This is a genomic window from Deinococcus aestuarii (genome assembly GCF_018863415.1).
In the GTDB taxonomy this organism is placed as follows: domain Bacteria; phylum Deinococcota; class Deinococci; order Deinococcales; family Deinococcaceae; genus Deinococcus; species Deinococcus aestuarii.
Map to the genome: position 1 here is coordinate 1 of NZ_JAHKSN010000006.1, position 56,526 is coordinate 56,526.

At 67.8% G+C, this 56,526-nt stretch carries 52 protein-coding genes and 1 pseudogene (1 of these 53 only partly in view); 25 read left to right on the forward strand and 28 right to left on the reverse strand.

Annotated elements, in window-relative coordinates; all coding sequences use genetic code 11:
* Window positions 1–800 precede the first annotated feature (800 nt).
* Window positions 801–4,625, forward strand: coding sequence for a PAS domain S-box protein (locus IC605_RS09625; RefSeq protein WP_216322464.1), 3,825 nt, complete (start codon window positions 801–803; stop codon window positions 4,623–4,625).
* Window positions 4,626–4,744: 119 nt separating this feature from the next.
* Here IC605_RS09625 and IC605_RS09630 read toward each other — a convergent pair whose 3' ends face one another.
* Together IC605_RS09630 and IC605_RS09635 are read right to left on the reverse strand one after the other, a co-directional pair.
* A complete protein-coding gene (locus IC605_RS09630; RefSeq protein WP_216322467.1) occupies window positions 4,745–4,951 on the reverse strand; it encodes a hypothetical protein in 207 nt (68 codons plus the stop codon).
* A gap of 326 nt (window positions 4,952–5,277) precedes the next feature.
* Window positions 5,278–6,267: an ArsR/SmtB family transcription factor gene (locus tag IC605_RS09635; protein WP_216322469.1), complete on the reverse strand. Its 990-nt coding sequence runs from the start codon at window positions 6,265–6,267 to the stop codon at window positions 5,278–5,280.
* Window positions 6,268–6,330: 63 nt separating this feature from the next.
* Between IC605_RS09635 and IC605_RS09640 the strand changes: the two genes are divergently transcribed.
* Together IC605_RS09640 and IC605_RS09645 are read left to right on the forward strand one after the other, a co-directional pair.
* A complete protein-coding gene (locus IC605_RS09640; protein WP_216322471.1) occupies window positions 6,331–7,134 on the forward strand; it encodes an arylamine N-acetyltransferase family protein in 804 nt (267 codons plus the stop codon).
* Window positions 7,135–7,242: 108 nt separating this feature from the next.
* Window positions 7,243–8,070: an N-acetyltransferase gene (locus tag IC605_RS09645; RefSeq protein ID WP_216322473.1), complete on the forward strand. Its 828-nt coding sequence runs from the start codon at window positions 7,243–7,245 to the stop codon at window positions 8,068–8,070.
* 108 nt (window positions 8,071–8,178) lie between these two features.
* Here the strand turns inward: IC605_RS09645 and IC605_RS09650 are convergent, their stop codons facing one another.
* Window positions 8,179–8,502, reverse strand: coding sequence for a hypothetical protein (locus tag IC605_RS09650; protein WP_216322475.1), 324 nt, complete (start codon window positions 8,500–8,502; stop codon window positions 8,179–8,181).
* 643 nt (window positions 8,503–9,145) lie between these two features.
* Entirely contained in the window at window positions 9,146–10,039 is an 894-nt protein-coding gene (locus IC605_RS09655) for a hypothetical protein (protein WP_216322477.1), read from the reverse strand.
* Window positions 10,040–10,857: 818 nt separating this feature from the next.
* On the opposite strand from IC605_RS09655, the gene IC605_RS09665 reads away from it, so the two are divergent.
* Window positions 10,858–11,055: a hypothetical protein gene (locus tag IC605_RS09665; RefSeq protein ID WP_216323038.1), complete on the forward strand. Its 198-nt coding sequence runs from the start codon at window positions 10,858–10,860 to the stop codon at window positions 11,053–11,055.
* 204 nt (window positions 11,056–11,259) lie between these two features.
* Here IC605_RS09665 and IC605_RS09670 read toward each other — a convergent pair whose 3' ends face one another.
* The 5 genes from IC605_RS09670 to IC605_RS09690 form a co-directional block, all read right to left on the reverse strand.
* A complete protein-coding gene (locus IC605_RS09670; protein WP_216322480.1) occupies window positions 11,260–12,693 on the reverse strand; it encodes a hypothetical protein in 1,434 nt (477 codons plus the stop codon).
* 224 nt (window positions 12,694–12,917) lie between these two features.
* The gene (locus IC605_RS09675) at window positions 12,918–13,622 is read right to left on the reverse strand and encodes a hypothetical protein (protein WP_216322482.1); all 705 of its coding nucleotides are present in this window, start codon (window positions 13,620–13,622) and stop codon (window positions 12,918–12,920) included.
* Window positions 13,623–13,626: 4 nt separating this feature from the next.
* Window positions 13,627–14,916, reverse strand: coding sequence for an outer membrane protein assembly factor BamB family protein (locus IC605_RS09680; RefSeq protein WP_216322485.1), 1,290 nt, complete (start codon window positions 14,914–14,916; stop codon window positions 13,627–13,629).
* 61 nt (window positions 14,917–14,977) lie between these two features.
* Window positions 14,978–16,255, reverse strand: a complete 1,278-nt coding sequence (locus IC605_RS09685) for an esterase/lipase family protein (RefSeq protein WP_216322487.1) — start codon at window positions 16,253–16,255, stop codon at window positions 14,978–14,980.
* Window positions 16,252–17,235 (reverse strand): hypothetical protein, encoded by a 984-nt coding sequence (locus IC605_RS09690; RefSeq protein ID WP_216322490.1) that lies wholly within the window; start codon window positions 17,233–17,235, stop codon window positions 16,252–16,254. Before IC605_RS09690 ends, IC605_RS09685 begins: the two co-directional genes overlap by 4 nt.
* A gap of 293 nt (window positions 17,236–17,528) precedes the next feature.
* Here IC605_RS09690 and IC605_RS09695 point away from each other — a divergent pair, with 293 nt between their 5' ends.
* Complete coding sequence (locus IC605_RS09695; RefSeq protein ID WP_216322493.1) at window positions 17,529–18,221, forward strand: helix-turn-helix domain-containing protein; 693 nt, start codon at window positions 17,529–17,531, stop codon at window positions 18,219–18,221.
* Between the two features lie 311 nt (window positions 18,222–18,532).
* On the opposite strand, the pseudogene IC605_RS25565 reads toward IC605_RS09695, so the two are convergent.
* The 4 genes and pseudogenes from IC605_RS25565 to IC605_RS09720 form a co-directional block, all read right to left on the reverse strand.
* Window positions 18,533–19,455: pseudogene (locus IC605_RS25565) on the reverse strand (tyrosine-type recombinase/integrase).
* Entirely contained in the window at window positions 19,445–19,723 is a 279-nt protein-coding gene (locus IC605_RS09710) for a hypothetical protein (protein ID WP_216322501.1), read from the reverse strand. The pseudogene IC605_RS25565 and the gene IC605_RS09710 overlap by 11 nt, the downstream one beginning before the upstream one ends.
* A 70-nt stretch (window positions 19,724–19,793) precedes the next feature.
* Complete coding sequence (locus IC605_RS09715; protein ID WP_216322504.1) at window positions 19,794–20,213, reverse strand: helix-turn-helix domain-containing protein; 420 nt, start codon at window positions 20,211–20,213, stop codon at window positions 19,794–19,796.
* Window positions 20,214–20,231: 18 nt separating this feature from the next.
* Entirely contained in the window at window positions 20,232–20,516 is a 285-nt protein-coding gene (locus IC605_RS09720) for a type II toxin-antitoxin system HigB family toxin (protein WP_216322507.1), read from the reverse strand.
* 407 nt (window positions 20,517–20,923) lie between these two features.
* Here IC605_RS09720 and IC605_RS09725 point away from each other — a divergent pair, with 407 nt between their 5' ends.
* Window positions 20,924–21,961, forward strand: a complete 1,038-nt coding sequence (locus tag IC605_RS09725; protein ID WP_246580663.1) for a GGDEF domain-containing protein — start codon at window positions 20,924–20,926, stop codon at window positions 21,959–21,961.
* A 25-nt stretch (window positions 21,962–21,986) separates the two neighbouring features.
* Here IC605_RS09725 and IC605_RS09730 read toward each other — a convergent pair whose 3' ends face one another.
* The 5 genes from IC605_RS09730 to IC605_RS09750 form a co-directional block, all read right to left on the reverse strand.
* On the reverse strand, window positions 21,987–22,853 hold the full coding sequence (locus IC605_RS09730) for a hypothetical protein (RefSeq protein ID WP_216322510.1): 867 nt from the start codon (window positions 22,851–22,853) through the stop codon (window positions 21,987–21,989).
* Between the two features lie 207 nt (window positions 22,854–23,060).
* The gene (locus IC605_RS09735; RefSeq protein WP_216322513.1) at window positions 23,061–23,768 is read right to left on the reverse strand and encodes a Clp protease N-terminal domain-containing protein; all 708 of its coding nucleotides are present in this window, start codon (window positions 23,766–23,768) and stop codon (window positions 23,061–23,063) included.
* Window positions 23,765–24,184: a type II toxin-antitoxin system VapC family toxin gene (locus tag IC605_RS09740; protein ID WP_216322516.1), complete on the reverse strand. Its 420-nt coding sequence runs from the start codon at window positions 24,182–24,184 to the stop codon at window positions 23,765–23,767. Before IC605_RS09740 ends, IC605_RS09735 begins: the two co-directional genes overlap by 4 nt.
* On the reverse strand, window positions 24,181–24,420 hold the full coding sequence (gene mazE, locus IC605_RS09745; RefSeq protein ID WP_216322519.1) for a type II toxin-antitoxin system MazE family antitoxin: 240 nt from the start codon (window positions 24,418–24,420) through the stop codon (window positions 24,181–24,183). Before mazE ends, IC605_RS09740 begins: the two co-directional genes overlap by 4 nt.
* A 191-nt stretch (window positions 24,421–24,611) precedes the next feature.
* Window positions 24,612–25,094, reverse strand: coding sequence for a hypothetical protein (locus IC605_RS09750; protein WP_216322522.1), 483 nt, complete (start codon window positions 25,092–25,094; stop codon window positions 24,612–24,614).
* A 275-nt stretch (window positions 25,095–25,369) separates the two neighbouring features.
* On the opposite strand from IC605_RS09750, the gene IC605_RS09755 reads away from it, so the two are divergent.
* The 3 genes from IC605_RS09755 to IC605_RS09765 all read left to right on the forward strand — a co-directional run bounded on the left by IC605_RS09755 (window position 25,370) and on the right by IC605_RS09765 (window position 28,593).
* Entirely contained in the window at window positions 25,370–26,251 is an 882-nt protein-coding gene (locus IC605_RS09755; RefSeq protein WP_216322526.1) for a PH domain-containing protein, read from the forward strand.
* A gap of 59 nt (window positions 26,252–26,310) precedes the next feature.
* Window positions 26,311–27,804: a serine hydrolase gene (locus IC605_RS09760; RefSeq protein ID WP_343216567.1), complete on the forward strand. Its 1,494-nt coding sequence runs from the start codon at window positions 26,311–26,313 to the stop codon at window positions 27,802–27,804.
* A gap of 288 nt (window positions 27,805–28,092) precedes the next feature.
* Complete coding sequence (locus tag IC605_RS09765; RefSeq protein ID WP_216322531.1) at window positions 28,093–28,593, forward strand: hypothetical protein; 501 nt, start codon at window positions 28,093–28,095, stop codon at window positions 28,591–28,593.
* A gap of 127 nt (window positions 28,594–28,720) precedes the next feature.
* Here IC605_RS09765 and IC605_RS09770 read toward each other — a convergent pair whose 3' ends face one another.
* Window positions 28,721–29,608 carry a hypothetical protein gene (locus IC605_RS09770; protein ID WP_216322534.1) on the reverse strand — a complete coding sequence of 296 codons (888 nt, stop codon included), beginning with the start codon at window positions 29,606–29,608 and terminating at the stop codon, window positions 28,721–28,723.
* A 316-nt stretch (window positions 29,609–29,924) separates the two neighbouring features.
* Here IC605_RS09770 and IC605_RS09775 point away from each other — a divergent pair, with 316 nt between their 5' ends.
* The 3 genes from IC605_RS09775 (at window position 29,925) to IC605_RS09785 (ending at window position 33,044) form a co-directional block, all read left to right on the forward strand.
* Window positions 29,925–30,311 carry a DUF6174 domain-containing protein gene (locus IC605_RS09775; RefSeq protein ID WP_216322537.1) on the forward strand — a complete coding sequence of 129 codons (387 nt, stop codon included), beginning with the start codon at window positions 29,925–29,927 and terminating at the stop codon, window positions 30,309–30,311.
* A 98-nt stretch (window positions 30,312–30,409) separates the two neighbouring features.
* Window positions 30,410–32,389: a hypothetical protein gene (locus IC605_RS09780; RefSeq protein WP_216322540.1), complete on the forward strand. Its 1,980-nt coding sequence runs from the start codon at window positions 30,410–30,412 to the stop codon at window positions 32,387–32,389.
* A 301-nt stretch (window positions 32,390–32,690) separates the two neighbouring features.
* The gene (locus IC605_RS09785) at window positions 32,691–33,044 is read left to right on the forward strand and encodes a hypothetical protein (RefSeq protein WP_216322545.1); all 354 of its coding nucleotides are present in this window, start codon (window positions 32,691–32,693) and stop codon (window positions 33,042–33,044) included.
* 140 nt (window positions 33,045–33,184) lie between these two features.
* Here IC605_RS09785 and IC605_RS09790 read toward each other — a convergent pair whose 3' ends face one another.
* Window positions 33,185–33,655: a hypothetical protein gene (locus IC605_RS09790; RefSeq protein WP_216322548.1), complete on the reverse strand. Its 471-nt coding sequence runs from the start codon at window positions 33,653–33,655 to the stop codon at window positions 33,185–33,187.
* Between the two features lie 174 nt (window positions 33,656–33,829).
* Between IC605_RS09790 and IC605_RS09795 the strand changes: the two genes are divergently transcribed.
* The gene (locus IC605_RS09795) at window positions 33,830–34,279 is read left to right on the forward strand and encodes a hypothetical protein (RefSeq protein ID WP_216322551.1); all 450 of its coding nucleotides are present in this window, start codon (window positions 33,830–33,832) and stop codon (window positions 34,277–34,279) included.
* Between the two features lie 62 nt (window positions 34,280–34,341).
* Here the strand turns inward: IC605_RS09795 and IC605_RS09800 are convergent, their stop codons facing one another.
* Window positions 34,342–35,202, reverse strand: coding sequence for a hypothetical protein (locus IC605_RS09800; protein WP_216322553.1), 861 nt, complete (start codon window positions 35,200–35,202; stop codon window positions 34,342–34,344).
* A gap of 178 nt (window positions 35,203–35,380) precedes the next feature.
* Here IC605_RS09800 and IC605_RS09805 point away from each other — a divergent pair, with 178 nt between their 5' ends.
* The 6 genes from IC605_RS09805 to IC605_RS09830 all read left to right on the forward strand — a co-directional run bounded on the left by IC605_RS09805 (window position 35,381) and on the right by IC605_RS09830 (window position 42,373).
* Complete coding sequence (locus IC605_RS09805; RefSeq protein WP_216322556.1) at window positions 35,381–36,247, forward strand: hypothetical protein; 867 nt, start codon at window positions 35,381–35,383, stop codon at window positions 36,245–36,247.
* 35 nt (window positions 36,248–36,282) lie between these two features.
* Entirely contained in the window at window positions 36,283–36,897 is a 615-nt protein-coding gene (locus tag IC605_RS09810; RefSeq protein ID WP_216322559.1) for a hypothetical protein, read from the forward strand.
* A 46-nt stretch (window positions 36,898–36,943) separates the two neighbouring features.
* Window positions 36,944–37,540: a hypothetical protein gene (locus IC605_RS09815; RefSeq protein WP_216322562.1), complete on the forward strand. Its 597-nt coding sequence runs from the start codon at window positions 36,944–36,946 to the stop codon at window positions 37,538–37,540.
* A 29-nt stretch (window positions 37,541–37,569) separates the two neighbouring features.
* Entirely contained in the window at window positions 37,570–38,976 is a 1,407-nt protein-coding gene (locus IC605_RS09820) for an SMI1/KNR4 family protein (RefSeq protein ID WP_216322565.1), read from the forward strand.
* 429 nt (window positions 38,977–39,405) lie between these two features.
* Window positions 39,406–40,266, forward strand: coding sequence for a hypothetical protein (locus IC605_RS09825; RefSeq protein ID WP_216322567.1), 861 nt, complete (start codon window positions 39,406–39,408; stop codon window positions 40,264–40,266).
* A 244-nt stretch (window positions 40,267–40,510) separates the two neighbouring features.
* On the forward strand, window positions 40,511–42,373 hold the full coding sequence (locus IC605_RS09830) for a WD40 repeat domain-containing protein (protein WP_216322570.1): 1,863 nt from the start codon (window positions 40,511–40,513) through the stop codon (window positions 42,371–42,373).
* Window positions 42,374–42,432: 59 nt separating this feature from the next.
* Here IC605_RS09830 and IC605_RS09835 read toward each other — a convergent pair whose 3' ends face one another.
* Entirely contained in the window at window positions 42,433–42,975 is a 543-nt protein-coding gene (locus IC605_RS09835; RefSeq protein ID WP_216322573.1) for a hypothetical protein, read from the reverse strand.
* 385 nt (window positions 42,976–43,360) lie between these two features.
* Between IC605_RS09835 and IC605_RS09840 the strand changes: the two genes are divergently transcribed.
* A complete protein-coding gene (locus IC605_RS09840; RefSeq protein ID WP_216322575.1) occupies window positions 43,361–45,364 on the forward strand; it encodes a WD40 repeat domain-containing protein in 2,004 nt (667 codons plus the stop codon).
* Window positions 45,365–45,603: 239 nt separating this feature from the next.
* Here the strand turns inward: IC605_RS09840 and IC605_RS09845 are convergent, their stop codons facing one another.
* Both IC605_RS09845 and IC605_RS09850 read right to left on the reverse strand, forming a co-directional pair.
* Window positions 45,604–46,791 (reverse strand): permease prefix domain 1-containing protein, encoded by a 1,188-nt coding sequence (locus tag IC605_RS09845; RefSeq protein WP_216322578.1) that lies wholly within the window; start codon window positions 46,789–46,791, stop codon window positions 45,604–45,606.
* Window positions 46,788–47,108 (reverse strand): PadR family transcriptional regulator, encoded by a 321-nt coding sequence (locus IC605_RS09850; RefSeq protein WP_216322581.1) that lies wholly within the window; start codon window positions 47,106–47,108, stop codon window positions 46,788–46,790. The genes IC605_RS09845 and IC605_RS09850 overlap by 4 nt, the downstream gene beginning before the upstream one ends.
* 576 nt (window positions 47,109–47,684) lie before the next feature.
* Between IC605_RS09850 and IC605_RS09855 the strand changes: the two genes are divergently transcribed.
* Window positions 47,685–49,685 (forward strand): WD40 repeat domain-containing protein, encoded by a 2,001-nt coding sequence (locus IC605_RS09855; RefSeq protein WP_216322584.1) that lies wholly within the window; start codon window positions 47,685–47,687, stop codon window positions 49,683–49,685.
* 33 nt (window positions 49,686–49,718) lie between these two features.
* On the opposite strand, the gene IC605_RS09860 is transcribed toward IC605_RS09855, so the two are convergent.
* On the reverse strand, window positions 49,719–49,997 hold the full coding sequence (locus tag IC605_RS09860) for a hypothetical protein (protein WP_216322586.1): 279 nt from the start codon (window positions 49,995–49,997) through the stop codon (window positions 49,719–49,721).
* A 105-nt stretch (window positions 49,998–50,102) separates the two neighbouring features.
* On the opposite strand from IC605_RS09860, the gene IC605_RS25070 reads away from it, so the two are divergent.
* Entirely contained in the window at window positions 50,103–50,225 is a 123-nt protein-coding gene (locus tag IC605_RS25070; RefSeq protein WP_281416260.1) for a hypothetical protein, read from the forward strand.
* A gap of 46 nt (window positions 50,226–50,271) precedes the next feature.
* On the opposite strand, the gene IC605_RS09865 is transcribed toward IC605_RS25070, so the two are convergent.
* From IC605_RS09865 to IC605_RS09875, 3 genes are all read right to left on the reverse strand, one after another.
* Entirely contained in the window at window positions 50,272–51,060 is a 789-nt protein-coding gene (locus IC605_RS09865; RefSeq protein WP_216322589.1) for a hypothetical protein, read from the reverse strand.
* Between the two features lie 82 nt (window positions 51,061–51,142).
* A complete protein-coding gene (locus IC605_RS09870) occupies window positions 51,143–52,249 on the reverse strand; it encodes an outer membrane protein assembly factor BamB family protein (protein WP_216322592.1) in 1,107 nt (368 codons plus the stop codon).
* 258 nt (window positions 52,250–52,507) lie between these two features.
* Window positions 52,508–53,362 carry a hypothetical protein gene (locus IC605_RS09875; RefSeq protein WP_216322595.1) on the reverse strand — a complete coding sequence of 285 codons (855 nt, stop codon included), beginning with the start codon at window positions 53,360–53,362 and terminating at the stop codon, window positions 52,508–52,510.
* 1,342 nt (window positions 53,363–54,704) lie between these two features.
* Here IC605_RS09875 and IC605_RS09880 point away from each other — a divergent pair.
* The 3 genes from IC605_RS09880 to IC605_RS09890 all read left to right on the forward strand — a co-directional run.
* Entirely contained in the window at window positions 54,705–55,496 is a 792-nt protein-coding gene (locus IC605_RS09880) for a hypothetical protein (protein ID WP_216322598.1), read from the forward strand.
* Window positions 55,497–55,566: 70 nt separating this feature from the next.
* Complete coding sequence (locus tag IC605_RS09885; protein ID WP_216322601.1) at window positions 55,567–55,764, forward strand: hypothetical protein; 198 nt, start codon at window positions 55,567–55,569, stop codon at window positions 55,762–55,764.
* A 14-nt stretch (window positions 55,765–55,778) separates the two neighbouring features.
* Window positions 55,779–56,526, forward strand: partial view of an outer membrane protein assembly factor BamB family protein gene (locus IC605_RS09890; protein ID WP_216322604.1) — the 5' portion only. It continues 557 nt past the right edge of the window; 748 of the gene's 1,305 nt are visible here — the first part of the coding sequence; its start codon is at window positions 55,779–55,781; its stop codon lies beyond the right edge, outside the window.

Genomic DNA, 56,526 nt, shown 5'->3' on the forward strand with positions numbered 1-56,526 from the left:
GGTGCGAGCGAGCTGGACCGCATCTCGCTTGAACTCGGCGCTGTGGATTCGGCGATTGATCATGATGGTGCCTCCTATCTTCGAGGCTTATCTCCATCTACGCCAGATCGGGTCACCCGCAAACGCCATCCCTGCCCATGGAAGCCGGGCGCACACTCCCTGAAGTAGACCTGGCGCCATGATCAGGCAGAAGGTAGACGTTGAACAACGACGATTTGGTGGCAGCCCCCGCATAGAACTACTCCTAGTGCTGCAGGTTCTGATCCAGAACATCACCGAGTTGCTGGAGGAGGCGTAGCACTCCTGCAACGACAGCGACTTGGAGAAGCGATTCCTGCTGCGGGCCGTGGAGGTTCACGGCCCGCCATGATGCTGGCGTACCTCCTGAGCCCAGTGTCAGGGAAGCCGCCGTGAGACGCAGTGGCAGAAAGGGAGAGGGGACGAGTCCAGGTTTGATCTTCGGGTGAGTCCCGCTGCTCCCGTGCCCCAACCGGTGCCGAAGCCACCAGCCCCGATGGCCGGGTGCAGGGCCAAGCCTCCAGGCGGCGCGTGCGCACGCCGCTCGCGCCTCCGGTCCGTGCCGCTCCGGCCGCTTGCCCGGACGCCCGCGCTCGCCCCACATCCCCCCGTGTGACGGCCCAACGGAAACAAGCCCGCCCGGTCCCCGCCTTGCCCCTCGATGCCTGCTGTCCCTCGAGATCCCCGCCTCCAAGCCGTTCCTTAACTCGTTCTGAAGACGGTCCAAGAGCGACCTTCCTTCCAACCGCCGTGGCGACCCCCACCATAGATTAAGGGGCCGTATGTTTTCTCACTTCACCTCGGCCGTGGCACCCTTCGACGTGCTCGTCCTCCTCGCTCCGTCGGGCGGGCCGGGGGTACTGGAGGCCGTGCTGGCTGACCTGCCCGCCGATCTCCCCGCCGCGGTGCTGATCGGGCCATCCCCGGGCCGGGAACTTCCCCTGGTGGAGACCCTGGGCCGCCACACCCCGCTGCCCGTGCATGTCGCCGAGGACAGCACGGTGCTCCAGCCGGGTCACCTTTACGTGAGCCCGCCGCATACGGTCCTGGAGGTGCGGCCGGATGGGCGCTGCGCCGTCACGCCTGGGGGTGAGTGGACCTCGGAGCGCCCGCTGGACCGGCTGCTGGCGTCGCTGGCCGTGAGCTGCGGTGAGCGCGCCCTGGCGGTGGTCCTGGGTGGGCAGGGGCGCGACGGGCTTTCGGGCGCGCGCGCCCTGCGTGGCGCGGGCGGAACGGTGCTGGTCGGGGACCCGGCTCCGGCGGACCCCGCCGACCTTGCGCGTGCGGTGGTCGAGGCTGGGGCGGCGGACCGGGTGGTGTCGCCATGGGACCTCGGCCACACCATCACCACCCTGCTGGCGGGCCGGCACGTCCTGCCGCCGGGCGAGGTCGCCCTGGTCGAGAAGACGGCCGAGCGGTGCGACGAGGGGATCATCGGGCGGATGGGCGACGCCCACTGTGTCCTCGACCGCGAGTTTCGCATTCAGAGCGTGAACGCGGCGGCCGAGCGCCTGCTCGGGGTGCCACATACGGCGCTCCTCGGGCACTCGCACTGGGACGCGTTCCGGGCGTTGGTAGACGCGCCCGTCGGCCTCGCGCTCCGGCGCGTCGTTGCCGAGGGCACCGAGCAGCACTTGACCCACCACTCCACGGGAGAGGGCCACGACCTGCACCTGGAGGTCAATGCCTACCCGGCCGAAGGGGGTGGGGTCTCCCTGTTCTGGCGCGACGTGACCGGGCGGGTGCAGGCCGAGGCGGCGCTACGGGAGAGCGAGGAGAAGTACCGTGCGCTCTTCGAGCAGATGGACGAGGCCTACGCGGTCGTCGAGGTGCTGGCGGACGCTGAGGGACGCTGGACGGACTTCCGGTTCCTCGACGCGAACCCCGCCTTCTTGCGGCACACCGGGATGCCGTACCCCGTCGGGCGCACGGCCACAGAACTGCTCGGCACGCCGAACCCGCGCTGGGCCGAGCTATACGGCCGCGCGGTGGACACAGGAGCGTCGATCCGGGTAGAGGAGACTGAACTCACGCTCGGGCGCGTGTTCGACCTGAACATCTTCCGCCTCGGTGGCGAGGGGAGCCAGCGTGTGGCCGTGCTCTTCACCGACATCACAGGGCGCAAGCAGGCCGAGGAGGCGTTGCGCGCCTCGGAGGAGCGGCAGGCGTTCTTGCTAAAGCTCAGCGACGCGCTGCGGGCCGCGCCCGACGCGGACGCCGTGGGGCACCGGGCGCTGGGGCTGCTCTCCAAACACCTGCGCCTGGACCGCTGCTACATCGGCGTGTACCGACTGGAAGATGACTGGGGTGCCTTCACCCATCAGGTGGGCAACGACCACGTGCCGCCCGTGCCCAGCGGCGTGCGCCTGTCCGATTTTCCGGACGCCCTACGCGTGGCGTTCGACCGGACACTCGTGATTGGCGATGTTGCGCACACGGGGGGCCTCTCCAACGTGGACCGGCAGAACCTCAGCGGGCTGGACATGGGCGCGCTCGTCGCCGCGACCCTGCGCAAAGGTGAGGGCCATCCGCTCTGGTCCATCGTCGCGATCTCCGCGACCGCCCGGCGCTGGACGCCCGGCGAGATCGCGTTACTGGAAGAGGTCACCGAGCGCACCTGGTCGGCCATGGAGCGCGCCCGCGCCCAGGCCGCCCTGCGCGCCTCGGAAGCCCGGTACCGCACGATCTTCGACTCGGTTGACGAGGGGTTCGTGCTTGCCGAGCTGCTCTATGACGGCGAGGGCCGACCTGTGGACGCCCTGTATCTCGAAGGCAACCCCGCCGCCTCGCTCCTGACCGGCGTTCCCGACTTCTCGCGGCGTCGGTTGAGCGAGGTGATGCCAGGGGCAGAGCCCTCCTGGCTGGAGGTGTACGACCGGGTGGCCCGCACCGGGGTGGCCGAGCGCCTGGAGCGCCACCTCGGCCCGCTCGGACGCTGGTACGACTTCCAGGTGTCCCGCGTGGCGGACGGCGCCCTCGAGAGCGCACAGCGCGGTCCCCACCGCGTGGCGGTGATCTTCCAGGACGTGACCGAACGCAAGCGCCGCGAAGCGAATCAGGGCCTGCTGGTCGAGATTTCCAACGACCTCAGCCAACCTTCCAGCGAGGAGGAGCTGCTCCACACGGTCGGCGCCAAACTCGCGGCCCACCTGGGGCTAACCTGTTACCACTACGTGGACGTCGACGAGGACCGCGGCGAGGTCACGGTTCGCCACTTCTGGCATGCGCTGGATGTGCCCGCCGTCCTGGGCACCTATCCCATCGACGGGTTCATCCCTCCTGACGGGCTGAACCGCCTGCGCGCCGGGGAAACGTCCGTCGTTCGCGACGCCCAACATGGCCTGCCCGGCGACACGGCCGCGACGGCAGGGCTGAGGGCGGGGGCCGCCGCCCAGCAGATCGGCGCTTACGTCGCCGTGCCCTACAGCCAGGACGGGAGATGGAAAGCCTACTTCGCCGTCGCGGACAGCCGGGCGCGGCCGTGGACAACGCCTGAGATCAGTCTTATTCAGGAGGTCGCCGGCCGGGTGTTTCCACGGATCGAGCGCGCCCGCACCGAGGACGCCCGGCGGACCTCGGAAGCGCGCTTCCGGGCGGTCGCCAACCTCGTGCCCGACCTGCTGTGGGAAAGCCGGCCCGACGGCTTCACCACCTGGTACAACCAGCGCTGGCTGGACTACACCGGGCAGACCTTGGAGCAGGCAACCGGCTGGGGGTGGACGAACGCCGTCCACCCGGAAGACCGTGAAGGGTCGGCCCAGCGGTATGGGCAGGCCGTCCAGGCGGGCCAGCCGTTGCGTCAGGAGCACCGCATCCGCCGCCACGACGGGGAGTACCACTGGTTCGTGGTCAACACCGTTCCCATCCGGGACGAACGTGGGGAGGTGGTCTGGGTGTACGGCGCGGCGACAGACATCCACCACCTGCGGGTGAAGTCCGCCCTCCTCGAAGAGCGGGTGGAGGACCGCACCCGTCGCCTCGCCGACCTCAACAGCGAACTGCGCGCGCTGGCCGCCGCGTCGTTTCATGAATTGAGCGAACCGCTGCGGAGGTTGCGCGGTTTGCTGCACCTGCTCGAACGTCGCGCGGGGGACGGGCTCGACGAGCAGATGGAGCGGTACATCGAGTTGATTCGGGCGGAAGCGCAGCGGGCGGAGGGCCTGGCCGAGAACCTGACGGCCCTCGCCCGCCTTCAGAACCAGGAGTTGAAACCGTCCCGGGTGGCGCTCACGCCGCTGCTCGTGCAGGTGCGCAGCGACCTCGCCCCGGCCCTCGGTGCCCGGGCCGGGAAGTGGACCGTGGGGGAGTTGCCGGTGGTGGAGGGGGACGCCCTGCTGCTGCGTCAGGCGTTCACGGAACTGGTGTACCACGCCCTGAGATCCGCGCCGGGCGAGGCGCGGGTGGAGGTGGGGGCCGAGGGGTCGGGGGACCGGGTGGGCGTGACCGTGACCGTCACGCCCACGCAGGCCGAGGGGGCGGACCCCGGCGGGGACGGCCTGGCGACGGCGCGGCGGGTGGTGCGGCGCCACGGCGGTACGCTGGACGTGGACGTGCGGGGAGATCAGGCCCGGTTCGTGGTGCGTCTGCCCGGTCGGCTGGGCGAGTGAGCCGTCATGTGGATGCGGGGGAGGCCCCCGTCACGCTCCTGGAGGATCGCAGGACGGCCCGGTGATGAACAACGAGGGCTAGGCACTTCCTGCCTGACCCTGGTTGGGCAGTCTCCGTCCTACATCGCGGGCAGGGGGCTGGGGAGGCCCGGCGTGTTCGGGTTGTCGGTGGGCATGGGGTCGGGCATCCCCGGCAGGTCGGGGTTGGCGGGCGGGTCTATGATGGGGCCGGTGTCGTCGCCGCCCGGCATCTGCTCGGGCAGGGAGGCGGGCACGTCGGTCGGCTCGATGGCGGGCGCGGGTGGACGGTCGGAGGGTCCAGTCATGGTGTACCTCCGGGGTCAGGATGAGGGCATCATCCGTCCTCACCCTGAACGGGCAGAAGAGGAGGCCGTGAAGGGAACTCCACCCCCGGACTCCCGGAGTGCCTCTTCCACGGGCGCAATCGCGTTCCTCCCGTCCATGCCGCACGACGGCGGGGAACAGTCCGCTAGGGCAGGTGGTCCAGAAAGCGCGCACGCGCCGACAAGAAGCCCGCCGGGTTCTCAAGGTGCGCGACATGCCCCGTGGCGGGCAACACCGCACGGAAGGGACTGCCCAGTGATCCCCCAGCGCCATGCCCGGGCGGCGCCCTTCGCCTGAACACCCTCGCTCACCCCTCATCCGAGAGCGCGGTGAGCACCTGGAGACCGCGCACACTGAGCTGATGCCACACGTACCTCCCGGACCGGGACGAGGTGACCAGCCCCACCGCCCGGAGCGTGCCGACCTGCTGCGAGACAGCGCTGGGAGTCAGCCCCAGGCGCCGCGCCAGTTCTTGCGTCGTGAGCGGGACGCACAGCAGGCTCAGCAGGGCCGCCCGCCGCTCCCCCATCACCACCCGGGCGACCTGCGGTGCTCCCGGCGGCTCATCCCACCACAGATTCGCGCTGCCCCACGCCGAGTAGGCGACGGTGGGCTGCCAGGGCGCCTCCACCGTGACGTACAGGTCCGGCCAGGCGAACACCGAGGGCAACAGCAGCAGGCCACGTCCCGCCGCCGAACCCCGCCACTCCCAGTGGTCCAGACCGACGGTGAGCACCCCGTCCCGGTAGCGCGTGAGGGGATGCAGCTCGGCGAAGAGGGTCTCCGGGCCGTACAGCGCCAGCGTGCGGGCCCGGAACTGCACGTCGCGTTCCAGCACCCGTCGCAGGCGCGGCCATTCGGGCGCGAGCGCCGCCTCCCAGTACCTCTCCAGAACATCGGCGAGGGCGGCGAGGCTGGCTTCCGGTCGGGTGAGGTAGGGCGCCAACCGGGCCGCGTCCGGGGTGGGGTGGGCCGCGAGTGCCTCCCGGACCTCCGCCACCACGAGGTCCGGTGGGGTCGCCCGCAGGACGGCGAGTTCAGCCGCAACTTCGGGAAAGGGCGTGGAGGGCGGAGGCGTCAGAAAGTTGGGCGCATAGCCCTGGGGCGGCACCAGGGCGAAGAGGTGGGGCAGGTCCGCAGGTGAGACCACCTCGCGCGCTCGCCGTGCCCAGGCGGCGTGAATGGCCCGGGAGGGCGGCGCGCGCAGGGTCCGCAGGCTCGCCACCACTTCCCACAACGGGCTGAAGGCAAAGCGGAGCTGCGTGAGGTCTCGGGCAGCGAGCGTGAGTGCGATCATCGGACGATGTAGCTCCAGCTTAATTCCTCCTGGCGGCCGGGCGGTGAACCTACCCTGGGCGACATGAGCGACCCTGCCCCCCGCTTCACCCTGTCCGCCGATGAGGTGGCGTCCTACCTCGCCCGCCTGGGGCTGGTCGGACCCCTCCCGCCCACCGTGGAGACCCTGCGCCTGCTGCACCGCACCCACCTCTCCAGGGTGCCGTTCGAGAACCTCGACATCCACCTGGGCCGAAACATCGTGCTCGACGGGCGGCGGCTGTTCGACAAGGTGGTCGGTGAGCGGCGCGGCGGGTTCTGCTATGAGGTGAATGGCCTGTTCGCGGCCCTGCTGTGTGCCCTGGGCTTCGAGGTGACGCTCCTCTCGGCGCAGGTGGCGGGACAGGACGGCACCCTCGGGCGGGAGTTCGACCACCTCGCCCTGCGGGTGGACGTGGGCGAGCCGTTGCTGGCCGACGTGGGCTTCGGGGACGCCTTCCTCGAACCGCTGCGGCTCCAGCCGGGCCTCCTCCAGCCCGAGGGGGACCAGACGTTCCGGCTCGATCAGGAGGGAGAGGCGTGGACGCTCTGGGAGCGCCGTGCCGGGGGGGCGTGGGGCAGGCAGTACCGCTTCACCCTCACGCCGCGCGAGTTGGCCGAGTTCGCCCCGATGTGCGATTACCACCAGACCTCGCCGGACAGCCACTTCACCCGGGCGGCCCTGGTGACCGTCGTGACGCCCGAGGGCCGCGTGACCCTGCGCGGCGACCGGCTGTACACCACCGTGCACGGCCAGCGCGACGAGCGTGTCGTGTCGCCCGAAGAACGGGCCGTGCTGTTGGACGAACACTTCGGTCTCCGTGTCCCGGCCCTGCCGGACAGGCGGTGAAGGTCTCCCCACCTCCGGGTGCCACGTGGACCACACCCGTTCGCCTGGTCGTCTCCCTCCCACTTGACCGGGCCCGGAACAGCGGCGCTCCAGTTTTAAACTTCATCTGTGCACTTCCGACCCAGCCGCCTGCCACCTCACGTGGCCCTGCCGGTCTTCGCCCGCCTGTACGGGTGTGACGAACAGGACTTCGCGGGGATACCCGCCCAGATGACTGCCGCCTGGATCGTTCGGGACGACGGCCAGAACGCCCTGGGTGCCGTCGGGCTGCGTCCTTCACCGGCCCACGGCGCGGAGGTGATGGGCGGCGCGTTCCCAGGAGCAGGGCAGCACGAGGTGGTCCTGGCGCTGCTCGACGCGGCGTTGACCGCCCAACCTCGCCTGTACGCCTACGCCGAGGCCCACCTGCTGCCCGAGGAGACCCTGCGGGCGGCGGGCTGGCACCCCGTGGGCGCCTCCACCCGCATGACCGGTCCCGTCCCGGCGCTTTCACCCAGCGTGCCGGACGGCTTCAGGGTCGTCCCACTCTCCGAGGTGGGCAACCTGGAGGATCGCCTGGCCGCCCAGCAGACCTACGCCGACCGGATCGGGCACACCCTCGTCACCGCCGACGCCCTCCAGCCCGACGTGGGCGGGACCGATGACACGCTCGGGCGCCTGGCCTACGACGCTTCGGGCGTGCCTGCGGGCGTCTGCCGGGCCTCGCTGCAAGGCGAGCAGCTTGCGCTGGGCACGCCGGGGGTATGTCCTGACGCGCGGGGCACCGGGCTGAGACGGGCGCTGCTCCTGTCAGTCTGCGAGGCCGGGCGGGCGGCGGGCGCGACCCGGCTGGTACTGGAGGCTTGGGGCGATACCGAGGCGGAGCGGCAGGAGGATGAAGCGTTGGGCCTGATGGTCGAGGCATGGACCCCGATCTATGGAGCGGCCCACCCATAAGCTGCGCGCCCACTTCCAGACCTTGACCGCTCGCTCTGGGAATGGCGTGAACAGCCTTGAGGCCCGCCCGCCTCCCCGCCCCCCGTGTTGACTCTGGCCTTGCCTGCTCTACAGCGGGTCTGAGACGTACAGGTAGACGTCAGCGAGCTGGGCGGGAAGACCACCGATTTTCACGCGCTGGCCGCGCTCGTCCACACCGTCGAGACTGACTTTGCCCCGCTGGACGGTCAGCCCGCGCGGAAGATCGCCGTTGTGGGGACCAGGCAAGTAGACTGTGCCGCCGTCGGCGGTGATGGCGTAGGCGTGCAGGCGCTCCCGCTCGACTCGCTTTCCCAGGAGCAACGCCCAGGTGTGCGGCACCAGGCAGGGGAAGAGCGGCCCGATGGTCTGTCCCGGATGCAAGAGGGTTTCCCACTCGCGCTGGTCGTGCATTCCTTACCCTACCGGTCCCACTCTGACGCTCTCAGCACACGCGGATCGCCTGAGCCCTTCTCCCAGCCTGCCGCTGGACTGCTTAAGATCAGGAATGTTGACCCTGGCGCTCGGCCTGGCTCTCACCCTCCCTCCTGGCCCGGGAGCGGCCACGGCGACCGACTCGCCCACCATCCGGTGTCGGCCCCTGACCTCGGCGCCCTTCCAAGACCTGCTGTGCCGACCTGAGGAACCTCAAGCGACTCGACCGCCACTCCTGCACAACCCCTTCTTCCCGCAGGTCGGGAATCCCCTCTCACCTGAGGACGACCGGGCTTGCTTCCTCAAACAGCCTTCCAGCCGCCCTGAGCCTCAGAGTCCTCCCCCCCAACCCTCGACGTTCCGCATCCGCTACCAGGCGACGGTTGAGGGGTTGGGCTGCGACCCGCTTCCCCAGGACCGTTAACGAGAGACACTCTCCCTGCACCCGCCGCCGCGCCAGACCGATCAAGGGGAGTGAGGCCGGTGCCCTTCCCGCAACGACGACCGGAAGGACACGAGGACAGGCTTCTCAAGCAGGCGAAGGATCAACACGGGGGGAGCCCTTCGGGCAGGGCGTGGGCCGCCGACCGCTCCCGGTGCTGGGTGCCGTTCAGCAGAGTGGTCAGTTCCTGAAGGCCAGGCTGGCGAGTTGAGCCGAGTACCGGCCCGGGGCGTCGTTGCGGATGGTGAGCAGGCCGGTGACTTCGTTCTGGTCCTGATCGGTGAAGCGCCACACGCTCGTGACCGTTTTCCCCGCCGTGCTCTTGGTAAGGGGCGTCCAACCGGCGGCCTGGAGCTGCGCGCCAAACGCTTCGAGAAGCTGTGCGGCGCTCAAGGACGACTGGATGGAAGCGTAACTCGTCCAGCTTCCGCCCCCGCCGCCCCCACCACTAGGCTGAACGTTGGCGCCGCCCGGCGGGCGCAACGTAGGGAGGTTGCTCCGCAACTCGGCGCCCCTCCCCTCCCTGAACTGGAGTTGTTCGCGCAGATTCCGGTCCCTGTTCAGGTTCAGGGTGACCCGGGTGACGGCGCCCACCCGCCTGATCTGCCCGTGGAGGCTGACCTGCTGCTCCAGCCGGTAGTACGCCAGCGCGCTCACGTTCCCTTCGGCCTCCGATTGGAAGCCGCCTTCAAGCGAGGGACCGAGGGGTCCGTTGAAGGCCGTCCACCCCAGAGCCTTCAGCGAGGCTTGCAGCGCCGCCTGCACCTGGGCCGGTGGGGCGGCGCTGTCGAAGAAGATGCTCTGGGAGTCGGGGAAGTCGGGGGTGCTGCTGCTTCGGACAACACTCCCGATCAGTTGACCCGCAGGCACACGCGGCAGGGGTCCGAGTGGCTGGGGGGGGAGTTGACCGACCAGCAGCCTGGCCTCGACGTTGATGGGACCGAAGTCGGTGCCCAGGGCGCGTCGAACCAGCTCACGCTCCCGGGCGAGGTCCGCCGGGGAGGGGACAGGGGCGGTCTGGGCGAGGGCGCCGGACACGGCGAGCAGGGCGGCCAGAAACAGGCGACGGTTCATGCAACCTCCGGGAGCTGACATCAGGGAACAGCCCACGTTCACCGTATCCAACCTGGCGCTGATGTTTGGCTGATGTTCGCGCGTTCCGCCGCCGAAAGAAGTTGGCCCGCACAGCCAGGGCCCTCCTCTCGCAGGACAGCCCGTGTGCTGCGGCGGGCACCCTGAAGCTGGAGGGGTCTTGCTGTTGGGAAGCTCACGGGTCGTGTGGGCGGCCCGTGGCACCATCACGTGAAGACGCATATGCGCTCAACCCATGCCCCGCCGCTTGCCACGTTGCCGCCATCTCCGACAACCCTGGCCGCCCTCGCGGGGCTGACCCGTTTCGCCCCTCGGCTCCCACGGGTGGCCCTGTGGGAGCCGAGGGGCAGCTTGATCGTCACTTGGGCGTGCGGCCCCGGCTAGACTCTCGCCGTCGGGCATCGGGAACGGCCTGGGCCGGGGGGCGCCCTGAAGGTGGGTGTGCCCACGAAGGGCCGCCCCGGCACCCGTGGGCTGGTGGGGGCCTCCTGATACAGCGCCTGGTGACTCTGCATCTCGACCCGGACGTGTTCGGCGAGGGGCGGGTGCTTGAACGGCTCGCCGTCCGGGCCGTCGTCCTGTGGGAACGGCAGGTGCTGTCGCTGCATTTCCCGTCGAACGGGGACGACAAGTTCCCCGGCGGCGGGGGAAACCCCACAGGTGGCGCTGCGCCGGGAACTAACCGAGGAGTGCGGCGCGACCCCGTTGGAGGTGTGTGGGAAAGTGGGGGAGGTCGTGGAGGTCTTTCGACCACAAGAGACGGAGTACGACGCCTTTCACATGACCTCCCGCCATTACGTGTGCCGGTGGGGAGCCACTTCGGCGAGCAGCAACTGGAGGACGACGAGGCGGAGTTGGGACTGACCCCGGTGTGGGTGGAACTCACGGAAGCGATCCAGACCTGCGAGGAGGCCCTGGAGGCCCAGCGGGCTCCCCGGTGGGGACGACGCGAACTGTGGGTGTTGCGGGAACTGAACCGGCGTGCCGGGCCTTCCTGAGCGGCACACAGGAGCCAACGCCAACCTCTGCGCAGTGGAGTGTGATTCGGTGGCGGCGCCGCTGTGATGCACCCGAGGCGTCGGCTGATTGAACGCACAAAAGTTTCTCAAGTTTGTCCGCTCCCCTCGGGGACCCGGGGGATGCCAAATAGCCAGCATCGATAACAGTGTTGGCCCACAGCTCACTCTCGGGCTTTGCCTTCCTCAGCTTCTTCTGTAGACCTGCACTTGGATACCGTAGGGGACTTCAAGTTCGAGTGGCCCGTACAGCCTCATAGAGGCAAAGCCACGCGCAGGCAGAGCCTCCGGCCAGCCCTGAGTTTCCCTCATTCCCCTTAATTGAACGCGTGTCGTTCCGTCTCCAAGCGTGACCTCTCCCTGAGTGAGATCAATCCCCATGTAGTCCCCGGTAGCCGGGTTGATTTGTGGCGCGGCGAACTTGTGCTTCCCGGGTCCGTCTTGACCTGCCAGAATCACTGTCCATTGAAAGTCGCTGACCGCTTGATCAATGGTGGTGTTGCTTTTTTGAACAATATTTTCCAATCCGCTCTCATGGCTATGAATGATGGATTTTAACCACTCCTCTTGATATGACTGCTGTTCATATAATTTGCGCAGAAAGAGGTACATTGCCCCCCGTCTCTCTATCGTATCGTCTCGACCCAGACTGTCCAGGCCGTCCAGGCTGGCACCGCTGGCATTCTGCAAGAATGCCGACACGAAAGCTACGTTTCCACCCATCGTGTTGTAGCCGCAAAGGTCTTCGGCCAGGTGAGACATTCCCTCATTGACGGCGATGGTCTCGAAAGGCGGATGGTCGTCTCCCAGATATGGCAGGGTCTTGTTGCCGAAATGGGCGAGGTGCTGAAACTCATGACACGCCGTCGCCTTGAGGCTCAAATGATTGAAGTTGAGATCGTTCTGTTGTGGTAGTCCCAGGTAGAGGACCTCTGCTTCGTTGCTGCCAGGATTGGTGTCGTCAAACCTCATCAGGTCCAGTGGGTTGAAAAAACCGACCGCGAGGCCAGAAGCATTTAGCTCTCCACTGAAAAAGAGAAGAAGCCGCCTATTGCCATCCACATCGCTGGCACGGCCAAAGAGCTTCTCCTCAAGAGGAAGAAGTCGTTGTGAGAATGTCCGGACGATGCCAGAAACCGAGGCGTCCTCCTCTCCGTGTGCCTGATGCAGGTCACGGTCATCGACATAGGCGGCGACCCGGGCATCGGCAAAGATCAGGGTGGACGGGAGTGTTTTGCTGGTCTGCCCGCCATCCGCGAGATTGGGAAAATGGAATGTCCGGTGGTGGGGAAGGTTCTGGGGGGAAGCGTCCAATGCTGCGACGGCAGGGGGCACGGGCCGACCTTGAGGGAGCCGCCTCTGAACAGTGGTGTAGAGCTTATCCTTCCACCGGGAGATGTCGTCTTCCCCAGAGCTCTCGCTGGAAGTGAACAGGCTTCGGCTGGTGGAGTGGCCCTCCCCGGCGGGGAGGGCCACCGGCGATGAGGTGGAATTCCTGAGGAGCACGTCGTACTGCCCCGCCTCTATCTCTACCCGACCGTCGGAGGGGGAAAGAACCCTGATCTCTCCCACCTCGACCTGGGGACGGACGTGAAGGGGAAAGGCGGCACCGCCGTCCATGCTGATGGAATGCTGCCCCGGACTCAGCCGCCCCTGCCAGCGCGCGGCGCTGCCCACGGCCCGACCGTCAATACTCCAGGTAACGTTTCGCGTCGCTTGGAGTGTCACGGGATTACGCAACGTGGCGCCCGGGGTGGGAAAGATGAGCTTGGGGGGGGCGGGGAGAGCATTACACGCCAACAGCAGGGGAACCAGCCCTGCCAGGTACGCCTGGTGAGGTGTCCTCACGGCACAACCTGAAATCCCAGATTGACGGACGACGTGGTGCTTGTCGAGAGGTAATGGTGCTGCACATACAGGGGGTCACCCGCCTGAACGCTGGCCGTCACCTTGACGCTGGCGGGTTGTCCCAGGCCACTGACACCAGCCAGGGTGCTCGCAGGAAGGACGGCGGAGGTCTCGGACGTGGTGAGGTTCACCACGGTCTGCCCGTTTTGCTTCACGTTCAGGAGGTACCGCTCCGCACCCGGCACGCTCTTCCAAGTGACCAGCAGGGGTGAGGAGGCGCGTACACGGTCATAGTTGCGCACGCTGTTGCCGTCCGCATCAGCGACATCCAACACCTCCGGCAGCGCTTGCAGAGCCGCGACGGGAACGTCGGTTTCCAGCACCCCCGCCGCCGCGCTGTCCACCCGCACGTGGTACGTCCCACCAACGCCCGGCAGAGTGAAGTGGTAACCGTTGCGGGCCGTGCTCCACGTCGCAGGCACCAGGGCGCCCTCAGGCGTCCTGGCCGACACGTAAGCGCCATTCAACGCTTCACCGTTCGACCCCTCCAGCGTGACGTCCATCTCCAGGGTGCCGTCATTCAGGGCAGCAAGGACACGCAGACGTGCAGAAGAGTTGGGAGGGGAGAGCGTGTTCGACGTGTTGCAGGCGCTCATCATGAATGTTACGACGAGCAATAGGATGGATCGCAGGACCGTCATTGCCTCACCTGATCGGAGCGAAGGCCTTGAGTTCATGGCCCCAGACGAGAATCTGGTCGTGGGCGGAGTCGTAGAGGGGTGAACCGCCCCGACTCTCCGCACCCTGGATCATGTCCTGGCTGCGGGCGAGAATCTTGCCGTTCCGGGTGTCCACGGCGAACAGGTACGAGTTGTTCATGTACATCACGTCGTTGACAAACAGGGGCGTGTTGCCGAAGCTGTACGAATTCTCCTTCGGTGGGTAGAAGGTCCACTTCAGCGCGCCAGTGGCAGCGTCGTAGGCGTTTTGGCAACTGTCGCCGTTGGGCACGGGGTAGACCTGGCCCTTGTGGATGTGGACTTCATAGAAGAGCGTAGTGTTGCCGTTAGGGCACAGGGCACGGTTCACCTTCCAGCGCTCGTTGCCCTGAAAGTCGAAGGCGTGGAGACTCGACTGACCCGACACCAGGGCGACGATGGTGTCGTCCTCGATGTCGAAGACAATGGACCCGGAGCTGGCGAAGTTCTCCTTTTCAAGCTCGCGCTGCCACCGCACTTCGCCAGTCGTGGCATCCACGGCGTACATCGTTTCGCGCAGCCACTGCTCAGTCTGATTGACCTCGTGCCTACCGAAGACCACCGTGTTGTGCTGCTCGCTGACGGCCAGACCGCCGGAGTAGTTCCGGGTGCCGCCCACATCGGGCCAGAGCTGAGTCCAGACGGGGATGAGTGGCTGCTCGGTCGGCCCGGCCAGAATGTCCGAGATGTGGTAAGCCACGACACCTCGGGCTACGTTGAGCACGAGGGTGTCGCGGAAGCGCTGCACCTGTTCGATGCCAGAACCAATCGAGGGTTTGCGGAATTCCTTGGGCAGGAAGACGCTGAAGAGCAGAGGGTGGTCACCGGGACCGTAGACGTTGAAGCGGTCGACGCCGTTGAACTCGATGAGCTTGCCCTCGGCCTCGACGACGGTGACTCGGCTGCCGTTGCCGGTGGGTCTGCCCTCCGTGACCTCGGTCGTGTCACGCTTCCAGCGCAGTTGCTGGGTGGTGAGATCGATGCCAATTGTAGCGTGGGGTTCGAGGCCGACGTTGACCAGGGAACCGACGATGGCGTTGTCGTAGAGAAAAGGTGCGGTGAGCGAGTCGATGGGCGCGCCCGTAACCCTCCACTTCGCGGGCATGAAATCGATCTGAAGCGGTCTCCCGGTCGTGGGATCAGTGAGTTGAGAGGCGGTGTGAGCCGGGCTCGTTCCAGAACAGCCGGTAAGCGCAAGGACCAGGGTGACGAGCTGGGAGATTGCAAGTCGCTTCATGTTTTTCCTTTTTCCAAAAGAAGTATGGCATGTCCGAGGAAATTTCGGACATGCCATACCTCTAGAAGCCGCCTCTGGTCAGTTCAAGTTGTACATCGATGGCTGCTCTTCTCATGGTCGCGCTATGCGCCTCATCCTGATTGAACAGGAAGCTTTCGCCTGTCTCGACTTGTATGCTTCGTGGGGCAGCCGTAGTGACGTGGCTGGAGGCCGTTGTCCACGTGAGATGTGTGTTGCCTCTCAGCCCGCCCTTCTGCAAGGTTCGCTGGTCCTGGCTGTCGGTCGGCACCACGATATCGTGACTGGTGCTGCCCACGGCATCGGAAAGGACCTTGTCCGTGTTACGCGCCACCCAGGCGATGTCCGCGGCAGATTTGGCCGGGATCAGTGTGACACCGAAGGTCCACCACGAGGCAATGGCGTAGGCGACGGCCAATGCTGTCGCAGTTGTGTTCACGGTGTTTCTGGTGGCCGTGCTTCCTGGGAACGCCCGTTCCAAATTGCTGTCCGTACCGATCATGTTTCCTGTAATGACGCCGGGGGGAATCAGAATATTCGATTTATCGACGTTCACCTTTGTGCAAACATAGACTTGTTCTTGGTATCTAATGCTGACAACCTTGCCGCCGTCACCCACCTCTGTCTCAGTAACCCACTGAAGAACCCATTCACACCTATCAACACGGTTATAATCATTCAACTGCTGCATAAAAGTGCTATGCGGTGCCATGTCCATAGTTCCCGTGGTGTTGGCACCAAAGAGGGCGGGAATGTACTCCTGCACGCTCGCTTTGCCGGTAATGACCATAGAAGCGACGTTCAGAAGCCCGAGCGAGGCAATTGTGGCGTCCGTGTTGATTCGTTGAATGACGCCCGGCCCGTTCACCACGATGGGGGCACCCTGATTGGGACTGCCGACGGTCAGCAGGGCTTTGAGGTTGGTCTTGGTCTGGTTCTGCGCCAGAAACTCCGCGAAGTAACGGGCGCGTAGACCACCCTGACTATGGCCGATCATCATGTATGGTCGGCTGCCCAGACCTGGCACCTTGTTGGGCAGGTCCGTGGCCTGTGCCGGGATAGACCGGGTGATGGAATTATATTCGTATGGACTGGTCACGGTGCCCAGGGAAACGAGGGGCGCCGTACGGCTCTGATAAGATAGCCATTCTTGCAATGCCCAGGGCTGGCCCCCCGGGTTCCATGTAGAAGTGTTGGTCGTGAAACGTGATGGGGTGTCGCCCAACCCATGCAGCAGCACGTAGTCAAGGGGCTGGCCCGTCTGTGCCATAGCGTTGCCACAGGTCAAGACAGCCGTGTAGAGGACAAGGACTCGTCTCATTTCGCCGCTCCTGTGAAGTAATCCGCCGAGAGGGTGTTGACTTCCAAATCCTGGTACTCAACCGCCGTCTCCAGCTCGGTGGTGTTGATGTCGGTCGGGCCGTTGGCGCCCTCCGGGACCCGGAATCGCGTGACCACGTACTGATCGTCGCGCAACTTCAGCTCCTCATCCGGTCCGAGCACCTGGTCGGCCTTCGGGTACTCGACCGGGGAGGAGGCCGCGTCTCCACGGCTGGTGATCGTCGCCCGGGTCGTCATCCGGTACGGAACGCTGGTGTCGTCGAGGGTGGGGACGGAGGTGTAGGCGATGTCGGTGGTGGCCGTGTAGGACACCTCGGGGGTCACCACTTCGGTGGTGCTGCTCGTCACCTGCCCGGCGGTCGAGTCGAAGGTCAGGCGGGCGGTCGTCTGCTTCTGACCGTCGGCGAACGTTCGCGCGTAGATCAACCTGTTTCCCGCACTCTCTTTCAGGTCGTAGTTGGCTTGGCGTGCCAGCAGGCGGAACTCCCCGGAGGTCAGGCGTTTGAAGGGATGGGTGGGGTCGAGCAGCATGGCGTTGGCGAAGGTGCCCAGTTGGTTGGCGAGCGCCTCGCGTTGTGGCTGGGCAAGGGTAAGGTCCGGCTTCAACGTGTTCTTATGGAGAAGTTGAACCTTCCGCGCCGCCGGGTCGATCAGCAGGATGCGGTCCGTCTGATCGGGGAACTGCTGCCCTGGAATGTCGGCGCGCATCTGCAACCCGCTGGGACTGAAGCGGTAAGCGAGCCGGAGTCCTTTGGGAAGCGACACCTGGCGACCGCTCATCGTCGCCGGCCCCCGGGTGTAGGTGGTGGTTGAATCGACCGTCATGCCGAAGGTCGTCACCTGACTGCTGGCGCCGGGCGCGACCGTGACCAGCGGAGTTTTCGTCTCGGCATCGGAGGCAGAGTTACAGGACGCCAGAAAGAGGGAGGATGTGAGGAGAGGAAATAAATTTCGCTTCATGCGTTGCTCCCGAAGAGAGTGGGGTACAAGTGAGTACACCCTGAATGCTGTTGCGATTTCGGTGCGGACACTTCCTGTGGCGACTGTGAGCTTCTGTTGGTCTCCTGACCTGGTGTGCACCCCACCCCTTCTCGTCTTCCCCCAGTGACAGGCCAGATCAATGGGGTCAAGGGCGGCAAGAATGTCGCCGCAGGACCCGCAGCGAGCCTCCAACAGCGGAGGCCCGTCTCTCCTCACCTATCCCCTCAAAAACGTAGGTCGACGAGAAAACTATGTGCTAAGAATGAGTTGAAATGAAAGGTCACTTTTCAGTTTTGAAGTGGGTCCGGTTGGACGATCCTCAGGCGGCCCAAGCGTTGCTCAATCCCGACGACAAGAAGTTTGCCACGGCGTTCGCTGGGGACGGCATCTCGGCAACTGAAGCGGCGCGGCGTCTGGGAATGCGAGTGGACACGCTCCTGTACCGCGTTCAACGCTGGCTGGACCTCGGGCTGCTGGAGATTGCCAGTGTCGCACGGGGTCGTGGGCGTCCAAGCAAGCGTTACCGGCTGATCGCGGACGGTTTTGTCGTACCCTTTCACACGACGCAGTTCGAGACGCTGCTCGACCTCTTTTTGAAGCAGGATGTCGCCGAGCGAGAGCGGCTAGGGCGAGGCCTGATTCAATCGGTCGTGGGTGAGGGGGGCGGTTGGCACGTGCGGCTGTACCACGAGCCCAATTCCCGCCTGTGGCATTGGGAGGCCGCGCCCGACCATGACCCGGACTGGCGACAGGAACAGTTGCTCCAACCGGGAAGTCCGGCGGCGTGGTACACCTATTCGTCTCTCCTGCTCACGTCCTCGGAGGCCAAGCAACTGCAACAAGACCTCGTGACCCTGTACATGCGGTATGCGGCTAAGGAGGCCGCGCCGAGTCAGGACGCGAAGCTGTACACGCTGCAACTTGGCTTGGGCCCTTGTCCTGGAAAAGCGGGGAGCCCACTGTGACCTTCCCTCGCCGGCTCTGGGTCAAGCTTCATGCCGCAAGCAGGCACCTGTGCCATACCTGCTCCCCACGTGTCGTCCTCTCCTGGAGTTTGTTGGCGAACACATACGCTGGTGTCATCCGGCGAGCGGCGGGAGCGCCCGACCCGGGTAGCCACCGGCACACAGGGCCAATGCTCTTGCGGCGCCGACCATCCGGGGGAGAAGGACGCGAGGACAAGCCTTTCAACCAGGGGAAGGAGCAAGCCGGGAGGGGACACGCGTCCCCTTCCCCCGTGTTGACCTTTTACCCTGCTGTGCAAGTGTGTTTGGCGTCAAGGAGCCAGATCAAGCACGTCCGGCAGGCTCGCCGCCGCGTGATCGAGCCGGGCCGCGCTGACGTGGGAATACACCTGCGTGGTGGCAATGCTGGCGTGCCCCAGCAGCTCGCGGACCTCCTCGATCCGTCGGCCCGCATCCAGGAGCGCCGTCGCGTGCGCGTGCCGCAGCTTGTGCGGGCTGCACAACTCCGGGGCCAACCCAGCCTGGGCACCGAGACGCTGCATCACGGCCTCGATGGTACGCGCCGGGAAAGGCCGCCCCGCCGCCTTCCCCTCCAGCGTGCTGAACACGTAAGGGCTGTTCGGGTCGCCCTGAAGCTTGCGGACTTTGAGCCACTGGTGCAGGGCCCGCTGCGCCGTACTCGACAGGGCGATCTGCCGCTCCTTGTCCCCTTGCCGATCAAGCGGACACTCACCGGCAGCCGGTCGGCGTCGTACTGGATGCGGTTGAAGGTCAGGCTCAGGGCCTCCGAGATGCGGCACCCGGACCCGTACAGGAACGCCAGGATGGCCCAGTCGCGCAGCGCCCGCTTGGTGTTGGGCTGACGGCGGGCGGCATCGAGCAGCCGGGCGACCTCGGCCACAGTGAGGTGACGCGGCAGGCGGGCAGGCAACTTGGGCCGCTTCAACTCGGCGGGGCCGGAGTGCAGCCCATCTACCTTCTCTACCTCGTCGAGGTAGACCCAGAACTTACGCCACGAGGCGATCAAACGACGGGCATGGGCGGGGGCAGGTTTCTGGGCGGCCATGAAGGCGCGCAGGTGGCGGGCCGTCACGTCGGCCCAGCTCGTCGGCGCCGAGGGCTGCCCCTCCAGCCAACGCCACAACGCCCCCACGTCGAGGGCGTACTTCCTGGCCGTCGCGGGGTTTAACCCCTCCTCCTGGGTCAGGTAGTGCTCGAAGCCCTCAATGAACAATGCGGCTCTCCTCCTCCGGGTCGTCCTCTTCAGGGGTCGGCTCGGACGGCTGGATGCCGTACCCCTCCGCCAGCGTGCGCGCGAACTGGCCCCAGTCGGGCAGGTCGGGCACCTGCGCTCCGTTCAGGACCTCGCGCACCCGCTCCAACCCGGCGGTCGCGGCATCATCGTCCCCTTCCTCCAAAGAGTCGGCGGCGGCACTCAGCAGGTCAGAAAGGGCGTCAAGCACCTGGCGGGCCTGGGCACGGGCGTTCACATCGTTGGGCATGGGTCGCTCCTCCTGGGCGGGGTGAGTGGTCAACACGGGGGGGGAGCGTTGGGGCGGCTCGGGCGCTCGGTCAGCCGAGGAACACTTCCGGGCTGACGTGGAAGTGGGCTGCCAGCCGCCGTACCGCCTCCACCGAGAGCGCCGTCTTGCCACTCAGCAACCGGCTGACGTTCCCCTGGGTGATCCCCAGCACCTCGGCGAGTTCGGTCTGCGTCATGTCGCGCTGCTCCATCAGGAAGGCCAGAACACGGTGGGGCGGGGCAGGCCGCACGGGGTACTCCCGCTCCTCGTAGGCCGTGATTCGGTCGCGCAGCAACTCGAAGAGACTGCCCAACGGGTGACCCTCCTGCCCGCCGACCTCGTTCCAGACCGCCTCGAAGGTGGCGAGGGCGTCTTTGTACTGTTCCTCGGTGCGGATGGGGGCGGCCAGGTCGCGGACCTCGGGCGGGAGGTTCGCCCAGGCGTGCAGTACGGTTCGGGCATCCGTCATGGTCGGTCCTCGCTTTCTCTAGGGGCGCCAGTGGTTGTACTCGGCGTGGGTCAGGAAGTCCTTCAGGAAAAAGCTCTGGTAGGGGAAGTTCACGCGGGTGATCAAGCGGTAGTTGCCGCCCCGGATGTTGAAAATCACGTAGTCCGGGGCAACCCAGCTCGCCGTGGCGAAGGCATCCCGAATCTCGGCAAAGTTGCGGAAGGTGGAGCGGCGGACGATGGTGTGCCATTCCTCTAAAGCGGTGGCGGCGTCGGGGGACTCCGCCTGGACCCGTCGGAGCGTGGCGGAGGTGATGACGTTCATCGCTTCCCACACTTTATGCGCGCAACACATAATATGCAATACGCGCATAGATCATGCCTTGTCCGACCCTCGCCCGTCACTGGAAGGCTGAGGAACTGGGGGAGGACAGAACGAGGGGATCACTAGAAATGCTGTCCCACACAACTTACACCCTGACCCCGGCGACTCCCTCCGTTCTTCACACACGGCAAGTGACGGAGCAGTAATTCCGGCCTTCCTACGGTGAGCTGCAACAGGACGACCGTTCAACGCTGAACGAGTCGCTGGTGCCGTCGTCCTCAGATTCCGAAAAGAGGTGTCCTGCCTATCCTTCGCCGTGCTCCCGTCCTTCCCACGCCCTGCTCCCCGGTATATCTCGTCCGGCTTCACCTGCACCTTCCCCTCTCCCCGACTCGGGGCGGGTCCTGATGCGACGCCCGGCCCTCCCGTTTCGTCAGGCGCAGTTCCAGCGGCTCCTCCTGTGGGTGCCCCTGCTGTCGGCGCTCCTGGGCGCCACTATCCTCCTGCTGCTCGGTCTCGCCGCGCCGGTCTACCTCGCCATCCTGGCGGCCATCCTGGTCTTCGACCTGCTGGCCCTGTTCGGTCCCTCCCAGCTGCGGCCCATCCTGCTGACCCTGGCGCCCAGGGCCTACGCGCTGTTCCTGCTCGTCGCCTGGCTCGTCGCCCTGTACCTCCTCCCGGCCCACCTCGCCTCGCCGGTCGTGCTGCTCGCCGTTCTGTTGCACACGACGACCATCTACGTCTTCTTCTTCGTGCAGCGTCCGCCCGCCGTAGCGGCCCTTCAAGCCGGGGTGACCCTGGGCGCGTTCGTGGTCACGGCGCTTCCGCATAGTTGGCAGACGCTGGGCGAGTCGGGGGCCTTCGACGGGGTGATCCTGCCGGTCAACCTGCTGTTCGCGCATGGCGTGCTGATCCTGGTGCTGCTCGCGTTCAGCCGGGCGCACGACCAGCTCACGCAGGAACAGGCCCGCTCGCGGGCACTGTACGACCTGGCCCACCGCGACCCGCTGACGGGCCTGCTCAACCGGCGGGCCCTGGAAGACGACCTCGCCCGCGCCGCCGGGGAAGGGTCCGAGTGGTTGCTGGCGGTGATCGACGTGGACGGGCTGAAGGGGGTCAACGACACGCTGGGGCACGCGGTCGGCGACGATCTGCTCGCCCGCTTCGCGGCGGGGTTCGCTCAGGCGGTCTCACCAGAGGGACGCGCCTACCGCCTGAGTGGGGATGAGTTCGCGTTGCTCCTCCCCGGGCAAGGGCCCGAGGTGGCCGAACGGATGGTGGACGAGGTGACCGGCCAGGTCCGCGCGGTGTACGAACAGGCGGGGGCGAGTGTAGGGACGGCACCCAGGCGACCCGGGGAGACGCCCAGCGCGTGGCTGTCGCGCGCCGACCGGGCGATGTACCGCCACAAGAAGCGCACCGCCGAGGAACCGCCTCCCCCTTGAGGCCCCGTCCCCCTGCCCCAAGTTTCTAGCGACTCGTCTGGGTCATGAGCGTGGCCGTGTAGGGCGTCCGTCCACCGATGATCAGGAGACCCACCCGCTCCTTCCCGTCCTGGGTAAACGACCAGATGGTGGTCATCACCTGGTCGGTCACGGCCTGATTCACGAGCTTCCACCCGGCGGCGCGCAGTTGTGCCGCGTAGTGTTCGACGAGGGCCTGGCGGTCCAACTTGGTCTCCACGCGCGCCTGCTGAGTGAGCCCGTCTCCACTGCTCCCACCCCCCTGCGGCGTGATGGTGCTGCCTGCCGGAGCCACCAGCCGAGGCAACCGCTGGGACGCCGGGAGGAGAGGAGGACGGACCTCGATGAACGCCAACATGCGCTCGGTCTCGCCCCCCTGCTGCTTGCGCACACTGACCTGTGTGACGCCCCGGGTGATCTGCGTGGACACCTGCACGAGCTGAGCCGGACTCTGGCGGTAGAAGATGCGGTTGCTGACGGACAGGCTGGGCACAAACCCCCCCTGATTACCGAAAGGCCCTTCGAGGTCCTGCGGCGCCTCCTTCCAACCGGAGCCCAGGGACCCGGCGAAGAAGGCCAGGGTCTGTTTCGGTGTGAGCGAGGTATCGAAGTAGACGGTGGTGTTCACCGGAAGGTCTTCCCGCCCGGGAACCTGACTGACCGTTCCGACCACGCGGCTCCCCGGAGGCAGCTTGATCCCGAAGTCGGCAGGCACCCGTCCCAACAGCACTTCCGTGCGGGTGCCGCCCCCGAGGCCATCGGAGTTGAAGACCCGTTGCAGGAGGTCCGTGGCGGTGGGCGTTGCGGGTGTGGACTGCGCGAGCGCGGGCGTGAACGCCAGCAGACCCAGCAGGGTCAGCGTTTTGAGGGACATAGGCTCAGCTTGAGGCGCACTCGCTGACCGGGCATGAGAACACCTCGTCCCTGAAATCGCTCAGCCTGGTGCCCTCCGCCCATTCCCAAACCGCGGAGCAGACCTCCGGCCTGGTCCACACCGGGTCTTGAACGAGCGTCGGGTAAACGAACGGCTGGACCCTCCTTCCCCGGGCATAAGGATCAACCCGAGGGAAGGGCCACACCTTCAGCCCCGTTTCTGCATGGCGAAGTTGATCAGCAGCAGCAAGACCGCGTGCTTCCTGCTTTCGGAAAGCCCGTCCCCCGTCATCCAGCGGTACACCACGTCCTCAAAGAGGGAGATCAGGCTGGAGTCCCCACCGCCCACCACCAGGGCCATCAGCTCATCCTCCGTCATCCCGGCTGGGGGTGTGCCGTCCCGCCCAAGGGTCTCTTCGAGCAGGCGGCGGAGAGCCTGCACCTGCTGGGCTCGCTCCTGGGCCTGCTGCTGCGCTCCCTGAGCCGGGAGAATACCCTTGGCCCGCGCGTGGTCCATGATGACCTGGGCGTCAGCCTGGACCGAGGCCAGCACCCGCCGCGTCACCGGATGCTCGACCCGCACGAGACCGAGCAGGATGTGGGGGGTGGACGTGATGGGGGACCTCAGCGCCCGCGCCTCCTGTGAGGCGGCTTCCATGACCTGACGGGCTGGAGGCGTGATCGCTGGAGCCTCGTTCATGGCCCCTCCCGGGCCGGGGAGAGTCCACGCCCTGACCTGTTCGCGCATCCGGTCGAGGTCGGCGCCCAACCCGAGCAGCACGTCACGTCCCCCGCCCTCGACCCGCATCAGCCCGAGGAGGAGATGTTCAGGCCCCACCTGAGCGTGCCCCAGCCGGTTCGCCTCCTCCCGGGCGAGGTGGAAGGTCAGCCGGGCCTGGTCGTCGTAGCGATTCACGGCACCACCAGCGGCAGGGCAGGAAAGGAGGTGCGGTAGTGGGTGTCGTCGAGCGTGACCAGGGTGGCCCCCAGCGAGGCGGCGTGCGCGCCGATCAGGAAGTCGGCCAGGATGCGCCGGGGCCGACCCCCGCCAGACTTCACCCGCCGTCGGGCGTAGGCGCTGTACGCCCGACCGCTGCTCTGCCAGATGTCCTCCGTCGTCTCCCAATCCACCCGAATGCGCCCCCGCGTGAGGAAGGCGTCGAGGTGACTCTGGGTGTTGCCCGGCGCCGCGAGCAGTTCGGCGTAGACGCTGCCGTGGATGAGCAGCGGTCCGGCCCGCCGCAGGCTGCCCAGGGTCGCCGAGATGACGGCGGCGGTGGGCTCGGCGGCCAGCAAGGCGCTCAGCACATTGGTGTCGATGCAGTAGGTCACTCCCCGCCTTCCCCGTCGCGCATCTCCCGCCAGTAGGTCTTGGCGTCCTTGGGCAGGGGAGGCAGGGTGCCAATGAAGGCGTCGAAGGGGTTGTCCTCCTCAGGGGGGACCAGGGTGATGGTGTCGCCCTCAATCTCAAAGATCAGGTCGTCCCCCTGCTTGAGCCCCAGCCGCTCGCGCACCTCGCGCGGCACTGTGACCTGTCCCTTGCTCGTCAGCTTGGCGACCACCCGCATCTCGACCTCCTTACAGAGGAGTCTACTTGTAAGGCAAACCGAAATCTAGAGGTATGCGGGAAACAGAGATTTCCCGCAAGATGAGGGGTAGAGGCCCTCGGAAGATCGAGGGCGTACAGCACGGCGAAAACCTCTCCTACGACTTGATGGCGCTGAAACCTACGCCGGGAGACTTGCGGGAAACTGAGTGATCAAGTCCTTGCAGCTCGGGCAGCTTTGGCCTTGCCACGACCCTTGGGCTGAGCCTTAGCGGCACCCCTGGTGGCGGCCCGGCTCTTGCCGAGCGTCTGTCCCTTCTCGAAGCTGGACTGCAACCGGCGCCGGGTCTCCTCCGCCAGCGCCTTGAAGTCGAGCTGTCCCGACTCGATGGCTTCGAGGCTCGGCCTGACCTTGCCACTTCCCCGGCTGGGGGAGGCCGCGAGGTCCTGGTTCGTCTGCTCAAACCACCGCTCGAACTCGGGCGTCACCTCGAACAACATCTCCCTCGTGTCGCGCTGGTAGGTGTCCTCGGCACCCCGGCGGCGGAACTGCTTGGGAATGGTGAAGCGTTCGGACAACTGCGCCGCCTCGAACTTCCCTTCCCGTACCGCCTCGCGGAAGAGTTTCACGAAGGTGTCGCTGCGTTGAGGGTTGTTCAACTCTTGAAGCTGCTCGCTCAATTTCTTGTAAGCCATACCCACAGTTGTAAGTGTTTCCCAGCAGAAGAAGCAAGGGACGCTCCTTGAGCGGGCCTCCCAACACGTACACAGGGGGCAGCCCATGACCCACCACTACCACTTCCTGCACTCATTCAACACGTTCGGTCATTGTGAAAGGAAATGGAAGGAAACAGGGTCAATACGTCTTCCCCAATTATGCAGTCCTGCGTCGTGGACCGTTATGCTGCGTCAGCTAGACTCCTGGCACCACCGCCAGCGCCTGCCACTCCACATCATTTCTGGTGAAGCCCATGTCCAATCAAGTCCAGATTCAAGAGATTCCCACGGCCCAGGAGCCCGTGGGGCGGTGGTGGCCCTGGGTCCGGTGGCTGTTCATCCTGATCTCCCTGGGCCTCCTGGCCGTCATCCTGCTGCCGCTGCTGCCGGGCTCATGGCGCCGCCCCGTGTATGAGGTCCGGGACGGCGAGATCGTCGCGCGCTCCATCGCGGCCTCGCGGGTCATCCCCGCCGACACGGAGGTCCTCCAGGTTCCCCTTCAACGTCGCCGCAAGATCGTGGGTTCCAGCCGTCCGGGGTACGTCGTGGGCCGCTTCGATCTGGCGAGGTACGGGCAGGCGGAAGTCTTCGGTGACGGCTCAGGCCGCACCCTGCTCTTCCTGACGCGGCCCCGGCCCACCGTCCTGACCCCCGCCGATCCCGAGGCCCTGCTCCGGGTCTGGCGAGCGGGCGACTCGGGCACGTTCTTCCCCGCCCGGCATCCGACCCTCGGCCCAAGCGATGGGCTGGCCCTCGTCATCCTGGTTCCACTCCTGGTATTTTTCCTCCGCCAGCCGCGCTTGAAGTACATCCTCACCCCACAGGCCCTCCTGGTCCGGACGGCGTGGCGTTCCCTGCGCTTCCCGCGTGGGGCTACGAAGGTGGAGTTGACCCCAGAGCCGCTTGGGCTGCGGCTGTTCGGGACGGCGATACCGGGTTACTACACCGGGACGTTCTCCATCAAGACAGCAGGCGGGGGGAGAGTGCAGGCGCTTGCCACCGCTGCCCGGCCACAACAGGCCGTGTTGCTCAAGTTGGACGGGCAGACGTACTACCTGACGCCGCGCGACCCGGAAACCTTCGTCCGACTGCTTGATCCACATCACCCTTCCAACACGTCCACAGTTCCAACGTGAGCTGCATCGAGCCGACACCCCCGTCGGTTGCTCTGGTACGGTCAGGTATGCGTTGCCAAGTGCTCCATTCCCTCACCCTGAGTCTCCTCGCCACGGCCTCGGCTCAAGGCGGCGAGATCAGGACCCAGACGGAGGCCCTGACCCGGCTACTGGGTGCCGGGCAGCCCCAGGCTGAATGGTTCGCCCCCGAATTCCTCGCGCAGGTGCCTTTCGAGACCATCGCCGCCCAGCTCGCCAGTATTCGTCAGGCGTACGGGGCCTTTCAGCGCCTCGGCACCCTCCAAGGCCGTCCCCTCGCTGTCTTCGAGCGCGGCACCCTGATCATCACCGTCGCTTCCGTGGACGCCCAGGGCCGCCTCACCGGCTTCGGCGCCGTCCCCGGCCCTGCTTCGAGCAGCACCCCCTCCACGGCGCCCACCCCGGCCCAGCGGGACGCCATCCTTCAGACCCTGACGCGGGTGTTTCAGCCGGAGACGGTGGACCCGGCCCTGTTCGCCCCCGAGTTCCTCGCCGCCGTTCCCGTGACGGCAATCAACGAGCAGCTTGCTGCCGTCCGGGCGCAGTTCGGCGCCTTCGTGCGGATCGACCTGACCGGGCAGGTGCCGCAGGTGGTCTACGAGCGCGGGGCCCTGAACGTCACGGCCTTCCGGGTGGACGCCGAGGGTCGCATCACGGCGCTGGCGATTGCCCCCGTCACACCCCAGGCCACCTTCTCCTCGCTGGACGAGGCACGATCTGCTTTCGCCGCCCTGCCGGGGTCGGTCAGCCTGCTCGTGCGCGAGGTGGACACGGGCCGGACGCTGGTGGCCCTGAATCCCTCCCAGTTGCTGGCGGTCGGCTCGACCTTCAAGCTGGCGATTCTGGGGGAGGTGCAGGCCCAGGTGGCACGCGGCGAGCGGGCCTGGACGGACGAGGTGGCACTCACCGACGCGGACAAGAGCCTGCCCAGCGGCACCTTGCAAGACGCCTCGGCGGGCAGCCGCTACACCCTGCGTGACCTCGCCACCCGGATGATCGAAGGCAGCGACAACACCGCCACCGACCTGCTGCTGCGCGTGGTCGGGCGGGCAGGGGTCGAGGCACGGCTGGGGCAGAGCGCGATGCCGAGTACCCGGGAAGCCTTCGCGCTGAAGAACCCGGCCAACCTGGAGTTGCTGCGCGCCTACCGCTCGGCGGGTCTGGACCGTGCGGCGCGGCGGGTGGTGCTGGCTCAGGCTGCCGTCGCCCCCTTACCCAACGTGGGCGTCTTCACCCGTGGGCCGGTCGCGCGGGACGTGGAATGGTTCGTGAACACCGAGCGGCTGTGTTCACTCATGGCCGATGTGGCCGACCTGCCCGAGACGTCCCTGAATCCCGGTGTGGCGACGGCGAGAGACTTCGCGCGGGTGAGTTACAAGGGAGGCAGCGAGGGCGGGGTACTGAACCTCACGACGCAGGTCACCAACAAAGCGGGGCGCCAGTATTGCGTGAGCGCGACCTGGAACGACGCCCGCACCCTCGACGAGGCGCGCTTCTTCTCCCTGTACGGCGGCGTGCTGGGCCTGCTGCGCTGACCCTGACCTCCGCCGTCCCCTTCCCGGGCCTATAGGCCAAACCCCCTCTATTCGGGTGCCCGACTACAGCCCGAAAGGAGGGGACCTTGGAGGTGTACGCGTGAGGTCGGGTTCAGCGACACCCGGCGACCCTCTGCCTCCAGACTGGAGTGCGGGGAGATCAGCAGTGGCCGCTGCGGAGCGAGCGTCTCCCCAACGTTCTCTGCCTCGTTTCTGATCTCCCCGGGCGAGGGCTCAGCCGAGCCCTGAGTCTCCTGACCCTGGCAGGTTTCGTACGCTGGAGACATCGTGAGGGCGAGCCTGTACAGCATTCAGACGGCGGACCAGGCCTTTGAATTGCAACTCCAGCGAGATCGTCTGGTCCTGGCGTGGGTGGGCCGCCCCCCTGTCCACCTGGAGCAAGGCCAGGGCATGCACACGACCGTGGGTATCACTGGCGTGGGCGTCCCTTACTTCGGGTGTCGTCGGGTCGTGTTCCTTGATGGCGAGTTACACCTCCTCGATCCGACAGGCGCGCCGCTCTCCTTCGAACGCGCCCCTGATGGACTCCAGTTCCAACAGGCCCTGCGCCAGTTTCCGGCGGCTGACGCCCGGAGGTTTGCGGAGGTCGCTTCGCAGCAGTTGGAGACCTTCTGGCGCCGTCCGGGCTGGTGGCGCTGGTGGACGCGACGGCGCTGGCAGTTTCCCTTTACCCGGACGGCTCGTCGGCTGGGGTGGCTGTACGATCACAGCGGGTTGAGATGGCTCCACCTGACCTTGAACCGGCTGTTCAGGCGACCCCCCGACTGAAGCAGGAACCTCCTGGCCGTGGGACCCCGAGCCCGTCGCCATCTTCGATGGGTCGTCTGGTGCCGCGCCAGGTGAACCCCAAGTGGTGAGGAATGACCTCTTCATCCCTTGGAAGCAACTGTGGGCGTCAGTTCCTGAAGGCCAGGCTGGCGAGTTGCGCCGAGTACCGTCCTGGGGCGTCTTCTCGTAAGGTCAGCACGCCCGTCACCTCGTTCTTGTCCTGATCAGTAAAGCGCCAGAGGCTCGTCACGGTCTTGCCCGCCGTGTTCTTGGCGAGCGGCGTCCACCCGGCGGCCTGGAGTTGTGCGCCGTACGCGTCGAGGAGTTGCGCGGCGCTCAGGGACGATTGGATGGAAGCGGAGCTGGTCCAGCTCCCACCGCCGCCGCCCGCACCGTTCGGCTGCACGGTCGTGCCGCTCGGCGGGCGCAGCGCCGGGAGGTTGGTCGGATACTCGCTGCCCCGCCTCTCCTGAAACTGAATTTGCTCGCGGAGATTCCGGTCCTTACTCAGATTCAGGGTGACCCGGGTGACCGTGCCCACGCGCCTGATCTGGGCGGCGAACCGGAGCTGCTGCTCCAAGCGGTAGGACCACAGCGCCTCAGGATTCTCCGCCCCCTGGAAGCCCCCCGCGAAGGACGGACCGAGCCCCCCCGGGAAGGGCGTCCACCCCAGCGCCCGGAGCGAGGCTTGCAGGGCCGCCTGCACCTGCGCGGGGGAGGCCGAGCTGTCGAAGTAGACGCTCTGGGAGTTGGGGAAGTCGGGGGTGTTGCTGGTCCGGATCACACTGCCGATCAGTCGGCCTGAGGGAACGCTCGGCAGTGGTCCGAGGGGTTGAGGCGGAAGCTGGCCGACCAGGAGCCGGGCCTCCACGGTGATGGGGCCGAAATCATCGCTCAGGGCGCGCCGGGTCAACTCCCGCTCTCGGGCAAGGTCGGCCGGAGAGGGGACGGGGGCCGTCTGAGCGAGTGCGCCGGATACAGCGAGCAGGGCCACCAGGAATAGGCGACGGTTCATGCAACCTCCGTGAACTGGCCGGGGGAGGGGACTGGAGCGGAGCCAGTTCAGCTTCACGCTATCCAACCTCCCGCTGATTTCCGGCTGACTTTCGCGCTTGCCGCGGGAACGGGTTGGCCGGTGGCCTTCCAGGATGGGCACTTTTGTCGAGGACCGGTCGGGTGACGGGCTAAGGTGACCTATGCCAACTTGCACCCGCCTCGCGCCGCTCCTTCTTGCGGGCCTCCTGAGCGCCTGCGGCTCCCTGCCCATCGAGTGGCCGTATAGGAGCAGGAGCCCCTGCACCTCCTCCTACCAGCGGCCGGACTGGACTCGCTTGAGCGCGGAACTGGAGCAGGCCCAGGCGCGTTGGACGGCGGCTGACCTCCACACCTACGCCTACACCCGCACGGTCTGGAACTTCGCCGGGGAGTTCGTCACGCGGGTGGACGTGGAGAACGACGTAGTGGTGCGTGTGCGCGACGAGCAGACCGGGGCGCCCCTGGGCACGGACTATGCCTTCACCATCGACCACCTGTTCGCCCAGCTTCACACCGCCGTGACCCAGGCTCAAGCCAACGCGCAGTCCTGCCTGCTCCTGACCGTGACGTATGACGTCTCGCTGGGCTTCCCCACCCTGATCGACACGGCGGACCTCACTGAGGGCTTGCAGGACGCCTTCGGCACGCAACGCCTCTCGGGGCTGGACCCCCGGTCGCCCTGATCCCCGGTGGTGAGGGCAGCAAGGTTCGGTGACAAGGGAGACGGGACGGCTGCCCGACACGTCATGTCCCGGTCACCCGGGGCCGCTAGCGTGAGGCCATGCCCCTGAACCGCGCGGCGTTGCTGCTGGCCGCCCTGACCGCTGCCGTCCTGTCCGGCGTCTCCTCAGCCCTCCAGCTCTCGCCAATTGGGACTGCCCGCATCGACGGTCACGCCGCAGGTACCTTCTCCACCCTCAACGACCCCTCCGGCTTTGCGGGCGGGCTGGCCTGGGGGCCGGACGGCACCGCTTACACCCTGGACGGTGCACGGGTGCTGTACCGCTGGAACGTGCAGACCGGGCGACCCGTGGCCCGCACCGTGCTGGTGCCGCCTTCCAGCCTGCCGAATGCGAGAGCGAACTTCGGGCCCAGATTGCGGCTGGACGGCTACCGTGCGGACGGCGGGGTGCTCAAAGGTCCGTTCATCCGCGTGCAGGGCTACGCAAAGGGCCAGCCCTACCAGACCGCCTACACGCTGCGAGCCGACGGTCGGGCCGTGCTGGGCGACATGTGCGCCCGCGCGGTAGGGCGTTCCGGGGGCTGTGCGGGCGGATACAGCGTGACGGTCCTCCCCGGCCCGCAAGGCCGGGCGACGTTGCGCCTGGAGGGCCGAGAAGGGCCTATGACCGAGATCACCCTCCCCGCCGGGCGGGTGCTGGACGTCGAGCCCTCGCCGGACGGCGCCCGGGTGGCGGCCCTGCGCAGCGTGTCGAAGCGCCAGTATGACCCGAGCGCCCCCCTGTTCCTGGACGTGGCGACGAGGGACGGGAAGGTGGTGTCCCGGCAGGTGCCGGGGAGCTTCGGGGTGGAACCCAGCGGGGAGCCCCAAGTGCGCTGGGTGGACGCCGGGCGAATCCTGACCGCCACGCCCCGGGCGACTTCCAGCACCTACAGTCCCAGCGGGCAGCAGGTCAGCCTGTGGGGTCTGAGCGGTCAGTCGCCCCGCTGGACGGTGGGCAGGGGAGAGTTGCGCGACGCCGTGCCCTCGCCGGACGGCACCTTGTTCCTGACCGTGCGCGGCGGTAGCGTGCCGGAACTCCGCCGCGTGTCGGACGGCACGTTCGTGCGGTCTCTCGGGGCGGCGGTCACCGCGTCCGTGCCGAGGCCGGGAGGGGGTGCGCTGCTGGCCCTCGACACCGGGAACGGGCAGGGGGAGTTGAGAACGGTTCGCCCAAGTGGGCAGGGGCGGCGGCTGGGCGGACCGGGGCTGGAGGGCGTGACCGAGGTGGCCGTGAGCCCGGACGGACGCTTCATCGCCACCGCCCGCCCGGGAAGTGTGGCCGTGCTCGACCGCGTCGGGCGGACCCTGCACACCCTGGCCCTGCCACCGGAGTCATACCGGGTGGACCTGGCCTTCTCCGGGCCCAGGACGGTGTTCGCCCGCTTCGAGGACGCGGGAAGCGGCAGTGGATGGCAGAGCCGCACCTGGGACGCGGTGACGGGCCAGGTGCTGAGCCAGGAGGCCAACACGCGCCCGGTGGGGACCCTGCGCCTGCGGGCTGAGGATCGGCGGCTTCCCAGCAGCGCGTTCCAGTCGCGGTTGAGAGCGACCGGACCGGACGGCCAGACCCTGTGGCAGGAGGCGTGGCGACGGGACGACCGCCCGTATTTCGTGCCCAGCCCAGACGGGCGCGCGGTGGTGCGAGGGGTGTCACGGCCCATCAAGGAGCAGCTTGAACAGGTCGCCTTGTATCTCTACCGCCTGGACCCGCGGACCGGGCAGGCCAGCCCCGGCCTGACCCTGCGAACCGGCGACCCGAAGGAGGCGTACCGGGGGCTGAGCCTGCTGGACTACGCGCCGAACCGCCGCCTCGTGCTGCTGGGCGAAGGGTCGGGGGATGGGTGCGGTGGGGCCTTCTACGGCCTGCACCTGGCGGACCTGGAGGCCCGGCAGGAGGTGAAGCTGCCCGCGGCCCTGACCTCGGGGCTGACACGCTATTTCGGCTGCGGCCAGCCGGTGCCGCAACCCACGGCGGCCTTCACGCCGGAAGGGAACGTGCTGGTGCGGGACGGCAATACCTTGAACTGGTGGCGCTGAGGTGTTGGACGGGGCTCCAACGGCCACGTGGATCGGCAGGTCATGACCGGACGGGAGCCGCGCGGGCGATGGCGGACACGCTTCCCCCCGCCCTATGCGAATGGGAGGCCCATCGGCAGGCCTCAGCTTCGCCGCGGGCGGCCTCGGCGCGACGCCCGTCCCCCCAGGTGGGAGACCCGACCACTCCCAAACTGAAGGCCACGGAGAGCAGCGTGACCACTAACCTTGAACGGCGGACCTGGCTGAGGCCCCTCCCCAGATGGGGCCGCGTTGCCCCTCCCACTCACGTAGCCTGAGTGGAGTGGCCCTCACCTCCCGCCTACTCTTCATCGTCCTGCTCGGAGGGGTGCTGCTGTGGGGAGGAAGCAGGCTCCAGCATCCCGTCCCTCCTTCCATCGTCCGTCCACTGGAGGTCACCGCCACCCAGGCTCGAAAGGTCGAGCGGCAGTGCGCGGCTGACCTGCGACGCCGGCTGAACATGGAGGCGCTGCTCAGCGGCGAGATGGGTCCGGCATACCTGGCGGAGACGACGGACCAGGCGGGCACGGTAATCTGGAAGCTCACCGGCAGAACGCGAACGGCGCGGTTCTACGCGTGTCGGGCAGAAGAGCAAGGCGAGGTGCTGCGCGTGCTGGAGACCCGTTTGCTGGAGTGACCCACCGTCCCGTGAGTGCCCTTTGCGCAAGCCGAGGCGGCCCCCATCCCTGTTCTGGGGGCGGCGGATGGGCGACGACGCGTGACGCCCCACCGGCGCTCCACCTCATAATGTTCCTGCACCGGCTGAGGCCATTCCGCTCAGGGCATGACGACGGGATAGACCCCCGTGACCTGCGCCCCGCTGCTCGCCCGCCACCTCGCCAGGGTGGCCGCCTCCATCCCCTCGCTGGACCCGACCGACAGCCTGAAGCTGCCCCAGTTGGGGGTGTTAAACGTCACGCGGGTTGTCCCGGTCTCCACGCGGGTGGTGCCTCCCGTCGCGCCATCCGGCACGTCCTTGTAACACCAGGCCTGCACGTGGATGGGCTGGCGGCGGGGCACCCAGTACGTCGGGAGATAGGGCGGGGTCTCCCGGATTCTGCCTGTCGTCGGGTTGAGGGTGATTTCGCCGCTGACGCCCAACGTCTCGTCCTGTACGCGGAGGGTGGTGCACTCAGCGCTGAATGGCGTGGTGCTCCTCGGCTGGTACAGCACGGCGGTCATGTCGCCGCTGTTCATGCACGAGTTGAGGCTCAACGCGATGGGCAACAACAGGAGGGCTCTTCTCACGATCTTCTCTGGATACCAGCTTTTCGTCCACGCAGGGGCGAAAGTTGACGGGTCGGTGGTCTCCGAACCGCGAACGGGCCGTTCTTTGGGGGTGGAAGTCAGGACTCCTCCCCCTGTCCGAGCGGCGTGTCAACTTCGTTCACCCTCCCCGAGCTGAGCCGATAGGGTGAGGCGGTGAACTCCACCCCCCTTCTGCTGTTGGTTCCACTCCTCCTCGCCGGGTGCAACAAGTGGTTGCCCTCCACCTGCGCGGCCGGGTCCATCGTCGGGATGATCAAGATCGACTCCGCCGTCTTCAGCACCACGGGCACAGCCATCCCCACAGTCTCCATCCGCAATGTGACGCTGAATGGCAAGCCCGTCACGCCCTGGGAGGCGGCAGGATACTCCGGCAGTGTCGGTGGACAACTCACCGGCATCCGGGTCGAGGAGGACCGGATCGCCTGCACCACCGCATGTAGCTTCGGCGCTCCCGGGCAGTACAGCTTCGATGTGAGCGCCCCCGGCGCGGTCACCCAGAAGGTGAACGTCATCATCCCCGGGCGGCCTGCCGGCGGAGGATGTGGTGGGGTCACGACAGGAACGCCGGTCGTCCTCCACCTGAAATTCGATCCCGAGCCGTAAAGTCTTCCACCTCCAGGATTGGGGGACGCCCTGAGGAAAGGCGGGCCCAGCTCCCCCTCGGGTCAGAAGCTGTAGGTGGACCAGCCCTCGCTCCCCGTGTCGTCCGGGCGAAGCTGCATGACCTCCAACTGCCCGTGCCACCGCCCGGTCTCCAACTGCGCGATGACCAGGGTTCCCCGCGTCTCGCCGCCCGGTTCCGGGACGTGCCAGGTACTCGTTCTCAAAGCATCCTCACCGACCTCCGCGGCCCGCTTCCAGCCCTGCCGCTCCAACTCCCCGGCGTAGTGGGCGTGCAGTCCCAGCGTGGTGCCGGGACCCAACACCAGGGCGGTCGACCGGGTATAAGCCACGGCATTGGACGCCCCGCTGCCCCCACCCAGCAGCCGGACCGTCACCCGGGACGGGGCAGGCAACCGTGGGGGCTGGAGCAGCACGCCGCCCGGGGGTCCGGCGTGGTGGGTATAGGCGTGCCCACGGTCGATCCGCAGCGCCAGGGCCACCCCCTCGGGGTGTTCCTGTGTCTGGATGAAGGCCACGCTGCGGGCCGCGTGGTGAACGAACATCTGCGGCACCTCGGCCTCCGGCGGCACAGTCCAGTCCGGCTCCACCTCGGGAAGAAACCCCGCCGGACGCGGGAAGGTTGGGCGTACGCCCTCCCAGCCCGCTGCCTCCAGGTTCGCCCGAAGGGTGCGCTCGGCTTCCTCTACTTGGAGAACCGGCTCGAAGAACACCCAGGCGGAGTACCCGTCCGGGGAGGGGGACACGTTTTCCAGGCTGCCCACCAAGCCCAACTCCTCAAAGGATGGCAGGGGTGCGGGGCAGGACTGCGGCTTCTGGTTGGGAAGAAGGCTCATCTGGGCGCCGAAGCCGCCGAATTGCTCCTGCACGGCGCGGCGCAGCACATCGAGGTCCTGGTAGGGCATAGGTTTCGCCACCCTACCTCTTCCGTGCCAGGAGAGAGGAGACAAGTGCAGGCGCGTCCCGGTGCCCGAGTCGGCATGCCCGTCACGGGCTTTCCCGCCGCACGGGGAGAGCATTCCTGCGAAGCGCAGTCACCCAAAGTTGGACGCGGCGGCTCACCTGGTTCGCTAGCGTGACGTCATGCCCAAACGTCTGCTGCTCTCGGCGGCGCTGTTCGCGCTGCTCTCCACGCCCGCCCTGGCCCAGGCCACCCCGCCCACCCCCGAGCAGGCTGCCCAAGTGATCGAACGCCTGCTCCCGGGGGTGGGGGACCCCAACGTCGAGAACGAGATTACCTATGGCACCCTGCCTCCCTCGCTCCCCCTGCGGCTCGACGGGCGCTTCGAGGTGCTTGCCGCCCTGCGGACCACGACCAACCGGGGTCAGTTCGTCACCCACCGCATCTTCCTCCGAACGGACCTGCCCGCCGATCAGGCGCAGGAGGCGCTGCGGCGCGTCCTGACAGGAGGGGGCTGGAGGGCACTCCCCGGGCAGGGCCAGCCGTTCGGCTTCGTCTCCCCGCAAGCCCCCTCCTCCAGCGCCTTTTACCGGGAGGGCGAGCCCAACTTCATCCTGAATGCCAATTCAGCCGAGCGCGGGGGAAAGACCGAGCTGGATCTCAACCTCAACGTGGTCCCGCGGGAGCAGATCGAATCGTTTCAGCGCCTCATCTTCAGCGTGCCGCGTTCCAGCCTGCCGTCCCTCAAACCGCTGCCCGGGGCGACGATCCGGGTGGGGTACACGCAGAACTTCCCCAACGGCACCCTCAGCAGCGCCCACGTGCAGACGGACCGCAGCGCGAACGAGGTCTTCTCGTTCTACTCGGCGCAGCTCAAGGCTGCCGGGTGGAAGGCGCGCACGGACACGACGGACGGGCCGCTGCGGGTGGTGACCTACAGCCTCACGGACCTGAACGGCCGCGAGGCGCTGGGCACGCTCGGCCTCCGCCCCTGGGAGAAGGAGGGCGGCTACGTGCTGACCGTCAGCGTCCAGGGCTTTAAGCCGTGACGGAAAGAGCGTCTACCCGGAGAGCCGAAGGGTCCGTGACGGCCTGGACTGTCCTGGCCCTGCTCGTCACGGTGGCCCTTCTCGGGTTCACGCTGCTCGACACAGGCGCGTCCGGCAACCTTGGTCTCGCCTTTGACAGCGACCGGGTATACCCACCGCTCGACCGCGTGCGGTATTCGCTGGCCGCCCTGACCTACCTACACGGGGATCAGGTGCTGACCGGGCCCCACCGCGCCCTCCCCCTGGCCCTGGGCTGGCTGACCCTGCACACCCTGCTGATGTGGCTCGCCTGGAAGCGCTGGGCCGTCACCCGGGCCAGGCGGGCGCTGCATGTCGGGGGCCTGGCTCTGGCCCTCACCGTGGTGGGCGGAGGCGCCATTCTGGAGGTGGCGCAGGCCCAGCACAACCGGCTGCTGGCTTCGCCCACCATTGGTCTGGACACGCCGGTTCACTGGGTCCAGGCGTCGCCGCTGGCCCTCGCCGCCTGGTCGTGCGGCCGCTGGAACACGAACGGCGATCACCCCGGGTGTCAGGACCGGTGGACCTCAACCTTCCCGAATCCCAACCTCTGGGCCCTGGTCGGCACGTTCGCCTCACTGGTGGCAGGACTGATCGGCCCCCGCTCCGGGAAGCAGACGGCGCTGTCCTGACCACCGCGCTCATGGGCCGTCAGGCCGTGCCCGGCAGACTGGGGTCATGTGGCTGCTCTCGCTCGTGCTCGCCGGTGGCTTAGGCACGGCCCCGCTGCCGTCCCCCGAACGGCTGCTCTACCCCAGCAACGAGGAACGCCTGACGCACTGTCTCACGCCCCGCGCCGAGCCGACCGACGCCCAACGGCGGGCACTGCGTGAACGCACCGGGAACCGTCAGGTGTTCTTCCTGCCGCCCGCCCAGTCATTGCGCGGGGCCTGTACCCTGACTGACCCGAGGTATCCCCTGGTGGCCGAGGCGGCGCGGGAGTTCGAGGAGCGCCTGCGTTCCGGTCAGGCCCCACCGGCCCTCGTCGCCGTCACGCTGATGGCCCCGATCCGGGACTTCGCCGAGGTCGGGAGGTGGCGAGCCTGGCTGGTGCTGCGCGACGGCTTCGGGCAGGAGGTGCTGAGATGGCCCGCACGCACCGGGATGACCCGACAACTCGTGCCGGGCCAGGGGCTGTCCATCTTGATCTTCGACCCGCCGGGCCAGGAACAACGCCCTCTGGTGCGGCGGGCGACGTCCCTGTGGGTGGAGGTGGACTGGAGTGACGGAAAGGGACCCCGGCGCTACGATGCGCGGGCTCTGCCGCAGATGTGAAGAGGGGCGGGCCCGGGAAGGAGGCGAAAATGAACTTGATCTGGCAGCTCGCCGTCTGCCTGCCGCTGTGTCTTACGGCCTGCCACCCCACGGAAACCCGCTGCTCCCCTGCTCAACCCCTGCTGGTGACCGCCATGAACCTCGCTTCCCCCGCTGACCTCACGGCCGTGCTGACCCGGCTGGAGGCCTGGTACGCACAACACGTCCCCGCCGTGCACGCCACCCTGCGCCCCGGCGTGACCGAAGCCGAACTGGATGCGTTTGAGGCACGCAACGATCTCCGACTCCCGCAGGCCTTCCGCACGCTGTACCGCTGGCACGACGGTCAGGACTGGTCCGTGGGTGGGGTCCTCGGGCTGAGCTTCATGCCGCTGAACGAGGTGGAGTGGACCCGGCAGATGTGGCGTGAGATCGCCGAGGGCGAGACGGCCGATATGAATATCTCCATCTACACCGTCTCCCATCCCACCGGGGCGATCCGCGAACAGTACGCCCAGCGCGACCTGCTGCCATTTCTCTCGGACGGCGGGGGGAACCACGTCGCGCTGGACCTCGCGCCGGATGTGCGGGGGCGAGCTGGACAGGTAATCACGACCGGGCGGGACGAGACGCACCGGTACGTCCTGGCCTCTGATCTGGAGGGCTTCCTGCGGGAATACCTGGCACGTCTGGAAGTCGGGCAGGTCACCGTCGAGAAGCTGCCCGGCTACGAGGGGGAGATGTGGGGTATCCGGCTGCACGATGAGGCGGGACCGCGGGAGGACGGGTATTACCGGCTGGCCGACCTGTACCCCGGCTTCGGCGCCTCGCCAGCCCGGGTGGTCCAACCGCATCCGCAGGAGAACGATCCTATGCCACTTGAACGCTCCCTGGACCGTCTCGACGCCTGGCTCGCCGAGCATTATCCCGACCTGCTGGCGTCCCTGAAGCCAGGGGCGGACGAGGCGGACCTGCAAGCGGCTGAACGGCGTCTGGGTCGTCCCTTGCCGGAGGAGGTCAAGGTGTTCTACCGGCGTCACCGGGCCTGGGGTAAGTTGTTCGGGGCAACCAGCATCCCGGTGGGTGAACTGGGGCGGGCGGACCCCGAGGAGTTCGGTTCACCGGACGCGCCGGGGAACGTGGTGCCGTTCAATCCGTACCCACGACCCACGACGGCCCGGGACTGGCTGCCGCTCTGGCAGGCGGAGCAGGGCTTCATCGGGGTCAACCTGGCCCGCTACGGTGAAGTCCTGACGTTCGGGAAGGCGGCCAGACCACGCTACGTGCTGGCCGAGAACCTGACCCGCTTCCTCGACCGGTACGTGCGGTGGCTGGAGGCGGGCCTGCTACGGCGGGACGGGCTGACGCTGCGGGTGCCCGATGCCGTGGGCGAGGACGGGACGAGCGGGACGACGGACCTGTTTCCCGGCTTTGGTGCCGCTCCCGCGCTTCGGTGACGCTGCCCCCTGGATCAGGGACCCGGCGGCTGGGAGCAACCCCGGGTCCGGTGGGAAGGCGTCCCTGACTGCGGGTGAACTGGGGCACTGGCGGCAAGTCGTGCACAGCGGCGCGCTGGCTCTGTCCATGAGGTGGATGAGCACAGTCCTGGCAGGAGACAAGCTTCCTCTTGTTTGTGATGTAAAGCACTAAAAGTGCAGTACAGATAAGGCCGACCTGGAAGTGGCGAACGATCCGCTCCGGGGACGAGGACGGGGTGGGCGAGGGCAGCCGCGAACAGTTCAAGACCTGGCCGGCAAAGAGGAGAGTGTGAAGTGCTGGCCTGCGCCGGCCGCTCTCGGCGGCCTTGTGGCGGGACTGTCACCCAAAACTCCAAAAGGTGCCCTCAGTCGGCCGTCAGCTTCACTCGCCAGACTGGAGTTGCACCCATGACTCCTCTCACCCGGTTGGCGGCCGTCACGTTCCTGACCTCCCTCTCCGCAGCCCTGGCCGCCTCCCTCAAGGCGCCCGCGCTCCCGGCCACCCCCTTCTGCCAGGCTTACCACTGCGCCCTGATCGGCACCGTTCCCATCCGCCCCGACTTCCAGCTCGACCTGTACACCCTCCAGGACGCGAGCCTGGCAGAACTGCGGGTGTGGCGCGACCGGGACGGGGTGCCCGGTGCGGCCTACGTCCTGCACAACCCTGTAGACGTGACCGAGACGAAGCTCCCCGTGATCGCGCAGTTCCTCTCCGCCGCGACGGGGGTGCCGATCACCCCGCGCGACGTGCGGCGGGCCTGGAGCGCGACCGAGGCCGAGGCCCGCGAGGCGGAGGCCGCCTACACCCCCGTGCTGGTCGTTCACTTCATGCACGGCGAGATGCCCTACACCCTGCACGTGGTCCGGGACTTCGTGGAGACCAACCGCACGCCGGACTGGGCCCATACCTTCCGGCTGTACAAGAGCCAGGCGATCCCACAACTGTTCAGCGTCGCGCCCGACCCGTGGGGTCAGAAGCCCGTGCTGAGTGACCTGCTTGAGCATCAACGGGCGGGCTACACCCTCGACCGCTGGCTGGACCTGACGCCCACCCAGCGCGCGGCCTTTGAGAAGCTGGTGGCCCAGGACGCGGCGTTCGTGCAGGCGGGGACGCCGGTCGGCGCTTCCATCCAAATGGACCCCGCGGCCTTCAACGCCCGCCTGAAGACCTTCTTGCGAACGCAGGACGAGCAAGTGCGGCGGCTCCTGGGGGCGCAGTACCCGAACTTCCGCGCCTGGGTCCGCACGAACTGGGCGGGACATCAATGACCGTCGTCTCTCCCAGAGGCAACCGCCGCGTTCGCGCCGCCAACCCACATGGACGTGTTCAACCTGCCCCCGGCCAGGCGTACCGGTCGTGACCGCGCGAGGGTGCCGGGTAAACCAGGAGGCCACCCGGCTGGGCGCATTCGGGGTGTTCGCGCGGGTGGGCCGGGGTCGGCGCGAACGGGAGGACCCTCGAACGCCACACTTGAGGCACGACACGGCCGCCCGGCCCGCTACGCTGGCGACCATGCGAACGTGGATGCTGCTGGCCCTCTGGCTGACCGGGTCGGCAGTGGGCGGCGGGCGCGAGCCTGTGAACCCCACCCCGTCCGCCGTGTTGGGTGACGGGAACCTGCTCAGCGTGGCCTACAGCCCCGACGGGCGCTGGCTGGCCACCGGGGGCGGCCGGGTGATGCTGCGCGACGCCCGCACCCGCGCCGTCACCCGGGTGTTCGACAACACGGGCTGCGCGGCGACCCGCCTGGGCTTCTCGCCGGACGGTGAGGTGCTGGGGGCGGCCTGCGGCGCCGCCGGTGAGTTCCGCTTCTGGCGGGTGGACACCGGGGCACAGGTCACGTCCGTCCGGCGGGCGAACGCGCTGGCCTGGAACTTCGCCTTCCTGCCGGGCGCACAGGACTTTGTGGGGGCCTTTTCCCAGCCGCAACTGGTGCGGGGCACCCTGGGCTCGGACGCCTTCCGGCGGGTGGGGGCCGTCCATCCACCGGGCATCAATGCGGTGGCGACCGGTCCTGGAGTCCTCGTCAGCACGGGCGAGGACGGCCGCGTCCTGGTGTCCCCGCAGCCCGCCCTGGCCCCGGTGCGGGAACTGCGCCCGGCAGGCTTCGACAACCCGGTGCGGCTGGCGGTGAACCCACAGGGCACCGTCCTGGCCGTGGGGGACGTGCGCGGCACGGTGGACCTCTACCGCCTGCGCGACCTGGGGCGGATCACCCGGCTTCCCGGCGGCGGCAAGCGTCCCCCGCCCGTGTTTGCCTTCTCCCCGGATGGGCGCACCCTCGCGGCGGAGACCGGTGGCGTGCTCTTTCTCGTGGACGCCGAGACCGGGGCCGCCAGGCGGCGCGCGGAGGTGGGCTTCGTGGAAGACCTGGCCTGGGCGCCGGATGGCGAGACCCTGGTGCTCGCCGGGCCACAGGGCACGCTGCGGGAGCTGAACGCCCGGACGCTGACGACACGCTTCGAGAACGCCCTCACCCGGCGGCTGGAGACGGACTTCAGCCGACTGGCCGTCACCCGGTCGGGAGAGCTGCTGTCCGGCACGCTGGACGGGCACCTGCTGGCCTGGGACCTGTCGAGGACCCCGCCCGCACTGGTGCGCCGCGTCCCCATTCCTTCTGGCAACTTGCCGGGTGAGCGTCCCGTCGTGGCTGCCGCCGCGGGCGACCTCGCGCTGGTGGTGGCACCCGGCACCGGGCGTGGCCTGTCCGCCTCCCTCTATGACGCGCGGTCTGGGACCCTGGGGCCGGTCCTGGGGTCGGTCGGCGGTCCAGAGGCCGCCGCCTTCTCCCCGGATGGGCGCGGGGTCGCCCTGGGCATCGGGCGGAATGTGGAAGTCCGTGGTGTCCCGGGTGGCCGCCTGCAAACCCACCTGATTGCGCGGGGCGAGGGTGGGGTGAGCCACGTGGCCTTTTTCCCGGATGGGCGGCGCGTGGCGCTGATCGTGAGTGCCTACGAGGTGCCGACCCTGGAGGTGTGGGACGTGGGGGAGAACGCCTTGCTGGGATCGGTGGGCCTGCGCCGGGGGCTGAACGACCTGGCGGTCTCTCCCGACGGGCGGCGCGTGGTGACCGTCGGTGTGGATGGCCACGCGCGAATGTGGGACGCGCGTCTGCGGGCGCTGGGATACGTGCGCGCCCACGGGAGGCCGGGCAGACCGGAGTCGGCCAACACCGTGGCCTTTTCACCGGACGGGCAGCGGTTCGCCACCGGGGGTCACGACTCCACCATCCGGGTGTGGCGCACGGCGGACCTCCGGCCGCTCGGCGTGCTGCGCGGTCACGCCTGCTTCGTGCTGGACCTGGTGTGGTTCGCCCCGCACCAGCTGGCGAGCGGGGCCTGTGACGGGACGCGCCGCGTGTGGACCGTGCATTGAGGGGGGACCTGGCGGAGGACCGCCGCCTGACGTTCACGAGACAGCATCGACTGGGAGGGCTACGGGGTGGTGACGATCTCACCTCGCCGGGTGACCCGAAAGGACAGCGGCTCGGCCACGATCACGCCCTCAGGCGTCGCGAGGGAGGCGAACGCCACGTAGTGCCCCGCGTGGAGCGGGGGGTCGAAGCGGCGCCCGAGAGGCAGTACGGTTCCCGCGACCCCCTCGGTCTGGCCGGGCAGCACCCGATGGCCCAGGCCAGCGAGCAGGCAGCCCAGGTGCGTGTCGGTCTGCCAGAGCACCTGCTCGTCCCTGACACGCACGACGCCGTACCGGAAGTCGCAGACCCCCACGACGAATTCAATGGCGGTTGGCCCGGTGTTCGTGAGCCGTAGGCTCAGCGTCAGGGCGTCCCAGGGTGGAGCCTGACGTTGGAACCTCAACACGGCCCGGTGTGGCGGAGTGAAGGTGGTGTTCTGAACCACCGGCGTCAGGTGCGCCAGGTCGGCGGGGGACGCCGGTGGACGGGACCACCCCACCCAGGCGAGCCCCACCAGCACGAGCAGGCTGGCGTACCAGATGGCTCGGCGAGCCACGGCCATCAGTTCGGCCCCTCAGGCCGAAGGGAGACATCAGCGGCCCCACCCGTGAGGGCGATCCCGGTGAGGTCCAACGGACCGCGGGAGACGCCACTGGTCAGGTCCAGGGTGAGCCGCCGCGGGAGAGACATGGTCCTAGGCTACGTGCCGGTGCTGACCGGCCGCTGAGGACAGGCGGGGGAGGTCAGGTCCGGCGCTGGGAGCGCGGTGAGGTCTGGAGCCGTGCCCGCTTATGCGCGGCAGCGAGGGGTCCAGGCCGCAGTGGACAGTCGGGATGAACCGGACGCTGGGCGGCAGACTTTCACGTGAGGCGGTCAGGCCACACCAAGAGTGAACATTGGCATCCTTCGGGGGATGATCAGGTCAGGTTCGTCCCGTAGCTTGAGGTATGGCCCGACCCCTGCTGCTGGCGACGCTCCTGATGGCCATGCCCACGTCTGCGCTCGCACAGGCCGCACCCGTCACCTTCGACCTGGTCCGGACCGTGCAGACGCCGAGCCTGGGGGCCGGGCCACTGGCCCTGAGTCCCGATGGGCGCACGCTCACCATGAACACAAGCCTCGGTTGGGCGCTGTTCGACGCGCGGACCCTCCGGCAGAAGGCGCTCGCAGCTATGGACACGCGCCGCTTTCCCGCGCCCGGGATCCAGTTCAGCCCGGAGGGGGAGCGGATTCTGTCGGACGTGGGCGGCACTGCCGCCTTCGATGCCCGCACGGGCCGCAACCTGTGGCACGCGGGCGAGGGCCGCGCCGCCTTCAGCCCGGACGGGGAACGCGTGTATCTCGCCTCGCCCACCGGAGCCCTGGCCGTTCTAGACGCCCGCACCGGACAGGTCGTACGCGGGAAGCCGGAACCCGCGGATTCCGGCAGCGTGGAGTACTACAGGAGCGGCGCGTTCTACAACCGCCCGGTTTCCTTCGCGGTCCATCCGGCGGGTAAGGTGCTGGCCTCCGGTTCCTTTGGTGGCGGCATCGTGCTGTGGAACGCGGAGACGGGGGAGAAGACCGGGACCCTCACCGACCAGCCCACCTCCTCCCGACCCACGCGAGCGGCCCTGGCGGGCAAGACCGCGCACGGCGGGCAGGTGACGGCCCTGACCTTCGCCCCGGACGGCACCCTGGTCTCCGGCGCGAACGACGGCACGGTCAAGCGCTGGGACCCGGAGACGGGCCAGAAGCTGGGTCAGGCGCTCCTCCCGGACGGGGTGCAGGCCGTGGCGCTGCTCCCTGGCAGCAAGGGTGTGCTGGTCGCTTCCGGGACGAACGTGGTGAAACTCGGCCTGCCCGACCTGCGGCGGGAACGGGTGTTCGTGGGGCACGCGGACAGGGTCAGTTCCCTCGCCCTCTCCGGTGACACGCTCTGGACTTCCAGCGCGGACGGCACGGTCAAACGCTGGAGCCTGAGAAGCGGACTGGACGAGGCGACCTACGGCAAGGTCAAGACCGCCGCCGTCAGCCCCGACGGACAGACCTTCGCCCTGAACCTGGGGGACACCACCGTGCGTTTGACCGATGCACATGGGAAGACCCTGCGGACGCTGCGCGGCTTCCTGCCACCGAGGACGTTTTCCAATTTCATCGGCGGGCGCTCTTTTGCCTTCAGCCCCGATGGTCAGACGCTCGCGGGGGGCATTACCACCATGATTCGCATGACCATCGAGACGTACTCGGCGGCCAGCCAGGTCTACCTCTGGGACGTGGCGGGCGGCCGGGTGCGGCGCGTTCTGGAGGGGATGCCGGGCGACGACCTGACCTTCAGCCCGGACGGCCAGCAACTGCTGGGCGTGAACAACACGGGCGGCCAGGTCCCTGCCTACGGGGTGCGCCGGGTGGCGGACGGTCGCGTCATCGCTTCTCCGTGCCAGCCGTACCTGCCGAACGGCCAGGCGACCGGGGCGAAGTGTCCGCCGGAGGAGGTGCGGGGCGTGTCCTGGGTGGGGAACCGGGCCTACCGGATCACCCTGGGGCAGGCTGGGGGACCGACCTCCCCGGCCCTGGTGCGGGACGTGCTCACGGGTGGGGTGCGCGTGTCGCTGGGGAAACTCTGGAACAACGGCCCGGCGATGGGACTCAGCCCGGACGGACGGCGGGTGGTGTCGCTCGCCGGGAACGGGCTGCGGCTCTGGGACGGGCAGACCGGCCAGGCACTGCGGGTCTGGCCAGAGTTCACCAACCCGTTCCCTTACCGCGGCGGTCCGATTCTCTTCAGCCCGGACGGGAAGACCGTCACCTATCCGGGGCCTGATCTGCGCCTGCACGACACGGCAACGGGCAGGCTGCTGGGCGAGCAGAAGGGAGCCGGGGAAGTGGTGGGCTTCCTTCGGGGAGGGCGGAGCCTCGTCACTGTGAACGAGCGGGGCGTGCAGCTCTGGCACGTGCGGGCGGGGAAGTGAGCCTCTCCCGGGTGGCCGACCATGCCGGGGTCTCTCACAGGCCGGGCCGCCTATGCCTGCCTGGTCTGGCCCTCGCCCTGGGACGGCGCGTTCCCGCCGGTAGACCTCACGGGTGAAAGGGCCGTCAGGGTCGTCCATCAGTTCCCCCAGGTGCTGGGTGAGGCCCGGGATTGGTGACAGGAGCTTTCCGGTGAACCATGCCCGTCCGCAGCAGTTCTCGGCATGCCCATGATGACGGCTCAGCGCACGGCACTGACCCTGGACGGGGTGACGGGGATGACCCGGAGCTGCTTCAGCTCCCGCGTGTCCAACTGCCAGATCAACAGGGCGGGTTGCCGGTGCTGGGTGGCTGCGGCGAATTCCTCCACCGAGTTCACCACCCTTGGAGTACGCAGGACGCCACCGCGATCGTCCGTGAACGGCACCACGGACAGTTGGCCCGCCTGCGCCGCGCGCACCCGCAAGAGGAAGCCGCCACAGGCAGGACCCGGGCCGTAGAGCAGGCAATTGGCATTGTCGACCATTGCAAAGAAGTGCTGGTCACCGTCGCGAATTTGAAGCTGCGGCCAGCCGGCCGCGTCGAACGTGGCACCACTTATGGAGATGTCGAGGGGGACGCCGCGTGGGACCGCGGGTGCCAGTTCGGGCGTCAGCAGACCCAGCGTCCGGACCGCGTACAGATCGGCGGCGTACAGGGGGGCGGAGGGGGTGCCCAGCTTGAGCCGCACGCTGCCGAGTTCCAGGGTCGGGTTGAGGATACCCTCCAGACGGACTGGTCCGTGGAGGTCACGAATCAAGACGTTCAACAGCTCGTATTTGTGCAGGTAACGCTCGCCCGCCCGATGGTGCAGGACCGTGCCCAGGTCCACCACCTCATCCTGGGATTGGCCGGGGAAGCGCAGATGGAGGCGGGATTCGTTGACGGTCCACGCCTGCACGCCCTGCCGCGCCAGGGCGGCGATGAAGTCCGCCAGACGCAGGTAGGTCAGGTCGGTCGTCCACGGGGCGCGGCAGGATGTCTCCCACCTCCCGTCCACCCACCGGTCCCACAGTCCGGGGAGGCCCGCGCGTGGTGTGGCGTTCTGCTGGGCACAGGACGGGGCCTGAAGCGCGGGATCCCTGAGGGCCGGGACGGCGGGCGGACGTGCGAGAGACGGAACGCCCAGCACCAGGACGCTCCCGGCCAGGAGCAGGGCGAGGGTCAGGCGGGGCAGGGTGTAGAGGCGCTGCATCCCCGCGGCAAGGGGGCGCGGATCACCGAACTCGTGGAGCGCCAGGCGCAGGGCTTCTTCCCCGCTGTGCCCGGCCACCTGGTGTTCGGCGGCGCGCTCAAGGAGGCTGCTGCGGAGTTCCTCACGGACCCGGTGGCGTTCGGCCCGGGGCAGGCCGCGAGTCGCGCGGGTGAGGTAACGGTCGAGGTCGTTCATCGGTTCCCCCAGCGCTCGGTGAGGCCCTGGTGCCAGCGGCGGTAGGCGTCGCGCTTGGTCTTCAAAGCCTCTTGACCTTCCTCGGTGAGGCGGTAGTACCGCAGTGGGTGGCCGCCCCTGGGGCTGGGTCGGGTGTCGCTCTGGAGCCAGCCGCGCTGTTCCATGCGGTGCAGGGCGGGGTAGAGGGTTCCGGCGTTGAGGTCGAGGTCGCCGCCGGTGAGGTTGCGGAGTTCCTTCGCCAGGTCGAGGCCGTAGCGTTCCTCGCCTTCCAGCAGGGTCAGCAGGGACAGCTCCAGATCGCCATCGTGGGTAGGCATGCTTCAATATAAATTACCGATATTGAAAGTCAATAACGGACAAAGGACAGGGTGCCGGTAAGGCTCTCGGGGAGTCCCGGACAGATAGGAGGACCGTCGCCTGCCGAGGCGCTTATGCAGGATCAAGCGAGCGCCGAGAGGGTGCAGGCGCTCCGCCACCTGCTCGAAGAGACCCTGGGCCTGGACGGCACGCCTCCCGCCGGGATGACGGAGGACGAGGTGGTCACCCCGGTGATAGAGGGCGGGGACGCCAGCCTCATCTCCCCGTTCGAGGACGTGATTACCGCTGGGTCACCGGGGACAGTCTTTCCGAGAACAGAAAGCACGCCGTCTTGCTGCACCTCGTCAACCACGCCCTGCGGCGGGATTGAAGCTCCGTCCCCCCAAGGCCAGCCGACGTGGCCTCTGCACGCCCCAGGTGTGACAAAGACAGCCAGGTCTGCCCGAGAGGCTGGGGCCGGACAACCTGGGTGATCAAGACGACCGCCGGTGGTAGTTGTCCACCCCCCTGCCATTCCAGCCCGGCTGCACCCAAAGGCGGAGGACCCAATCAGCTTCGTTCGCTACCGTGCGGCCATGCGACAACATCTAGGCCTGTGGTTGGGCCTCCTGACCTGTGCCGCCAGTGCGGGTGCCGCGTCCCTCCCCATCGAGCGGGTCCTCACCGGCCACACCGGCTGGACCACGGGCGCCGCCCTCTCCCCGGACGGCGGGCAACTTGCGCTGGTCTCCCGCTCCGCCCTCTTCCTCACCGACAGGAAGACCGGGAGGCGAGTGAGCCTGGCCGGGCACACCGGCCCCATCACCGCCGTCACCTACACCCCCGACGGCCGGACCCTGTTCTCCGGGGGCAACGACGGCACCGTCCGCCGCTGGGACTCTTCCACCGGGAAGCGCCTCTCCACCCTGCAAGCCTGCGGCTTCGTGAAGGACGCTCCGCGGTACCGCGAGCAGGTCACCACCCTGGCCGTCCGTTCCGCCTCGGACTTCGTGGTCGGCTGCGCCGGGCAGCTTCAGGTGTGGCGGGGGGGCCGTCTGGTCCGCACCCTCCCGGGCACGCTCGCCACCTACAGCCCGGACGGGCAGCGGCTGGCGGTCGCGGACAGCGAGCGGCCCCTGAAGATGTACGACGCGCAGACCTTCAAGGTGCGGGCGACCCTGGCGCTGCCTCTTCTCCCGCGGCCCATCGACGTGTTCACCACGCCCGGCTCCCCCAGCGCCCTCGCCTTCTCGCCGGACGGCTCACGCCTCGCGGTGGCCTTCAGGGACTCCATGCCCAAGGTCGAGAACTTCATGGCCTCCGTGTACGACACAGGCACGGGCGAGCGGCTCTTCGATCTGGGGGGACAGCCCGACTTCGTGGACGGCCTCGCCTACAGCCCGGACGGCCAGACCCTCGCTGCCACCGGCCGCAGCAGCACCAAGCTCTACGACGCGAGGACAGGCAAGCAACTGCGCCTCCTTCAGCCTCCGAACACCCGCATCGGTGTGCTCGCCGTGGCGTGGACACCCGATGGCCGCAACGTGATCGCCACGAGTGTCAAGAAGGGGGCAGAGGTGCTCGACCTGACCGGCAAGGTGAGGCAGACCTACACGGTGCCGGACGACTCGGTGATGGCCCTGACCTGGAACCCGGCCGGAACATTGCTGGCGACGGGGGCACGGGACGGCCGCATCCTGCTTTGGAAAGGCACCGCCGTCGCCGCGAGCTGGGCCGCTCACCCCGAGGGTGTGAACGACATGAGCTTCTCGCCGGACGGCACGCGCCTGGCCTCGGGCGGGCAGGACGCCTTCCTGCGCCTGTGGGACACCCGGGGCCAGCCGGTCACCGCGCTGGGCCTGAAGTCCAACGGGGTCGGCTGGACGCAGTTCTCCCGGGACGGTGGAACGCTGCTGTTCGGCGACTGGGTCGGGCTCTTCGCCGTCCGTACCACGGAACTCACCCGGAAGCCGAATTGGTCCATCCAACCCGTCGAGGTGGCGTTGTACAAGCAGGGAGGTCAGGCCGCCTACAACGATCCCCAGCGGTGGGCGGCCCTGACAGGTGGGGCGTACTGGCAATTCAAATCCTCAGGCGGCAGCACCTTTGCCCTGCGGCTGCTGCCCGATGGCCGCACGGTGCGGGAACTGTCCGCCGCATCGGGAGGAGCGGCGCTGAGCCAGTTCGACTCGGTGACGGGGAGGCTGACCAAAACCATCCTGACGGCTCCGAAGTTCGGCGACCTGTACGCCGCGAGTTTCAGCCCCGACGGCCGCCGTTTCGCCTCGGGCCGCGCGGATGGAAGCACCGAGGTCTGGAGTGTGGACCAACGTCTGGGCCTCCAGCGCCTGATGTCCTTTCCGGGAGAGGGAGCGGTGTACCAGACAGTGTTCAGCCCAGATGGGCGACTGCTCGCTGCCCTGCACGGAGACAGCGTGAACGTGTTCGACCTGGAGAAGGGGGTGGAGGTGGGGAGCTACCGGGGCTTGAGCGCCTCGACGCGGGCGGTGGCCTTCAACCCGGCGGGCACCTTGCTCGCGGTGGGCAGCGGCACGACCGAGCGCGGCGGAACGGTCACGGTGCTGCGCGTGAGGTGAAGGGGAAGACCCGGTGCTTCCTCCTGCTTCCCCTCAGCGCGCCGCCTGGGTCATCAGGGTGGCGCGGTAGGGCGAGCTTCCCGTTAGGATCAGCAGGCCGATCTTCTCGTTGCCGTCCTGGGTGAAGGACCAGACGGTCGTCGTGACCTGGCCCGTGTCGGTCTGGTTCGCCAGCTTCCATCCGGCCGCCCGCAGTTGGGCTGCGTAGTGCTCCAGCAAGGCCTTGCGGTCCAGGGTGGAAGTGATGCGGGCGTACTGGGTCACGCGGTCGTTGCTGTTCCCGCCCCCTTCCGGCAGGACCGTGCTGCCCACGGGGGCCGCCAGTTTCGGCAACCGCAGGAACGAGGGGGGAGGGGAGGACGGCTCCCGATGGATTCCAGCACCTGCGCGGTACTCCCACCGTACTGCTTGCGGAGGGTGACCTGGGTGGTGCCCGGCACCGCGCGGGCCGTCACGGTCAGCAATTCGGCGGGGGTCTTGCGGAAGAAGGCCCGGTTGCTGATCGCGCTGCCCGGCTGGAAGTCCCCCTGCGCTTCATAGGGACTGCTCAGGAAGCCCGGTGCTTCCTGCCAGCCGCTCCACCAGGTCAGGACTGAATGACCCTGAGGTTCGCCAGGTAATTCCCCTGCAAGGGCTCCAGGGTCAGCAGCAACACGCCCTGGCCCCCCTGCGTCTTCACCCAACTGCCCGTCGTGAACTGTGGCTCAGTGCCCCGGTGCACTTCCGCCCATCCCTGCTGGATGAGTTGAGGGGCGAAGTGATCGAGCAGGGCCGCGGCGGTCTGCTCCTGGCTGATGAGCGCCGAGTAATGCCAGCTTCCCCCGCCACCCCCACCCCCGTTCGTCTCCACGGTCGTCCCCACAGGAACCCGCACGCGTACCGTGGCCTCCTGCATGCGGCCGTGGTGAAGCCGCATGAGCTGTCGCTGTTCGGGGTCGTCATGGGAGACGTTGAGATCCACCTGGGTGACCCCGTCTACCTCCCGCGCTGTGACCTGAAGCGCGAGCTGAAGGTCCGCCGAGTGCTGGTGAACGTGTTCGGGGGGGAGGGCTGGGAGAAAGCCATTCCCCAGGAATCCCGGCGGCGCCTCCTCCTCCCAGCCCTCCCCCAGCAACCCGCGCAACTGGCCGAGGAAGGCGAGGGGAGGAAGAGGCGAGTCGAGCAGCACGCGGGTATGGCTGGCGAAGTAGAACCGGGGCGTGCCCAGGGGCAAGGGGGCCTGGATACGCTGCGTACTCCCCAGCACTCGCGAACTGGCGGGCAGGGGAACAGGGAAGTCGGGGGGCACCTGGCCGACATGGACTGTCTCGGTGACGCCCAGGCTGTACGGGTTGAGGAGTAGGCGATAGAGGAATTGGCGCTCCAGGTCTTCCATCGGGACCTCCGGGTTCAGCAGTCAGATGATCGAGGGACATGCCCATTCTCTGCCCACGGCGATGGAGAACGGACGACTCCCGTCATGGCTCGGCGACGCTGAACACCTCCCGGCTCGTGAGAATCACGAGGCGTCCACCCACCCGCCACGCCCCCTGCACTTCACCCGCCGCCTGGATGAGCTGCACCACCCGCGCGCGACGGAGGTCCACCACGGTGAGCCGCCCCAACCCGAACGCCGCGCAGGCCGAGAAGACCGCATAGGGTCCGGCCTCCGCGAACCTCGTGTTGGGCAGACAGCCTGGGGGCAACGGCGTCACTCGCGGCAGCGACAGGCGCACGGGCCGCCAGCCCCCCAGCAGCCAGGTCCCATCCACCGCACGGAGGACCTGCCGTGTCTGCACCCCCCACACTGGGCGGGACGGCGAGGTTTCGGGGCGTAAGGCCGTGAGCAGGGCGCGGTCCCCACGCACGTACCGGCCCGCCGTGCGGGGCAGGCACTGCACGTGCCGGGCTCCCCGCAGGGTCCCCTCGGCGCACACCTGCGCGTCGTGTACGTACGGGTGGCTCACGTTGCGGGCCCCCGCCAGGGCCGGGAAGGTGTAACGGACGGCGACGGTGCGCCCACTGCGCACTTCTGCGACGCTGACGACATACCCCCGGCCGTATCCAAACACTCGCCCGCCTGCCACGCGCAGCGGTTCGGCTCCCTCCTGGCTGGACCAGACCGTGCGCCCGGTGGAGACCTCCACGCCTTGGATGTACCCCTCGATGCCCGTGCGGGCGTCGAAGACCGCGACTCCGTTATCCACGGCGAAAGGACCAATGGGATCACCGGCTCCGATCTGCCAGAGCGGCTGGCCGGTCCGGGCATCCCAGGCGCGCACGTCGTCCACGGTGGCCGCCAGGACCACCTCCCCCGCCCGTCGCAGGAAGCGTAACGGCGTGCTGACCGGCCCGGGACCACCCCAGGTCAGGGGGCGGGGCGCAGGCGCCGACCACACCCGCTTGCCCGTGCGGGCGTCGTAGGCGTGCAGGTGCGCGAAGCCATCGTCGGCGAACACGAGGCCGCCCCCGACAGCGAGGCTGCCGAAGGAGGGCAGGGCGACCGACCAGCGCTGCGTGCGCAGGGTGGGGTCGTAAGCCCGGACCCGGCCTTCCGACATCACGTAGACCTGGCGGTCGTCCACGGCGACCCGTAGGGCCGCAGGCGAGGGAAGGACTGGGCGAACTGCGGTGGGAAGAACGGTGGGTGGCCCAGAGCCCCCCGCACCCGCCCACCCGCTCAGCAGCAATCCGAAAAGGGCTGCACGGCGGAGCCAGGAGGCCAGGCGCGGGACTAGGGCAGAGGGCATGGTGTTCTGCACGTTACCCGTCCTCCCTGACGGTGCCCTGAGGCTCACGGGTGGTGTTGACCCATGCCGTGCGGCGCTTCTTAAAAGGGGCGGTCAAGGAGCGAGAGTGGAAGGCGGCACGCTGGGCGCGAAGGCGTCGTCGAGCGTACCGCGCTTCTCGTAGGTGGGCGTCCACTGCCCGCCAGGTGCCACCCGGCCCCGCCGCACCGCATGTCCGAACCCCGAGCCGCTTATCCCCTCGTACTCCACGCCCTCCGGCCACCGGGGCTCCTCGCCGCGCACGGTCGTGGCCGGACCCAGCACCGCATCCAGTACCCCGCCCGCCGGAGTCGGCCAGACGTCCCACGATGTTCGCCCGACGCGGGCGGCCCACGTCTCCTGCCAGCGATCCTCCCGCCAGGCCGAGCAGCGCACCTCCCTCTCCATCCAGTCGCAGCGTTCCTCTGCCTGGCCCAGCGGGAAAAGCGTCAGCCGTTCCCCCTCTCCATCTGGGAACAGGTCGGCGGGAAGGACTCGCTGCCGCCTCAACTCCGCCGCGGCCCGGTCCGCTTGCGTGGTGTTCGCGGCGGCCCGCTCGGCACCGGGCGTGGGGCCGAGGAAAAGCTGTCCGGCCTGCCAGACGACCTTCACGCCGAGCAGGGCCTGGAGGTCGCGGGCGGCGAGGAACACGTTGGTTGGGGTCGTGCGGGGTGGCGTCACCGGCCGCTTCACCGTGTCCGTGGAGGTGGGGTGGGACGACGCCTCTCCCGACGCGCGGTCGATGAGCCAGACGACGGTCGGGGAGTACGCGTCACCCAGGGCGAGGGTGGAGGGCGTGCCGAGGCAACTCAGGTCCCCCCGGTGCTGCTGAAGCCACGGGCAGGACACGAAGGCGCGGCCCTGCACGACCTGGACCGCCTCATGAGGCAGAGGAGCAAGGAGGGCAACCCCGAGTGCGGCGGCGATCACAGCCTCAGAGTAAAGGGAGCGTTTGACCTCGGCCTGATGGGGCGGCGACGAAGGTGCCCGGTGGCCCTCACGCGGCGTCAGGTCTGACCCATCACGCTGGAGGTATGCGTGCCACCGTTCCCCTCCTGCTCGCGGCCCTCTCCCTGTGCTCGGCGCGTGCCGACTCCTGGGTGGACACCCATCCCCGGCTCTTCAGTTCGGATGCCGGGCTGACGACCTACGGGTTTAAGGGGCTCGCACTAGAGTTGGAACAGAAGCCTGCGCCAGTGATTCATCCACAAACAAAAGGCTCGGCGGCAGTAACCCAGACGTGAAGGCAAGGATTATAGTTTGGAAACCGGGGATGACAGCGAAAGCGCCATCTTAATTTACCTATGGGATTCTCTACTCTAGTTGTGATTGCACTCGTGCTGCTCATTGTGGGGGTGGCCTCATGGACTTTTGGAGGACGCAAGAAAAGTCAGCGCGAGCAGTTTGTTGGAAAGATCCTAATCGCCTTGAGTGTCCTGTCTCTGCTTGCCATAATGGGGTTAATTTATGTATTGGGTCGAATATTATAATTTTCCTGAAGCAAAGGAGACAGTGAGAGAATTCATCGGAGCCAGGAGTGGAACTATGCTTTCAGCACAAACCTTAACTCCTACAACTAAAACACCGTTCGCGGTAGCTAACCCTTAAATGCGTCTGAATAGGATGAGACTAGCCCTTGCGGCAATCGGGCTGACCGTTGTGCTTACATCGTGTCGCCAGAACCGCGAAACTGTTGTTTTTACAACAACCAAAGGTGTGCAGGTTGTAGGAGTGGATTACGGCACAGATGGGAACTCTTTAATCCAAAGCTTTGCACTGAGATGCGGTGGCAGCAAGAAGCTATTCCACCAGCACGATAAAAACTTCTTTCCAGGACCTGACTGGAATATAGGTGGCAAATCTTCCCCTAAGATCACTGAGACTGGGAACGATCTCACGCTCAAAGGACGTGATAACACCGTAACTCTCCCAAAGACCTCTTTCCAAAGATGTAAGTAGATTTAGATACCTGGGTCCATAATAAATTTGAAGGGCAGACCCTATAGTGCGACGCCAATTCAGCCTCTGGTGGCCAGTCGCCTCCGCTCGTTAAAGAAGAGCACTCAGGGTGGAGCAGTGAGCGAAGACACCCTGGGTGCGAAGGCATCAACGACCGCCTGCTCCCGATCATCTGTCTTGGCGTTCCCAAATCGGCGTCCCCAGCGAGGTGAATCGCGCGTTTTTCATGCGCGCTCCAGGCACCCCACAGCCCATTGGCCGGCCGGTCCACACTGATCAAACGCGCGTCAACCACGCTTCTTAAACTGACACCATGCCGAAGAACGACGTGGGGACCATGCGACGTGCCCTCATGCTGTGCTTGACCCTCGGGGCAGTCACGGCGGGCGGACAAGCCCGGACGCCGCCGGAGCCGCGCACCACCCTGGAATTGCAGCAACTCGAGCCCGCCCTCGCCGGACAGCCGGTCAACATGCGCCTCCTGGTTTACCGCTGGGGCAACGGTGAGCAGGTCGTCGGCGGGCTGCGCGGCGACCACGTTCCCTGTCCCCTGTTCAAGGTGTACGACAAGGCGGGCGGGCCGCCACTCATCGAGCGGTATCTCGCGGCTGACTGTGACGTGGGCGAGAACGTCACCTTCAAGACCGGCGAGCACCGCGTCTACTCGGTCACGCTGCCGATGAAGCTCACACCGGGCGAGTACACCGCCATCCTGACCTTGCGCAGTCGACCACCGATGTACGCGCGGGCGACCGTGAACGTCGGCCCCGGCCCCTTCGTGGCCGAACTGGTGCTGCCGAGCGGCGCGAAGGCGGGCCGACCGCTCGACCTGCGCGTGGCCTTTCGCAACGTGTGGCGCAGCACCGTGAGCCGCGACCTGCGGCTGTGCGGACAGGGGCTCTTGATCCGCGACGAAGGGGGCCAGACGGTGTACGACAACCGGCCCGAGAAGACCGCGTGCACGACGGACCTGCGGCCCACCACGGTGGCCCCCGGCGGCGTCCACGTCGAGCCGTGGGGTCCGCTGCCCGCACTGAAGGCCGGTCGGTACACCGCCGTGCTGTGGGGCGAAGGGGCCGCGAAGCGCTTCGAGGTGCGGCCGTAAGCGGCGCGGGGGGTGTGGAAGCGGCGCCCCGTCTCACCCGCTGTCAGGTCGCAGGCGGCAGCGTGACGCCATGCCCTTCGCCCTGCTCGCCGCCCTCGCCGCGCCGACGTGGACCCTGACTCGCACCTCCGTCATGGGCTTTTCCTCCCAGGGTCAGCTCATTACCCGCGAGGAGGCGAACGGCCGCTTCTTGCCCGACCTCACGCTGCGCGCCCCCGACACGGCCGAGGTCACCGGCCGGGTGGTCTTTCCCGAGGCGGACCCGTAGGGTGGAAGCAATCCATGACCCTGAGCCGCCTCCTGCGCCGCTGCGTCCTGCTCGCCGCCGCCTGCCTGGGTGCTGGGCTGGCCCAACCCATCCGTGCGCCCGCCAGCGCCGTGGGTCCGGCCTTCCTCCCCACGTTCCCGCCGCGTCCGGTCCTGTGGCGCACCCTGATCGACCCGCCCCTCTCTCCCGTCACGTCCACCCTCGCGGTGGAGGGCGAGCGGCTGTTCCTCCTGCACCGGGGCCGTCTCCGCGCCCTGGATGCAGCGAACGGCACTGTGCGCTGGGAAGCAGGCGGCGGTCTGCTGGCCCCGCTGACGGTGCAGAGCGGCGTGGCGTACACGACGGGCGCGGACGGTCTGCACGCCTTCCGCGCCTCGGACGGTCGCCCCCTGTGGACCACCGCCCTGCGCCCGACCGCCACACGCGAGGACGGGGGCGCGTGGGCACAGAACATCGCCCGCGTGGGCAGGACCGTCGTCATGAACACCACCTCGGGAGCGTGGGGAGTGGACGCCTCCAGCGGGCGGCAACTCTGGCACCGCCCCCGCTACGACGCGACGGGGCCGGTGGCGAGTGCGGGCGACCTCGGGGTCTGGATCGCGCCCGACTATTTCCATCCCCAGGTGCTGGGCGTGGACCTGCGCAGCGGACGCACCGTCTGGCGGGTGGAGTATTCAGACGGGACGGCGGTGCGGGTGGAGGGCGACACGCTGTTCATGGGCTCAGGTCGGGTGGGCGTGCGCCTGATTGACGTGCCCACGG

Coding starts and splice junctions, on each gene's coding strand:
- IC605_RS09885 (WP_216322601.1), top strand. CDS start 55,567: ATGCCCTTCGCCCTGCTCGCCGCCCTCGCCGCGCCGACGTGGACCCTG.
- IC605_RS09840 (WP_216322575.1), top strand. CDS start 43,361: ATGGCCCGACCCCTGCTGCTGGCGACGCTCCTGATGGCCATGCCCACG.
- IC605_RS09800 (WP_216322553.1), bottom strand. CDS start 35,202: ATGCCCTACCAGGACCTCGATGTGCTGCGCCGCGCCGTGCAGGAGCAA.
- IC605_RS09855 (WP_216322584.1), top strand. CDS start 47,685: ATGCGACAACATCTAGGCCTGTGGTTGGGCCTCCTGACCTGTGCCGCC.
- IC605_RS09850 (WP_216322581.1), bottom strand. CDS start 47,108: ATGCCTACCCACGATGGCGATCTGGAGCTGTCCCTGCTGACCCTGCTG.
- IC605_RS09880 (WP_216322598.1), top strand. CDS start 54,705: ATGCCGAAGAACGACGTGGGGACCATGCGACGTGCCCTCATGCTGTGC.
- mazE (WP_216322519.1), bottom strand. CDS start 24,420: ATGCGGGTGGTCGCCAAGCTGACGAGCAAGGGACAGGTCACAGTGCCG.
- IC605_RS09630 (WP_216322467.1), bottom strand. CDS start 4,951: ATGACTGGACCCTCCGACCGTCCACCCGCGCCCGCCATCGAGCCGACC.
- IC605_RS09835 (WP_216322573.1), bottom strand. CDS start 42,975: ATGGCCGTGGCTCGCCGAGCCATCTGGTACGCCAGCCTGCTCGTGCTG.
- IC605_RS09845 (WP_216322578.1), bottom strand. CDS start 46,791: ATGAACGACCTCGACCGTTACCTCACCCGCGCGACTCGCGGCCTGCCC.
- IC605_RS09625 (WP_216322464.1), top strand. CDS start 801: ATGTTTTCTCACTTCACCTCGGCCGTGGCACCCTTCGACGTGCTCGTC.
- IC605_RS09780 (WP_216322540.1), top strand. CDS start 30,410: ATGCCCCTGAACCGCGCGGCGTTGCTGCTGGCCGCCCTGACCGCTGCC.
- IC605_RS09805 (WP_216322556.1), top strand. CDS start 35,381: ATGCCCAAACGTCTGCTGCTCTCGGCGGCGCTGTTCGCGCTGCTCTCC.
- IC605_RS09690 (WP_216322490.1), bottom strand. CDS start 17,235: ATGAAGCGAAATTTATTTCCTCTCCTCACATCCTCCCTCTTTCTGGCG.
- IC605_RS09675 (WP_216322482.1), bottom strand. CDS start 13,622: ATGACGGTCCTGCGATCCATCCTATTGCTCGTCGTAACATTCATGATG.
- IC605_RS09865 (WP_216322589.1), bottom strand. CDS start 51,060: ATGGAAGACCTGGAGCGCCAATTCCTCTATCGCCTACTCCTCAACCCG.
- IC605_RS09680 (WP_216322485.1), bottom strand. CDS start 14,916: ATGAAGCGACTTGCAATCTCCCAGCTCGTCACCCTGGTCCTTGCGCTT.
- IC605_RS09650 (WP_216322475.1), bottom strand. CDS start 8,502: ATGCACGACCAGCGCGAGTGGGAAACCCTCTTGCATCCGGGACAGACC.
- IC605_RS09830 (WP_216322570.1), top strand. CDS start 40,511: ATGCGAACGTGGATGCTGCTGGCCCTCTGGCTGACCGGGTCGGCAGTG.
- IC605_RS09695 (WP_216322493.1), top strand. CDS start 17,529: ATGAAAGGTCACTTTTCAGTTTTGAAGTGGGTCCGGTTGGACGATCCT.
- IC605_RS09670 (WP_216322480.1), bottom strand. CDS start 12,693: ATGGACGGCGGTGCCGCCTTTCCCCTTCACGTCCGTCCCCAGGTCGAG.
- IC605_RS09750 (WP_216322522.1), bottom strand. CDS start 25,094: ATGGCTTACAAGAAATTGAGCGAGCAGCTTCAAGAGTTGAACAACCCT.
- IC605_RS09655 (WP_216322477.1), bottom strand. CDS start 10,039: ATGAACCGTCGCCTGTTTCTGGCCGCCCTGCTCGCCGTGTCCGGCGCC.
- IC605_RS09770 (WP_216322534.1), bottom strand. CDS start 29,608: ATGAACCGTCGCCTATTCCTGGTGGCCCTGCTCGCTGTATCCGGCGCA.
- IC605_RS09710 (WP_216322501.1), bottom strand. CDS start 19,723: ATGCCCAACGATGTGAACGCCCGTGCCCAGGCCCGCCAGGTGCTTGAC.
- IC605_RS09825 (WP_216322567.1), top strand. CDS start 39,406: ATGACTCCTCTCACCCGGTTGGCGGCCGTCACGTTCCTGACCTCCCTC.
- IC605_RS09730 (WP_216322510.1), bottom strand. CDS start 22,853: ATGTCCCTCAAAACGCTGACCCTGCTGGGTCTGCTGGCGTTCACGCCC.
- IC605_RS09640 (WP_216322471.1), top strand. CDS start 6,331: ATGAGCGACCCTGCCCCCCGCTTCACCCTGTCCGCCGATGAGGTGGCG.
- IC605_RS09820 (WP_216322565.1), top strand. CDS start 37,570: ATGAACTTGATCTGGCAGCTCGCCGTCTGCCTGCCGCTGTGTCTTACG.
- IC605_RS09635 (WP_216322469.1), bottom strand. CDS start 6,267: ATGATCGCACTCACGCTCGCTGCCCGAGACCTCACGCAGCTCCGCTTT.
- IC605_RS09720 (WP_216322507.1), bottom strand. CDS start 20,516: ATGAACGTCATCACCTCCGCCACGCTCCGACGGGTCCAGGCGGAGTCC.
- IC605_RS09685 (WP_216322487.1), bottom strand. CDS start 16,255: ATGAGACGAGTCCTTGTCCTCTACACGGCTGTCTTGACCTGTGGCAAC.
- IC605_RS09715 (WP_216322504.1), bottom strand. CDS start 20,213: ATGACGGATGCCCGAACCGTACTGCACGCCTGGGCGAACCTCCCGCCC.
- IC605_RS09725 (WP_246580663.1), top strand. CDS start 20,924: ATGCGACGCCCGGCCCTCCCGTTTCGTCAGGCGCAGTTCCAGCGGCTC.
- IC605_RS09815 (WP_216322562.1), top strand. CDS start 36,944: ATGTGGCTGCTCTCGCTCGTGCTCGCCGGTGGCTTAGGCACGGCCCCG.
- IC605_RS09755 (WP_216322526.1), top strand. CDS start 25,370: ATGTCCAATCAAGTCCAGATTCAAGAGATTCCCACGGCCCAGGAGCCC.